Below are 57,671 nucleotides of genomic sequence, written 5' to 3' on the forward strand. Positions count from 1 at the left end.
TAAAAACTATTAATTTTTTATAAATAATTATAATTATATATTAAATATTTTTATTATTTTTCTATTTTTTTATTTTTTACGTTTTATTTGCATAAAACAAAAATCAGAACGATGTTCACACCATACCTGATTAGATCTTGTTTGTGCAAATAAATAAGCTTGAGACCAAGCTTTAGCTGCATCAGAATACTTTCCTGATTGTTCAAGACGAACTGCATTACTAGCTTTTTGAATATATAATTCATCGTCATCTTTCAAAATTGTCATAAAAACCTTTTTTAAAAAAACATTATTTGATACATGTTATATTAAAAATATACTTTTTATATCAAAATTAATTATATAAATTATTCCAATACTTTTATATTATTTACAATTTATATTATTTTAATAAAAATTTTCTTATAAAATAACCATATTTTATACATATTAATTTTATATTATATATAAAAAAACAAAAAAATAAAAAAATAATTTTATACAAAAAATATATTTTATATATAATAAATAATATTTATATAATAAAAAGTATAACAATATTTATTTTTAAAATAAAATCGTATTAATTTTTAATTAACATTAATACAATACTATATTAATTAAAAATCTATAATTAATAAAATAATTTATTAATTATAACCAAAAAAATTAACTAATTTTTTTTATAAAAAATTAATTGCCTAGAACAGACCATTTTATTTTTTTACCAGCCAAAAATGGTATAATTTTATTATTATAACAATCAATACTATCATAAATAGTATCACTTTTTTTTATCAATATTATATTATCTTTATTTATTGGTAAATTATAAAACTTAGGACCATTTAACGAACAAAAAGCTTCAAAATATTTTAAAATATTTAATTTTTCAAACACAGTAGCATACATAGATAAAGCTATTGGGGCATTAAATATTCCTGCTTTACCACAACAAGATTCTTTATCCGATTGAAAATGAGGAGCTGTATCTGTTCCTAAAAAAAAACGATCGCATCCAGTTGTTAAAGCATATTGTAAAGCTTCTTGATGTTTTTTTCTTTTTAATATAGGAAAACTATAAAAATGAGGTTTTATACCATCACTTAACATATGATTACGATTAAACATTAAATGATGAGGTGTAATTGTAGCCGCAGTATACTGATTACTTCTTAAAACATATTCTACAGATTCTTTAGTTGTAATATGTTCAAGAACAACTTTTAACATTGGAAATCTATTTCTTAACGGTAACATAATTTGTTTAATAAATTCTGCTTCACGATCAAAAATATCAATACAATTTTTTGCTAATTCACCATGTATTAACAAAGGAATACCAAAATATTCCATTACTGACAATACATGATAAATCTTTTTTATATCGGAAACACCATATTCAGAATTTATAGTTGAATTAATAGGATAAAGTTTACAAGCATAAAATATATTTTTTTTGTAACCATAAACTAATTCATTAACATCTGTATTATCTGTAAGATAAAAAACCATTAAAGGAATAAATTGTTTTTTATTAGCAACTACATCTAGTATCTCTTTTCGATAATTTTCAGCATTTTTAACAGTAGTTATAGGAGGGATAACATTCGGCATTACAAAGGCTCGATAAAAAATTTTACTGGTAAAATGAACAACTGTTTTTAATATTTTACCTCTTCGAAAATGAACATGCCAATCATCAGGTTGTATCATTTTAAATGATGTTTTTATTGTCATTTTTAACACCAAATAATTTTCAATTTTAATAAAATTTTAAAATTAAAATTTATTTATTTAATTACTCCCCCAGCTGGACTTGAACCAGCGACATACGGATTAACAGTCCGCCGTTCTACCTACTGAACTATGGAGGAATAAATTTTTTTAATTATTTTAAAATTTAAATATTTCAAAAAATAAGTAAATATCATTTAAATTTATATATAATATATACTATACTATAAATCATAAAAAAATCAAATAAAAAATTAAAATTAAATTATTTTTTAAAAATAAAAAAACATTAATTAAATTTTTTAATAAAATATTTTTTCATAAAAAATATTAAAAATATCAAAAATTAATATAAAATATTACAAAAATCTTTAATAATATATTAAAAAAATAATAATAATATTATTAAATATACAAAAAATATATTTTTTTATTATAATTTACGTAAAATAGTTGCTATTATTATTAAGTCGTGAGTTAATAATATTGGCGTGTTAAATTTAGTGATTCTATTTCATAAATGATTTACTAAATAAATACATTTAAAAAAATATAAATATTTTAATTTTTAAATTTTATTTTTGTTATTCTTTAAAAGAATAGTTCACATTTATAATATATGCCGAAAGATAAGTTATTTTGATGTTATATAGGAAAAGTCAAATGTCAGACAAAATGAAAGGTCAAGTTAAGTGGTTTAATGAATCTAAAGGTTTTGGTTTTATTACACCAGCAGATGGAAGTAAAGATGTTTTTGTACATTTTTCTGCAATTCAAGGAGCTGGGTTTAAAACCCTAGCAGAAGGTCAACAAGTTGAATTTACGATTGAAGATGGTGCTAAAGGTCCAGCAGCTGCTAATGTAACTGCTATCTAAAGCAAATACTTACTTTAACTTTTTAAAGCCCATTTTTTTATAAAAATGGGCTTTTTTAATAAAAAATTACCATAATAAACACACGAAACCAAATAAAATACTATTAAATGTAATTTTTAATAAAATTAATAAATATATTTTATATAAAAAATTGATTACAATTAATTCTTTACTTAAAAAAAAATATCTTTATAATTTTTTATAAAAAAATAAAAAATAATTTTATTATAAAATAAAAATTAAACTAATAATTATATAATTTTTTATATAATATAAATTTTATATTTTTGAAATTTAATTTTATTTAAATAAATATATCAAATTTTAATATTTATTAAACACATAATAATTATTTTAATTTAAGAAATTAGAATATTTTTATAAAATTATACAAAATAATAGTTTTAATAATTTCTATTAAACTGCAAATTATTCAATATTTTAATTTATTTAATACATATTAATAAATGCATATTATTAAAATAAAATATTTATTAATTTTATAATAATTATTCATTACAAAATGATATAAGACTAATCAATAGTTAAAAATAATATCAAATTAATTATCGTTAAAAATATTAATACTATACTAGAGACAACGTTATGACTGAAATAAAACATCAGAAAAAAAGCGTTAGAAATATCTCTCGCTTAAAATATATCATTAATGAACAAGTAAATAAAAATACTGAAGAAATAATAAAAGAATATAAAACAAATATTTTTGGATTAACTGAAAATGAAGCGCTAAAACGTTTAAAAATTGAAGGTAAAAATGAAATTGCTCATGAAAAAGCCCCTCCATATTGGAAACAATTATTTATTTCTTTTAAAAATCCATTTATTTTTATTTTAATAATATTAGCAATAATTAATTTTTTTACTGATTATTTTATCCCAGAATATAAAAATAAAGAAACTAATTTAACAGGTGTTATTATTATAATAACAATGATAATCATTAGTGGACTACTTCGTTTTTGGCAAGAATATCGAACTAACAAAGCTGCTAAAACATTGCAATCATTAATAAAAACAACTGCAACAATCTTTCGAAGAAATAATAAAACAGGACAATCTATTCGTAAAGAAATAGCTATTAAATTTTTAGTACCTGGAGATATTGTTTTTTTATCTGCCGGGGATATGGTTCCTGCAGATTTATTTTTAATAGAATCAAAAAATTTATTTATTAGTCAAGCTATTTTAACAGGAGAATCAATTCCAATTGAAAAACATGATCGTTCAAGTAATTTTTTTACTAAAAATATTAAACATAATTATAAAGAAAAAAATAAATTATTAGAAAATCAAAACAGTTGTTTAATGTGTACAAGTGTTACAAGTGGGACAGCAAAAGGAATTGTTATAGCAACAGGATCAAACACTTATTTTGGCGCAATAGCTAAAACTATAGTAGGTAGTCATGCAGAAACAGCATTTGATCGAGGAGTAAACAACGTTAGTTGGTTATTAATTCGTTTTATGTCAATAATGGTTCCAATTGTATTATTAATTAACGGATTTACAAAAGGAGATTGGTTTGAAGCAACATTATTTTCTTTAGCAATAGCTGTAGGATTAACTCCTGAAATGCTCCCTATGATTGTAAGTTCAAATCTTGCTAAAGGAGCAATAGCTATGTCTAAACATAAAGTTATAGTTAAAAGATTAAATGCAATCCAAAATTTTGGTGCAATGGATGTATTATGTACAGATAAAACAGGAACATTAACAAAAGATAAAATAATTTTAGAACATTATTTAGATAATAATGGTGACAAAAATAATAATATATTAAAATTAGCTTGGTTAAATAGTTGCTACCAAAGTGGAACTAAAAATTTATTAGATCAAGCAATTATTAATTATGGTAGTAACAATTTAAATACTAAACAATTAATATCTTATCAAAAAATAGACGAAATTCCATTTGATTTTATACGTAGAAAATTATCTATAATAATAAAAACACCTAAAAATAAAATTTTATTAATTTGTAAAGGTGCTGTTGAAGAAATATTAAAAGTTTGCATTAATTATAGACTAAATGGAAAAACATTAATTTTAAATAAACAAGCAAAAAATAGAATTTTTAAAATAGTTAATAATCTCAATAATCAAGGTTTTAGAGTTTTACTACTAGCTACACGTATTTTAAATGATACAGAAAAAAAATTCCCTTTATCAACAAAAATTGAAAAAAAATTAGAATTACAAGGAATTTTAACTTTTTTAGATCATGCTAAAGATAGTGCTATTTCTGTTATTTCAACATTAAAAAAAAATGGAATCAATATAAAAGTATTAACTGGAGATAATGCAATTATAACAAAAAAAATTTGTTATGATGTTGGACTAAATACTAATAAAATTATAACTGGTTTTGAAATTGAAAAAATGTCAGATAAAGAACTTAGTGAAAAAGTTGAAAAATTATCAGCTTTTTGTAAATTAACACCATTACAAAAATCACGAATTCTTAAACAATTACAAAAAAATGGACATACAGTTGGATTTTTAGGTGATGGTATTAATGATGCTCCAGCATTAAGAGATGCTGATGTAGGAATCTCTGTAGATACTGCTACTGACATAGCAAAAGAGTCTGCAGATATTATTTTACTTGAAAAAGATTTAATGGTTTTAGAACAAGGAGTTATAAAAGGAAGAGAAATATTTGGAAATATAATAAAATATTTAAATTTAACAGCAAGTTCAAACTTTGGAAACGTATTTTCAGTATTAATTGCAAGTGCTTTTATTCCTTTTATGCCAATGTTAGCAACACAATTACTTGTACAAAATTTATTATATGATATTTCTCAATTAACTTTACCTTGGGATAAAGTAGATAAAGAATTTTTAAAGTCTCCACAAAAATGGAATTCTAAAAATATTAAGAGATTTATGATATGGATTGGACCAATATCATCAGTTTTTGATATCACAACTTTTATTCTTATGTGGTTTATTTTTAAAGCAAATAACATAACTTATGCATCATTATTTCAATCTGGATGGTTTGTAGAAGGTCTATTATCTCAAATATTAATTGTACACATGTTAAGAACACAAAAAATACCATTTATTCAAAGCACTGCAGCATTGCCAGTAATATTAACAACATGTATTATTGTGATATTAGGGTTATATATTCCATATTCATCATTTGGTAAAATAATAGGATTGCAACCACTACCTATTACATATTTTTCTTGGCTTACATTAACATTAATTAGTTATTTTATTATAACTCAGTTAATAAAACAATTTTATATAAAACGTTTTGGAACTTGGTTATAATCATTGTGTAAAATATTTTAAAATGTTAGTTTTTATATAAAAAAATAAAAAAATAAAAATATTGATCTATTTATATTATCAATAAATTACTATTATATAAAAAATAATTTATTATATTATATAATATGTTTTATAAAAAAATATTTTTAAAATTTTTTCTAAAAACATAAAATTAGTTTAATTATATATTTTAATATTAAAAATTATTCAATTTTTTTTATTTATTAAAAATATTTTTTATTACTTCACTCTAATATATTTAATATCTTAAAAAAATTAATTATTTTATTAAAATAAAACACAACATCAAAATGATCTTTAAAATAAAAAATATAATAACAACCTATTAAAATAATAGAAATACAACGTTCTCTTCGTTTATTATTTTTACCAACAATTATAGGAATACTAAAACGATAAGATAAAGGCCATAAAAAACTAACACCATATGGTGTCAACATATCAGCAAAATGATGACTAATATACCCTAATAAAAATGCTTGGATTAAATCATTAGATATTAATTTTTCAATATGAAATATATAAAAAAAAACAATTAAAATAATCCATGAAAGTAAACTATGTGTAAAACCTCTATGACTGAAAATTTTTGACATAAAAAATGAAATAAAAAAAAATATTCTACCAAATAAAGATGATTTATGATCAATATCAGGTAACAACGATCCTATTGAAGCTCCTAATAACATATAAATCCAATCACCATGAACTATTTCAAATGTTAACTGCAATTTATAAGCTACAATTAATGAAGCTATTGAAAATAATATATGACCTTCAGATGTCATGATATAAAATTAATAAAAATATCAAAAAATAAATATTAAAAAATAACATTTTTTTAAAAAAATATTTTTTATTTTAATTTAAAATATTAATTACATAACTAATATTTTTTTAACAAAAATATATAAATATTTTAATTTTTATAAAAATTGATCGTAAATTAATATTTAATATATTAATAAAATATAAAAAATATAAATTTCAAAAACTTAAATAAAATATAAAAAAATATTTTAATGATCAATAAAAAATATTTTCATAAACATATTATTAATAAATATAATTTTATAGTACAAAAACTAAATTTAATAAATTATATAGTTTCTAAAATTAAATAAACGCATTATTATATAATATAATAATTGAATAAAAATTTTTATTCAATTATATTACTTAAAAATAATAATTAATATAAAAAGAATTTTTAATTATTAATACCATTAACAATAAAATTAAAATTTAATAAATCATATATTTCAAAATAATATTAATAATACATTAATTTATACAACTTATATAATTTAAAATAATTAAAAACATTAAATTCACCATATGAATAACAAAAACAAACTAAAAATTATTCGTTATTTTTATTTGTTATATATTAATAATAAAATTAAACAAATTTTGACTAGTCAATAATATAATAACTATGTTAGTTATAAACAATATTTTTTTTACAATACTAATTTAGATTATAATTTTATAAAAAATATTTTCAAAAAATCTTAAAAAAAAATATATTTAAATTATTTAAAAACAAATTATAATTCCTTAATAAATAAACATTATAAATTCAAAATCTATAAAATATTCTAAAAAAATAAAAATATAAAAAATTTTTATAATAAAAATATTGAAAAAATAAATATCTATGTTTATATTACTATGAAAATATGTAAATATCTATTTAACTTCATATATCAAATATAAATTTTATAATAATTAAAAACCTAAAAAAAATTAATAATATATTTAAATAATAATCTAATAAAAATTACAATATATATAAAAACATACACAGATAAAAAAATAAAAACAAAATGTTTAATTTAAAAGAAAATTTTAAGAATGATCATCGTAAAATTAATAAACAATTAAATTTATATCATATGCAAAAAGAAGCACCTGGAATGGTATTTTGGCATGATAATGGTTTAATTGTTTTTCGTGAATTAGAAAACTTTATACTTACAAAACTAAAAGAACACAATTATCAAGAAGTAAAAACTCCAATTATGATGGATCGTATATTATGGGAAAAAACTGGACATTGGGATAATTATAAACACGCAATATTTAATACATTTTCAGAAAACCGCGAATATTGTATAAAACCAATGAATTGCCCAGGACATATACAAATATTTAATCAACATTTAAAATCATATCGTGACTTACCTTTACGTATGTCAGAATTTGGTAGTTGTCATAGAAATGAACCATCTGGATCATTACATGGTTTAATGAGAGTTAGATGCGTAACACAAGATGATGCTCATATTTTTTGCACAAATAGTCAAATTATTAATGAAGTAATAAATTGTATAGAAATCGTTTATAATATATATGAAACCCTTGGTTTTAAAAAAATTTCAGTAAAAGTTTCAACTAGACCTGATAAACGCATCGGTACCGACAATATGTGGGATAAAGCAGAAAAAGATCTAGTCAGTGCATTAAATATAAAAAAAATTAATTTTGAATATCAATATGGAGAAGGTGCATTTTATGGACCAAAAATAGAATTTATACTACTTGATTGTTTCGATCGTACATGGCAATGCGGTACTATACAATTAGACTTTTTCTTACCAAATAGATTATCTGCATTTTATATTGATAAAAATAATAAACGTGTAACACCTGTTATGATACATCGTGCTATACTAGGATCACTTGAAAGATTTATTGGAATTTTAATGGAAGAATATTCTGGTAATTTTCCAACATGGTTATCACCACAACAAGTCGTTGTAATAAATGTTACCAGCAAACATGAAAAGCGTGTTAAAGAAATAGTTTTTAAACAACAAAAAGCTGGCATTCGTGCAAAAGCAGATTTACGAAATAAAAAAATTAACTTTAAGATTAGAGAACATACAATGAATCATGTTCCTTATATGTTAATTTGTGGAGATAAAGAAATTGAATCAGGTAAAATATCTGTTCGTACTCGTTTAGGTAAAAATTTAGGAAGTATTGATATTGACAAATTTACAGAAAATATTTTAAAAGAAATTAATAATAAAGAATTTAATTTAATGGAGGAATAAAATATTAAAAACGAAAAAAAATTTACAAAAACACGATTAAATCGTATTAATGAAGAAATACGAGCAAATATAGTTCGTGTTATTGATGTAAATGGAGAACCAATCGGTATGATGAATATCCATGCCGCATTATTAAAAGCAGAAGAAGCTGAATTAGATTTAGTAGAAATCACCCCAAATTCTGAAAAACCTGTTTGTCGCATCATGGATTATGGTAAATACCTTTACGAAAAAAGTAAATCACAAAAAAAACAAAAGAAAAAACAAAAATTTTTTCAAATAAAAGAAATTAAATTCCGCCCAGGAACAGATGAAAGCGATTATCAAGTAAAATTACGTAATTTAATTAAGTTTTTAGAATGTGGTGATAAAGTAAAAGTTACTTTACGTTTTCGTGGTCGTGAACTGGTTCATCAACAAATAGGAATTAATGTTCTTAATCGTATTAAAAATGATCTTAATGAATTAGCATTGGTAGAATCATTGCCTTTAAAAATAGAAGGACGGCAAATGTTAATGATATTAGCACCAAAAAAAAATAATTAAAAAATTATTATAAATTGAATTCGATAAAAACCAATAAATATTTTAATAATTTTTATCGAATTCAAAATATATTTTTTAAAATAATTTTTAAAAACATAATTATGTTATTTTAACAATTATTTTAAAATTCAAAATTATATAATAAATAATATTTTATAAAAAATATAATAAATTATTTTAAAATAAAAAAACAAAATATTCTAATATAAATAAAATTATCGTTCTATTTTTTTTAATTTTTAAAAAAAAAGAAATATTGTTTTATATATTATGTAATAGATTGCAAAATCTTTTTCTTAAAAATTAAAAAATTATTAAAAAATTATATAATTAACTTATAATTAATTAAAATTAAAAATTGGACAAAAAATGTTAAAAATTAAAACTATACGCAGTGCTGCAAAACGATTTAAAAAAACTGCAGGAGGCAAATTCAAACACAAACATGCAAATCTTCGTCATATTTTAACAAAAAAATCTACTAAACGTAAACGTAATTTACGATCAAAAGGATTGGTATCTAAAAGCGATATAAAATTTGTAACTTCATGCCTAGCAAAAAATTAAAAAACCATTATTTTACTGAAAACAAAGGAGATTAACACCTATGGCACACATAAAACGTGGTGTATTTGCACATGCAAGGCATAAAAAAATTTTAAAACAAGCAAAAGGATATTACGGTGCACGATCTCGTGTATACAGAGTAGCATTTCAAGCTGTAACAAAAGCTGGACAATATGCTTATCGTGATAGACGTCAACGTAAACGTCAATTTCGTAAACTATGGATTACACGTATTAATGCAATGACTAGAAAAAACGGAATGTCTTATAATTGTTTTATTAATGGTTTAAAACAAGCATCAATAAAAATAAACCGCAAAATACTTGCAGATATTGCAATTTTTGATAAAATTTCATTTCAAATTTTAATCGAAAAAGCAAAAAATTCTCTAACTTAACTTTTTCTTGTAAATAAGGAATATTTTCCTTATTTACATTTTTTTATAATTTTACTTTATTTTTATAAAAAACATATTTGCGTTAAATATAATTAACTTATATATATTATTTTAATATATTATATCATAGACATAACATTTTAATAATAAATAGGAGAATTAAATGCTAGAACTTGCTGAATTAATAGAAAAAGCAAATACAGCAATAAAGCAAGCGAAAAACATTACTGATTTAGAATTAATTCGTATTAAATTTTTAGGAAAAAATGGTTTTTTAAAATTAAAAATAAAATCTTTACATAAAAAATCAAATGATAAAAATTCAAAAATATTAATTTTAATAAATAAAGCAAAAAAACAAATACATAATGAATTAAATTTACGTAAAATAATTTTACAAAAAGAAAAAATCAACAAACGAATTTCATCAGAAAAAATTGATATTTCATTACCAGGTAGATATTTAAATAATGGTAATTTACATCCTATAACAATTTCAATTCAACAAATTGAAAACATATTTACTAAATTAGGTTTTTCTATTGAAACAGGACCAGAAATAGAAAATAGTTATTATAATTTTGACGCATTAAATATTTCAATTAATCATCCAGCACGTACTAGTCAAGATACTTTTTGGCTTAACTCTAAACTGTTACTTAGAACACAAACGTCTAACGTTCAAATTCGAATAATGAAAAAAATAAAACCACCTATCAGAATTATAACTTCAGGACGTGTTTATCGTAAAGATTATGATCAAAAACACACACCAATGTTTCATCAAACAGAAGGTTTTATTGTAGATAATAATATTAATTTTACAAATCTCAAATGGATATTACATAATTTTTTAAATATTTTTTTTGAAAAAAAAATCAAAATTCGTTTTAGACCATCATATTTCCCATTTACAATTCTTTCATCAGAAATTGATATAATGGATAAAAAAAATAAATGGTTAGAAATATTAGGATGCGGTATGATACATCCAAACGTATTACGAAATGTAAACATCGATCCAGAAAAATACTCTGGTTTTGCATTTGGTATTGGAATAGAAAGAATATCTATGTTACGTTACGGGATTTCTGATTTGCGTAGATTTTTTGAAAACGATCTTCGTTTTCTTAAACAATTCAAATAAGGCTATATTTTATATTATGAAATTTAGTGAATTGTGGTTACGAGAATGGTTGAATACAACAATAAATAGCAAAGAATTATTTAATAAAATTACAATGTCAGGATTAGAAGTTAATAAATTTGAACCTGTTGCTAAAAAATTTAACGGGGTTATAATTGGTGAAATTATTGAATGTATTCAAGACAAAAAAATAAATAATTTATTTATAACAAAAATTAATATAGGTAAAAAGAATTTATTAAACGTTATTTGTTATTCACAAAATTGTAAAATTGGTTTAAAAGTTGCAGTAGCAACAATTAATTCTGTATTATCAAAACATTTTAAATTAAAAAAAACTAAAATACATAAAAATTTTTCTGAAGGTTTTATATGTTCATATTTTGATCTTGGTATTCATGAATACAAAAAAGAAATTATAGAATTTGAAAAAGATGCCAAAATTGGCGATGACGTTTATAATTATCTAAAACTTAATGATAATACAGTTGAAATAACTATTCCACAAAACCGTCCAGATTGCTTAAGCATATTTGGTATTGCTCGTGAATTATCTATTACAAATAAAATAAAACTTAATAAAATATCAATTGATACTATTATTCCTAAATTAAAAAATACACTTTTCATTAATGTTAATGCTCCAAACGCATGTCCTAAAATTTTATACAGAATAATTAAAAATATTAATATTTTTGCGAAAACACCAATCTATATAAAAGAAAAATTACGAAGATGTGGTATTGATTTAAAAAACACAATTTTTAATATAACTAACTATGTTTTATTAGAACTAGGTCAACCAATACAAATTTATGATCTAAATAAAATAAATGGTACTATTAATGTAAGAATGGCTAACAACAATGAAATATTTATTTCATCAAATAATATTAAAAAAAAATTAAAAATAAATACATTAGTAATTTCAGATGATTCAAAAATATTAGGAATAGCAGGTATTTCTTATAGTCCTCTTTCAGAAATTGATAAAAAAACTAAAAATATAATTTTAGAATGTGCATTTTTTAACCCGAATTTTATTAAAGGTCGTTCACATTATTATAAATTACAAAATGATATTTCATCAAGATTCGAACGTGGCATTGATTATAAAATACAAAATAAAGCAATTGAATATACAACTAAACTAATATTAGAAATATGCGGCGGTGATATTAGTGAATTAATTAATATAACAAATAAAACTTATTTACCAAAAAAAATAAATATAAAACTGACACGAAATAAATTAGATAGAATAATAGGTTATTTTATTGATGATGATATAGTTACTAATATTTTAATACAACTAGGATGTGAATTTTTTCTTTCTAAAAATATATGGAATGTATTCATTCCTACATGAAGATTTGATATTCAAATCGAAGAAAATTTAATAGAAGAAATTGCTCGTATTTACGGTTATAATAATATTCCTAAAAAACCACTTCTTACTAATTTAACTATAAAAAATAAAAAAATAAAATTTTCTTTAAATCGTATTAAATTATTATTGGTTGATCGAGGTTTTCAAGAAGCAATTACTTATAGTTTTGTAAATCCAAAAATACAAAATTTATTACATCCACAACAAAAATCATTTATTTTAACAAATCCAATATCTGATGAAATGTCTGCAATGCGTTTATCATTATGGACTGGTTTATTAAATTCAGTTATATATAATCAAAATCGTCAACAAAATAAAATTAAATTATTTGAAACAGGAATATGTTTTTTACATGATTTAAAATCAAAATATAAAATAAAACAAAAATTAATGCTTGCTGGTGTTATCGCAGGTAACAAATTTGAAGAACATTGGTCATTAAATAAACAATCTGTTGATTTTTTTGATTTAAAAGGTGATATCGAAACTATTTTTGAATTAACTAATAAATTAAATTCAATTACATTTAAAAAAGAAAAACATTCAGCACTACATCCAGGTAAAAGCGCAAGTATTTTTTTTAAAAATAAAAAAATTGGTTATATTGGTAATATACATCCTATATTAGAAGAAAATCTTAATTTATCTAAAAATACTATAATATTTGAAATTCGTGTTGATATATTAACAGAATATATTAATAATGAAATAAAAGAGGTATCAAATTATCCATCAAATCGTCGTGACATTTCTATAATAGTACCAGAAGATATAGCAACTGCAGATATTCTAAAAGAATGTAAAAATATTCTTAAAAACAACATAACTAATATAAATTTATTTGATGTATATAAAGGCGAAAAAGTAAAAAAAGGATGCAAAAGCATTGGAATTAGTTTTATTTTCCAAAATTACAAACGAACAATGGAAGATAAAGAAATTATAACAATGATTAATTTATGTTTATCAATATTAAAAAAACAATTTAATGCATATTTAAGGAATTAAACATGTCTATTACTAAACATGAAATATCAAAAAATTTATTTAAAAAACTCGGACTTAGCAAAAGTTCTGTAAAAAATATTATAGAAATATTTTTTGAAGAAATTAAATTTTCTTTAGAAAAAGGTATAATAATAAAATTATCTGGCTTTGGTAATTTTATTTTACAAAATAAAAAACAACGTCCTGGTCGAAATCCTAAAACTGGTGAATATAAAACAATTAGTGCTCGAAAAATTGTTAGTTTTCGTCCTGGAATGAAATTAAAAAACCAGATTGAAAAAACAATAGTTATAAAATTAACAAATTAAAAATCAAAAAAATACCATTTTTCATAAAATTAATATTCAATGATATATTATTAATATAAGAATATTTTTTATTATATTAATAATTAAATTTTGAAACTAAAATTCTTTATATTTTTATAATTTACTAGATATTTAATATCTACACAAAATTTAATATATTTTACATGATATTTTTTTTAAAATGATATTTTATATAAAAATATTTTTTTATATAAATAATTATAAAATTAATTAAAAAATAATTTATTTTAAATAATTTTTATAATTTTATTATCATTTATATTTTTTATTTTTTTATAAAAAATATACTTTTTATTAAAAATAAATAAAATATTTTTAATTTTAATTATTTTTTTTAAAAAAAGAAATTTTAAAACGTTTATTAAATTTATCTACACGATCACCAGAAACAACATCTCTTTGTTTACCTATATAAAATGGATGACAATTACTACATACATCTAAATTTAAAGTATGGTTTGCCGTTGAATTAATACTCATATTATTACCACAAGAACAAAATACATCTATTTTATTATATTTAGGATGAATATTTTTTTTCATAAAACTACCTTAATTCAAAAATTTATTTTAAAATAATATTATACAAAATTTTTTAAAAAACAAATATATTGATATATCATTTTTAAAAATATTTTATAACTAATAAATAACACCATGATAATCCAAATAGCCTTATCTATTCCTCTAAATTATATTTTTAACTATCAATTACAAAAAAATATGCCTATTCCTGTAATAGGAAGTCGTGTAATAGTACCATTTAAAAATAATTTTTCTATAGGAATAGTTATTCAATATAAAAATAATAATAAACCTTTAGATAAAAAAATAAAAAAAATAAAAAAAATTATTGATTTTGAATCAATTTTTTCTAAAGATCTATGGAAAATGTTACTATGGTCTTCAAAATACTATTACTATCCAATTGGAAAAATATTATTTTATACATTACCTAAACAATTACAACAAGGAAAAAAAATTAATTATTCTCATACACTTAATTTAGAATCTTTAAATCAAAAAAATAATTTTGATGCTAATAAACAAAATTATTTTCAAAAAGAACAATTATTACTTAATAATGAACAAAAAAATGCAATAAAAATAATAAAATCAAAAGAAAACCAATTTTCAACTTGGCTTTTAACAGGTACAAAAGGTTCAGGAAAAATTAAAGTTTGTATAAATATATTAAAACATATTTTATCAAAAAAAAAACAAGCTCTTATACTTACACCTGAAATTAAATTAGCGAATAAAATTGTTATATATCTTAAAAAAATATTTGATAAACCAATAAATTTATTACATTCAAAACTTAATAATTATGACAAATTAAATGTTTGGTTAAAAACAAAATTAGGACATAATTCTATTCTTATAGGAACTCGATCAGCATTATTATCATCTTTTTATAATTTAGGTGTTATAATAATAAATGAAGAACACGATTACTCTTATAAACAACAAAACGGTTGAAAATACCATGCAAGAGATTTAGCAATTTTTCGTGCAAAATTAAACAACATTCCAATTATAATGACAACCGAAACACCGTCATTTGAAACATTATATAACGTAAAAAAAAAAAAATACCATCAATTAAATTTAACTAGTAATATAAAAAATATAAATAAAACTTATCAATACATAATTGATTTAAAAAAACAACAAATAATAAAAGGAATTTCAAATATATTAATTGAACATATAAAAAAACATATCACAAAAAACAAACAAATAATTTTATTATTAAATAAACTTGGTTATTCATCATTATACACTTGTTATAAATGCAATTGAATTGCAAAATGTAAGTTTTGTAATAATGTTTACACTTTTTATAAAACAAATTATATCTTATCTTGTTATAAATGTAATAAAAAAATACCAACTCCACAACAATGCCCTAATTGTAAATCAAATAATTTTAATTTTATTGGTATAGGTACTGAACAATTAGAAGAAATTATTTCTAAAATTTTTCCTAATATAGGAATAAGTCGTATAGATCAAGACACAAAAAATAATAAAAATAACTTTAAAGAAAATTTAAATATAAAAAATAAAAAATCTCATATTTTTATTGGAACAAAAATATTAACAAAAAATATTTTTTTTGCAAATGTCACTTTTATTGCAATTCTTGATATAGATCATATATTATTTTCTAATGATTTTAGAACTTTTGAACGTTTTGCTCAATTTTATATTAAAATCCTTAATCAAATTATAAAAGAAAAAAAACATGGAGAAATCTGCATACAAACTAATTATCCTGAACATCCATTATTAATAAAACTTTTAAAGAATGGATACTTTTCTTTTTCAAAAGAAGCTATGAAAGAAAGAAAAATAGCAATGTTACCTCCTTATACAAATCACATTTTAATCCTTTCAAAAAATAATAATAAAAACTCTTTAATTTTTTTAGAAAACATAAAAAAACATATACTAAAAACAATTAATGATAAAGAATTATTAATATTAGGACCTATTTTTTCTAATCAAAAAAATCTTTCTAATTGGCAAATTTTATTGCAACATACATCTAAAATATATTTACAAAAAATTATGATAAAATTTTTACCTGAAATATTAAAAAAATCAAAATTTTATAAAATAAAATTTAATATAAATGTTGATCCAATTAAAATTTAAGAATATATAAATATATAAAAACATTATATTAATTTTATATATTTATATATAAAATTTAAATTAATTATCTATAGTACAAATTTTTTAATAAATATATAATTAATTTTATTCTTTTTATTTAATTAACTATAAAAATAAATAATATTTTTTAAAACACTTAAATATCATTTTTTACAAAATTTTTTTTAATTTTATTTATTAAAACATCAATAACATAAAAAATAAACAACATTATAAAAAAATAAACATATTAATAAACATAATAATATCTATTATTAAAAACACATATTGTGATAAAAAAAGACTATATACATCTAAAACATTTATTAAATAATAAAAAAAAAAATAAAATAATACAAATATTTACAATTATTAAATTAATAATTGTAAATATTATTTTAATAATATTTACAATAACTGTACTATATAATACACATCACAAAAAAAAAATATTACAATTAACAAAAAATATAAAAAACAAAAATTCTTTAAATGAATTACCACCAAAACCAAAAATACAATGGCATTATATAAAAGAACTTGAAGAATATGATATTAATCTAACAACAAATAAAAAAATAAATAACAACATAAAAAAATAAAATTTTTAACTAAAAAATTATTTTTAATTAATAATAATTAAAATATTAAACTATTTAATAAAAACAACAAAAATAATTTTTAAAAAATATTTTTGATATTATACTTATATAAAGAGGTTAATTAATGACAACAATAATAAGTATTCGTCGTAATGGCCAAGTCGTAATAGGTGGTGATGGACAGGCAACAATAGGGAATACTATTATGAAAAGCAACGCTCGAAAAATTCGTCGTTTATATAATAATAAAGTTATTGCAGGATTTGCTGGTAGTACAGCAGATGCATTTACACTTTTCGAGCTTTTTGAACGTAAGCTTGATTTACATCAAGGACATTTAACAAAAGCAGCTGTTGAATTAACTAAAGATTGGCGTACTGATCGTGTACTGCGAAAACTAGAAGCATTACTAGCTGTTGCTGATAAACAAACATCATTAATTATTACAGGAAATGGCGATGTAGTTCAACCAGAAAATGATTTAATTGCAATAGGATCAGGTGGTCAATATGCACTAGCAGCTGCTCGTGCTTTGTTAGAAAATACAGATTTAAACGCAATAGAAATAGCTAAAAAAGCACTTTTTATAGCTGGTAGTATCTGTATTTACACAAACCACAATGTTAACTTTGAAGAAATATCTTAAAAAATAATAAGGATTGTCAGTATGCATGAAATGACTCCACGAGAAATTGTTAATGAATTAAATAATCATATTATTGGACAAAATAAAGCTAAACGTTCTGTAGCAATAGCTTTAAGAAACAGATGGAGACGTATGCAACTAAACGAAACACTACGACATGAAGTTACACCTAAAAATATTTTAATGATTGGACCAACTGGGGTTGGTAAAAGTGAAATTGCTCGTCGTCTTGCAAAACTTGCTAATGCTCCGTTTATAAAAGTTGAAGCAACAAAATTTACAGAAGTAGGATATGTTGGTAAAGAGGTTGATTCTATCATTCGAGATTTAACAGATGTTGCTGTAAAAATGGTTAAATTAGAATCTATAGAAAGAAATCGACAACGGGCAGAAGAATTAGCAGAAGAACGTATTTTAGATATTTTAATTCCACCAGCAAAAAAAAATTGGATGCAAACAGAACAAATAGATGAACAATCACCAACTAGACAAACATTTCGTAAAAAATTACGAGAAGGAAAATTAGACAATAAAGAAATAGAAATTGAAGTTTCCGCAATTTTTCCAATGGGAATCGAAATTATGGCTCCTCCAGGCATGGAAGAAATGACTAATCAATTACAATCTATGTTTCAAAATCTTGCTGGTCAAAAACAAAAAGTTAGAAAAATGAAAATAAAAGAAGCTTTCAAAATAGTAGTTGAAGAAGAAATCACAAAATTAGTAAACCTTGAAGAATTAAAAGAAAAAGCAATTGAATCAGTCGAACAAAATGGAATAGTTTTTATTGACGAATTTGATAAAATTTGTAGAAGAGGAACAAATTCGTCAGGACCAGATGTATCTCGAGAAGGAGTTCAACGCGATCTTTTACCTTTAATAGAAGGATGCACTGTTTCAACTAAACATGGTATGATAAAAACTGATTACATTTTATTTATTGCATCCGGTGCATTTCAAATTTCAAGTCCATCAGACTTAATTCCAGAATTACAAGGTAGACTTCCAATTCGTGTTGAATTACAAGCTCTCACAACTGAAGATTTTGTTCGAATTTTAACTGAACCAAATGCATCTTTAACAGAACAATATAAAGCTTTAATGGCAACAGAAGGTGTATTAATTGAATTTACTAATGATGGTATTCAAAAAATAGCTGAATCTGCATGGCAAGTAAATGAATCTACAGAAAATATTGGAGCACGTAGATTGCATACTATATTAGAAAGATTAATGGAAGATGTTTCTTTTAAAGCTAGCGATTATAATGGACAAACAATTAAAATTAATGAAGAATATGTAAAAAAACACTTAGTTGAACTAATTACAGAAGAAGATTTAAGTAAATTTATATTATAAAATTTTTTCTTTAAAATTTAAAAAAATAAAATATCTATATATATTTAAATTTTTTATTAATTTTCAATTAACAAAAAAAACAATGACTAATTATCAAAAAGCTTGGATTGAAAGTTTTAGAATTAAAACTTTATCTTTAGGATTCTCTTCAATACTAATTGGATCTATTTTAGCCCAATTCAAAAATAATTTTCACTGAAAAATATTTTTTTTATTATTAATTACTATTTTTTTATTACAAATTTTATCTAATCTTGCAAATGATTATGGTGATAATATTAAAGGTTGTGATGCTTTTAAACGAATTGGAAATTTACGCGGAATGCAAAAAGGTTTAATTAATAAATCAAAAATGAAAAAAGCACTTAAATTAAACATTTTTATAATTTGCATATCTGGACTTATTTTAATTTTTGTATCTTGTAAAAATTTAAAAGATATTATCATTTTTTCTATAATTGGTATAGCATCAATAATTTCTGCTATAACATATACAATTGGCAAAAAACCTTATGGATATATCGGATTAGGAGATATTTTTGTATTATTTTTTTTTGGATGGATAAGCGTTATAAGTACTTATTATTTGCAATCGAATACATTCGATACTATAACATTACTTCCATCAACAGCTTGCGGATTTTTATCAGTTGCAGTATTAAATATAAATAATATGCGTGATATAAAAAATGATATAAAAAGCAAAAAAAAAACTTTAGTTGTACGTATTGGTATAAAATATGCAAAAATATATCATGCAATTATTATAATTATTGCTATCTTATGTTTTATTTGTTTTAATTTACTGTATATAAACAACATTAAAAGTTGGTTATTTTTATTAGGTATACCAATGCTAATAAATAATATATTGTATGTTTTTAAAAGCTCTACAGCAAAATCAATGAATTTACTATTAGAACATATGATAAACTCTTCATTAATAATTAATATATTATTTTGTATAGGAATAATATTTAGCAAATAATTATAAATAACATATTAAAAATAAAAAATTATAATTTAAAATTATATAATAAATACTTTACTTTTTATAAAACTTAGTATTTTATAATTAATAATTATTATAAAATATTAAAAAAAAATAAAAAAATACGAAAAAAATAAAAATAAATTATAAAAAAACAATATTATAAAAAATATAATTTTTAAAATTATAAACAATAAAAAACTAAATTATAATTATACTAATATATTAAAATTAATATTTTAAAATATTAAAAAAAATAATTTTAATAGTAATTAAAATTATAAAAAAATATAATTTAATTATTATTTTATTTTAAATAAAATTTAAAAAATATTAAAAATAAATTTTACTTTATATTTTAATATATTTATATTATTAACATATAAATATATAATTATAATTATTTAACATGAATTTATAAAATTAACATAAAATCTAAAAATAAATAAAGATTAAAACATTTACAATTTTATTAAAGGTTATTTTATGTCTAAATGGATTACTGGCGAAGTTTTAGAAAAAAAAATTTGGACTGATTCATTATTTAGTCTTATAATAAAAGCTAAAATAAAACCATTCATTGCTGGTCAATATACAAAATTGGCTTTAAATATTAACAATGAACGAATTCAACGTGCATATTCTTACGTAAATGCACCAAATAATAATAAATTAGAATTTTATCTTATTAATGTTCCAAATGGAAAATTAAGTTCTAATTTAGCAAAATTAAAACCTGGAAATATTTTACAAATTAGCGAAAAATCCTCAGGAATATTTATTTTAAAAGAAATTCCAAAATTTAAAAATTTATGGATGATATCTACTGGTACTGCAATTGGACCATATTTATCTATCTTACAAGATGGAAGTAATTTAGAAAAATTTACAAATATTATACTTATTCATGCTGTAAGATACAAAAAAGACCTCACTTTTTTATCTTTAATGAAAAAACTTAAAAATAATTTTAATGGAAAATTACGTACAATTACTATTGTTAGTCGCGAAAAATGTACAAATTCTCTATATGGAAGAATACCAGAATTAATTAAAAATAAAGAATTAACAAAAGCTTCTCTATTACAATTTTCTTCAAAAACATGTCATGTTATGTTATGTGGCAACCCAGGAATGATAAAAGATACTCGTGAATTACTTGAAAATAACTATGGAATGAAAAAACATATACAAAATAGACCAGGTAATATATCTAATGAACAATACTGGTAATAGATAAATTTAATAAAAAATATATTTTATATATAATGAAATATATTTAATATACAATTAGATTTTAAAACTTAAAATAAAATGATCAATATATAAATTATTTTTTTATAAAACAAATTTAATATAAAAATACAAATATTATTTTTATACTTTACAGCTATAAGGTTTATATAAAAACAAAATAATTAAAAATATAATTTTTCTCGAATATTTACGATTATTTTTATATAAAAATTATTATAAAACTACTAATTAAATTATGACTAATTTTTTAAATTTAGTTTATTTTTGCATGTATATGAAATTTTTATAAAAAACTATAATATTTTATATTTTAATAAAGGTTTGTATGCATAAAAATGTATCAAAATTTAATAAAAAATGAATTAATAGAAGCTACAAATATATTAGTTAATTTTACAAAAAATAAAAAAAACATTGAATTAATTCAGAGCGCATCATTATTAATTGCCAATGCTTTAAAAAAAAGAAAAAAAATTTTATCTTGTGGTAATGGAGGATCGCATTGTGACGCAATGCATTTTGCTGAAGAATTAACAGGAAAATATCGCAAAAAACGAAAAGCTTATCCTGCAATTGCAATATCAGATGCAAGTTATTTATCTTGTGTAAGTAATGATTTTGGATATCAATATGTTTTTTCTCGTTTTATTGAAGCTATTGGAAGCAATGATGATGTATTACTAGTAATATCATCATCTGGAAAATCGAAAAACATTATTAATGCAATAAGGACTGCACATAAAAAAAATATGAAAATTATTTTATTAACAGGAAAAAACAATAACAAAATACCAGATTTTATAGATATTAAAATTAATGTACAACATCTTGGATATGCAGATCGTATTCAAGAAATTCATATTAAAATAATACATATCTTAATTTATTTAATTGAAAAAGAAATGACAAAATAAAATAATATTATTTAAATAAAATATATACAAATCTAATTTTAGAATACAATAATTTTATTTTAAAATTTATATTTTTTATATAAAATAAATTACTATTTTAATAAATACTTTTAATAAAAATAAATTACATATAATTAATTAATATCGTTATTTTTATAAAAAAATAAAATATAAATATTTTTTTACTTAAAAAAGTAAAAAAAATATTTTTAATAATTACATCAACTAATTAAGTATACATAATAAATCATAATTTTAATTATAAATTATTATATAATTATATTTTTAAAAAATAAAAATAACAATTATAAAATAATCTTTTAAATATTTATAATTTATATAATTATTTATAAAATAATTTATTTTTATAAGTAATAATTACATATTATTAAATTAATATATATTTCAATAAAACAACTAGAGTATATTTTTATGATTAAAATTAAAAAAGGACTAAATATTCCAATAAAAGGAGAACCAATACAAATAATAGAAGAAAATAAAACAACTAAACACATAGGATTATTAGGCGAAGAATACATAGGAATGCATCCTTTTATATTCATAAAAGAAGGTGATAATGTAATAAAAGGACAAATCCTTTTTGAAGATAAAAAAAATAAAGGAATTTTTTTTACAAGCCCAGCTTGCGGTAAAATTATAAAAATAAATCGAGGAAAATATCGTATTCTAGAATCAATAGTAATAGAAATAAATGGTAATAAACAAAAAATTTTTAATGTTTATAAACGAGATCAACTTATTTCATTAACAAAAAATCAAGTATCCAAAAATCTTATTAAATCAGGATTGTGGGTTTCTTTTAAAACACGTCCATTTAATCGTTCTCCAAAATTAAATTCATCACCAATTGCTATTTTCGTTACAGCTATTGATACTAATCCTCTCGCAGCTGATCCTATAATTATTATAAAAAAAAATCAACAATCATTCAATGATGGACTTATAATCTTAAGTCGTTTAACAAAAGGTAAAATACATGTTTGTTATAATGCAGATAATTTATTAAAAATAAACATTAATAATAAAATTATTTATACTAAATTTATAGGACCACACCCTGCAGGACTAACTGGAACTCATATACATTTTCTTGAACCTGTAAGTATTAAAAAAAAAGTATGGAGTATCAACTACCAAGATGTAATTGCAATTGGAAAATTATTCACTACAGGTTTTCTTTATACTGATCGTATAATTTCACTTGCTGGGCCACAAGTTAAAAAACCACGTTTAATAAAAACTAATCTTGGAGCTGATTTATATGAATTAACTCAAGGAGAACTAAAAACTGGAGAAAATAGAATTATTTCTGGTTCTATTCTTTATGGAACAATTTGCGATAAAACACATAATTATCTTGGTAGATTTCATAATCAAATATCTGTTATAGAAGAAGAACGTAATAAAAAATTATTCGGTTGGGTTATACCTGAAAAGAATAAATTTAATTTTACACACACAACATTATTAAAGTTCTTTTTTAAAAAAAAATATTTTAATTTTACAACAGCAATGAACGGAAGTGTACGTCCGATAATGCCAATAGGTAATTATGAACGAATTATGCCTCTTAATATAATGATAACCAATCTACTTCGTGAACTTATTATTATGAACACAGATACTTCACAACAACTAGGATGTCTTGAATTAGATGAAGAAGATTTAGGACTTTGTACATATGTTTGTTTATCCAAAATAGATTATGGTATTTTACTTCATAATGTTTTAACTAAAATTGAAACAGAAGGATAAAATAAATGAATATAAAAAATTTTTTAAAAAAATACGAACATCACTTTAAAGATAAAGGTAAATTTGAAAAATATTATCCATTATACGAAGCTATTTCAAGTATTTTTTATACTTCTGGATATGTAACTAAAAGTAAATCTCATATACGTGATACAACAGATATAAAACGTATAATGTTTTTAGTATATATATCTATTTTTCCTGCTATGTTTTGGGGTATATATAACATCGGGGATCAAATAATTTCAAATCTTAATCATTTATATAACAATATTGAATTAAATACTATTATAAAAAACAATTGGCATTATAACTTTACAAGATTTTTAGGTTTTTCTCTTTTAAATGATGCAAAATATGGAAGTAAAATAATACTTGGATCAATTTATTTTTTTTCTATTTATTCTGTTGTGTTTATTACTGGAGCTTTTTGGGAAATATTATTTGCAATAATTCGCAAACATGAAATAAATGAAGGATTTTTTGTTACTTCTATTTTATTTTCTTTAACTTTACCGCCAACAATACCATTATGGCAAGCAGCATTAGGAATTAGTTTTGGTACTGTAATAGCAAAAGAAATTTTTGGAGGTACAGGATATAATTTTCTAAATCCAGCATTAGCAGGACGAGCATTTTTATTTTTTAGTTACCCAGCTCAAATTTCAGGTGAACTTGTTTGGACAGCAATAGATGGGTTTTCTGGAGCAACACCTCTTTCTCAATGGGCCTTAGATGGAGGAAAAGCACTTATAAATACAATAACTGGAGAACCAATCACATGGATTCAAGCATTTATTGGTAAAATACCAGGTTCAATTGGAGAAGTGTCAACACTAATGATTTTTATAGGAGGTTTTTTCATTATTTTCTTACGAATAGCATCATGGAGAATAATCATAGGAATAATGATAGGAATGATTACATTATCTTATTTATTTAATTTTATTGGTTCAGATAAAAATAATCTTTTTTCTATGCCATGGTGGTGGCATATGGTTTTAGGTGGTTTTGCATTTGGAATGTTTTTTATGGCAACAGATCCAACGACAACTTCTTTTACTAACAAAGGGAAATTTGCATATGGTATTTTAATTGGAAGTATGTGTATAGTTATTAGAATTCTCAATCCAGTATATCCAGAAGGAATGATGTTAGCTATTCTTTTTGCCAACTTATTTGCTCCTATATTCGACTATATAGTTATTCAACTAAACATAAAAAAAAGGAAAAAACATGATGATCAAAAAAATTAATAATAATACATTAAAAACATTATTAATAGTTTTTCTTTTATGTTTAGTTTGCTCCATAATTGTTACAACTGTTTCAGTCAATTTAAAATCTAAACAAGAAGAACAAATAAAATTAGATGTTCAAAAAAATATTTTGAATGTTTCTGGATTATTAAAATATAAAATGACACAAAAAGAAATCAAAGAAATCTATAATAAATATATTGAAAAAAAATTTTTAAATTTTAAAACTAATAAATTATATACAATAAATAATTTTAATCTTAAAAAAGAACTTAATAGTGATAAAACAAGCATAAAATTATCTTCAAATGAAGATATAGCTAAAATACATCGAAGAGCAAATTTTTCTGAAATTTATTTAGTTAAAAATAATACAGGTGATATTTCACAAATTATTTTACCAATATATGGATCAGGACTATGGTCTATAATGTATGCTTTTATTTCTATAAATTCAGATGGGATAACATCTAATGGGATAACTTTTTATGAACATGGAGAAACTCCTGGATTAGGTGGGGAAGTAGACAATCAAAAATGGAAAAAACAATGGAAAGGTAAAAAATTATTCAATAATAATGGAAAAATAGCAATTAAAATAATACCCCATAATACATCTAACAACATTTATAATATAGATAGCCTTTCAGGTGCAACATTAACATCAAATGGAATTCAACATATACTTGATTTTTGGTTAGGTGATAAAGGATTTGGACCATTTTTAAAAAAAGTACAAAAAGGAGAATTTAAAAATGTTTAATTTTAAAAAAATAAAATTAGCAATTGTTGAATCTTTACTTAAAAATAATCCAATTACTATACAAATATTAGGAATATGTTCTGCATTAGCAGTTACAACTAAATTAAAAAGTGCATTAATAATGACTATTTCAGTTATTTTTGTAACATCTTTTTCTAATTTTTTTATTTCATTATTAAGAAAATATATTCCTAACAATGTAAGAATTATTATTCAAATGACAATTATTGCTTCTTTAGTAATTATTGTTGATCAAATTTTACGAGCATATGCATATGAATCATCAAAACAACTTTCTGTTTTTGTAAGTTTAATTATCACTAATTGTATCGTAATGGGAAGAGCTGAAAACTATGCAATGAAAAATTCACCAATTAAAAGCATTATAGATGGCATAAGTAATGGTATTGGTTATGGTATAACAATAATGTTCATTAGTTTTTTACGAGAATTATTTGGTTCTGGTAAAATTTTTGAAATTACTATATTTGAATTATCACAAAATGGTGGATGGTATTTACCAAACGGATTATGTTTATTAGCGCCAAGCGCATTTTTTATTATTGGTATTATTATTTGGTTAAAAAAAACTTTAAAACCAAATAATTAAGGATTAACAAAATGCAAAATTTAATAAATTTATTTATTAAAACAATTTTTATAGAAAATATGGCATTAACGTTTTTTTTAGGAATGTGTACTTTTATTGCTATATCAAAAAATATAAAAACTGCTTTTGGTCTTGGAGTAACAATAACAATTGTATTAGGAATTTCAGTTCCTATTAATAATATAATATATAATTTAATATTACGAGATAGTGCAATATATAAAAATATTGACTTATCTTTTTTAAATTTTATTGTTTTTATAGGAGTAATAGCTTCATTAGTTCAAATTTTTGAAATAATTTTAGATCGTTATTTTCCTATATTATATAATTCATTAGGTATATATTTACCTTTAATTACTGTTAATTGTGCAATCTTTGGTTGTGTATCATTAATGATACAACGCGATTATAATTTTAATGAATCTGTAGTATATGGATTTGGTTCAGGTATAGGATGGATGTTAGCAATAGTCCTTATGGCTTCTATTCAAGAAAAATTAAGATACTCAGATATCCCAAGCGGTTTAAAAGGATTAGGTATTACATTTATAACAACAGGTTTAATGGCATTAGGTTTTATGTCATTTTCAGGAATTCAGTTGTAAAAGGCAAAAAAAATGGAAATTATTTTTTTAGGTGTAATCATTTTTACTCTAATTATATTAATATTAACTAGTTTGATTTTATTTGTAAAATCTAAATTAATAAATACAGAAAATATTGAAATTGAAATAAATAATAATCCAGAAAAAAATTTTAAAACAACATCAGGTGATAAATTATTACACGCACTTTCAAATAACGGAATTTTTTTATCTTCAGCTTGCGGGGGGGCTGGAACATGTGGTCAATGTCGTATAAAAATAAAAAATAATTATAATATTCTACCAACTGAAATATCACATATAAACAAAATAGATGCAAAAAAAGGATATCGTTTAGCATGTCAAGTAAATATTAAACATGATTTAAAAATAGAATTACCAAAAGAAATATTATGTGCAGATAAATGGAAATGTGAGGTAATATCAAATAAAAATAAAACCGCTTTTATAAAAGAATTAAAATTAAAAATTCTCAAAAAAAAGAATTTTATTTTTAAAGCTGGCGGTTATATTCAAATTAAATGCACTCCACATGTAATTGAATATAAGAATTTTGATATTCCAAAAAAATTTCATGAAGAATGGAACAAATATAATTTATTTAATTATATCTCTAAAACGGAATCACCAAGTATACGCGCGTACTCAATGGCTAATTACCCAAAAGAATGCAATATTATTATGTTAAACGTACGTATTGCAATACCACCATCAAATAATAAAAACATTCCACCAGGAATTGTTTCTTCATATATTTGGTCATTAAAACCAGGTGATAAAATTACTGTTTATGGTCCATTTGGAGATTTTTTTGCAAAAAATACAAACGCAGAAATGATATTTATAGGTGGTGGGGCTGGAATGGCTCCTATGAGATCTCATATTTTTGATCAATTAAAACGTTTAAAAACAAAACGAAAAATTAGTTTTTGGTACGGAGCTCGATCTATTAAAGATATTTTTTATATAAAAGATTTCAATCAACTTGCTTCAAAATATAAAAATTTTACATGGCATATAGCATTATCTGATCCATCACCAGAAGATAACTGGTATGGATATACTGGATTTATTCATGATATTCTATATGAAAATTACTTAAAAAAACATAATTCACCAGAGGATTGTGAATTTTATATGTGTGGTCCTACTATAATGAATCAATCAATAATAAAAATGTTAAAAAAATTAGGAGTTGAAAATGAAAATATATTATTAGATAATTTTGGTAATTAAATATTTTAAAAAAATTAAAAACAACAAAAATGTTTATTTTAAATAATTATAAACAATTTACATTCTTCATAACATCTTTACTTTTAATATCATGTAACAATATTAAAGAACAAAACATAAATGGACAAACAATGGGTACATTTTATACGATAAAATATGTTTCCAATATACATGATATTAAAAATATCAAAGTAAATATTAATAAACGTTTAGAAGAAATAAATAGACAAATGTCAACTTACAATGATAATTCAGAAGTAAGTAAATTTAATAAATTTAAAAAAACTAATATTCCATTTCCTGTCTCTTTAGGAACAATAAAAGTAATCAAAAAAGCAATTGAAATCAATAAAATAACCAATGGATCTTTAGATATTACAATAGGACCATTAGTAAATTTATGAGGTTTTGGTCCTGAATTAAAACTAAAAAAAATACCAACTGATAAAGAAATAAAAAAACGACATAAATTGGTTGGTATTGAAAAATTATCTATAATTTCTAATAGTATTATCAAAACAATCCCTGAGTTAAACATTGATCTTTCATCAATAGCAAAAGGTTATGGAGTTGATGTAATAAAAGAATATTTAGAATCTATAGGTATAAATAACTATATGATAAATATAGGAGGAGAAATATCTACTAAAGGAAAAAATGGAAAGAAAATACCATGGCAAATTGCTATTGAAAAACCATATTTATATCAAACAATACAAAAAATTATAGAACCTGGTGAATTTTCTATGGCAACTTCTGGTGACTATCATAATTATTTTGAATATAATGGAATTCATTTTTCTCATATAATTTCTCCAAAAACAGGAAAACCAATTATACATAATTTAATTTCTGTTACTGTTTTATCAAAAAATTGCATGACTGCCGATGCTTTATCAACCGGACTAAATGTATTAGGGCAAAAAAAAGGTTTTGATTTAGCAAAAAAAATGAAAATTCCAATTTTTATGATAATTAAAACTAATAAAGGATTTAAAGAACTCTATACTAAAGAATTTAAAGTTTTTTTAAAAAAATAAATAAATTTAAAATATACTAAAAAACTTTATACTCATATATATTATTATATAAAATTGTAAAATTTTAAAATACTAAAACATAAAAAACTATGTTTTATATAGTAAAAATTACTTTTAATAATATATCATTATATATAACATTGATAAAATAATTAATTTAATTAAATATATAATTTTACAAATTATATATTAAAATATATTGTATATGTCATATATTATTTTTTCTTAAACAACATTTAATTCTTATAAAATATTTTTAAAAAAAATAAAAAATAGTAATATATTAAAATATACAAAAAAATATAAATCTATTTTTATTTAAAACAAAATTTTTAGTTATTCAAACTACATTAAAAATATTATATACAATATAAAAAACTAAAATAGTACATAATACATTATTAAATTATAAATATAAACATTTTTTTGTAATAACATTATTTTTTTACAATATATTTTTAATAAAATAAATTATTTTAAAAAATTTATTATTAATAATAATGGTAAAAATTTTATGAAAAAAAATAAAACATTAGTAGTAAAATTTGGTACAAGTTTACTAACAAACGGAACACAACATTTAAATAAAGCAAATATTATTGAATTAGTAAAACAATGTGTTAAAGAACACAAAAATGGCAATAAAATTATTATTGTAACATCAGGAGCAATTGCTGCTGGTCGTGAACATCTTAATTTTCCAAAACTACCAAATACAATTATATCTAATCAATTATTAGCATCGATTGGTCAAATAAAACTAATACAATTATGGAAAAATTTTTTTTCAATATATGGTATTAATATTGGACAAATATTATTAACACGAGATGACCTTGAAAATCACAAACGTTTTTTAAATGCAAAAAATACACTACATGCATTATTAGATAATGGAATTATTCCTGTAATTAACGAAAATGATGCAGTTGCAACCGATGAAATTAAAGTTGGTGATAATGACAATTTATCAGCATTTGTAGCAATTTTAGGAGACGCAGAAAATTTATTATTATTAACTGATATAAAAGGATTATATGATTCTGATCCACGTAATAATCCAAATGCAAAATTTATACCAGAAGTATATGATATAAACGATAAAATTAAAAATGTAGCTAGTAAAAGCGTAACTGGTTTAGGAAAAGGAGGAATGATTACTAAATTGCAAGCAGCTAATATTGCTGTAAAAGCAGGAATTGATGTAATAATTGCTAATGGTAAAAAACCAAATGTAATTAATTATGCAATAAAAAATATTAAAATAGGAACACATTTTTACGGAAAAATAAATTAATTTAAAATTATAAGCCCAATAGATTATTTTGTTATAACGAAAAAATATATATATTAATAAAATAAACTGATTTAAAATTTTAAAAAAGTGTTTATACAAAAAGATATAAAAAAATTAAAATACTTTACTATATATATAATTTATATACATAATATAAAATAAATAAATATTATATACAAATCAACCTTTATAATAATAAAATATTAAAAATCATTTTAAAAAATAATTTAAAAAATATTAATCAAATACTTAAGTATAAATATAACTTTATAGTTATTCATTAAAATGATATGATAGAGAGTTAATTATGTTAAATAACTTTGGTAAAACAGCAAAAATTATATCAAAACAATTATCTAAACTTAATACAAAACAAAAAAACCAAGCATTAAATGAAATAGCAATTTCATTAAAACAAAAAAAATCAATTATTTTAGAATCAAACAATAAAGATATAAAATTAGCAAAAAAAAACAATTTACACAAAACATTACAAGATCGTTTATCTTTAACAGAAAAAAAATTAGAATATACAATTAATAATATAACGAAAATTTGTGAATTGGAAGATCCTATTGGAAAAATAATTGATGGAAAACATCTTAATAATGGATTAAGATTATTGCGTTATAAAATACCAATTGGTGTAATTTGTGCTATATATGAATCACGTCCTAATGTTACAATTGATATTACATCTTTATGCTTAAAAACAGGTAATGCAATTATTTTGCGCGGGGGAAAAGAAGCACATTATAGTAATACTACTATAATTAACATCATTCAAGAAACTCTAAAAAATATTGGATTACCACAAAATTCTGTGCAATTAATTGATTGTTATAATCATAATTTAATTATTCAACTACTTAAATTAAATAAATATATAGATTTATTAATACCACGTGGTGGTGAAGCATTACATAAATTATGCCGTGAAGAATCAACAATTCCAATTATATCAGGAGGAATTGGGGTATGCCATATATTTGTTGATGAATTTGTAAACTTTAATGATGCAATAAATGTAATAATTAATTCTAAAGTACAAAACCCAAGTGCATGTAATTCATTAGAAACACTATTAATACATAAAAATATAGCACTTAATTTTTTACCATTACTTGCTAAAAAAATGATAAATGAGCAAGTTACATTACATATTAGCAAACGTTCTTTTTTTTATTTAAAAGAAAAATTCGATAATATTGTTGAATTAAAATTAGAAAATCTCACAAAAGAATGGTTATCTCTAGATCTTAATGTTGAAATTGTTGATGATATTAATGAAGCAATAAATCACATTAATTATTATGGTACTTCACATTCAGATGCAATTTTAACTGAATCAATACAACAAGCAAATTATTTTGTAAAAAACATTAATAGTGCAACCGTTTATGTGAATGCAAGCACTAGATTAACAGATGGCGAACAATTTGGATTTGGAAGTGAAATTGCAGTTAGTACACAAAAATTACATACCAGAGGACCTAGTGGATTAGATTCATTAACAACTTATAAATGGGTTGGTTATGGAGATTTTACAATTAGAAAATAACATGTTTTAAAATATATAAAACTATTAAAAAATATAATTTATATCTAAATTATATTTAAAATAAAATTATTTATTCAAATAAAATATTATTGTTTTAAAAATCAAAAAATTTAAAAACTTTAAATCAAAAAATATATGATTAAAATAATATAAAATAAAAAATAAATTTATCTATAATTTTAGATTAATTATAATATGTACATAATACATAATACATTATGTTTTTTAAATTTAAAACAAAAACATAAATATATTATAAATACTATTTAAAAAAAATAAAAAAATATAATAATTATTATTTTTAATTTAAAATTATTATTAATTAAAAAATTAATATTTTAATAAATCAATTTTAACTAAAATATAAATTATTATTAAAATAATAAACAAAATAATTTTATTTTATCATTGTTTAATATTAAATATAAAAATATATGTTTTTATAAAAAATATATTAAAAATAATAAAATTATATAATATAAAACAAAATTTAACTTAAAATCAAAAAAAACTATTTTTAATAATAACACCAAAATAATAAAATATTTTTATAAAAAACATATTTAAAAAAATAAAAAAACACTATATTAAAATAAATTATTATTAATATTACACAATACTCTATAATAAAAAAATCAATTAATAAAAAAATAACATGATAAAAGAAAAACAATTAGAATTATTAAGTTTTAATATTGGAAATATTCTAAAAACAAAAAAAAAACTATCACAATAGCAGAATCTTGTACAGGTGGTTGAATTACAAAATGTTTAACTAGTATAGATGGAAGTTCTAATTATTTTAAATATGGTTTTATCACATATAGTAATGAAGCTAAATATAAAATGATCAATGTAAATAAAATAATTTTAAAATATTTTGGAGCTGTTAATAAAAAAGTTGTATATGAAATGGTTAAAGGAGCCATTAAAAAATCATCTGCTGACTATGGAATATCTGTAAGTGGTATAGCTGGTCCTAATGGTGGAACTTTAAAAAAACCTATTGGTACAGTATGGTTTGCTTTTGCAGAAAAAAAAATAAATAATAAAATTTATATTAGTACAAAATATAAAATATTTCACGGAAATAGAAAAATCATACGTTTAAAATCAACAAATTATGCACTTCAAACTTTCTTACAAAAAATAAAAGATAAAAAATAATAATGTATTGTAAAATATAATATACTATTAATATTTTAAAATTTAATAAAAATAAAACATAAAAATATTATAAAATAATAATATAGTTCATAATACAATAACTAATTTATCTTAATTTTTATTAAAAATAAATTTATTAAAAATAATATTTTATTACAAACTATTACAAAATATAATTTTAAGTAAAATAACAAATAATTTTTAATGAAAACTTTTTTAATATTTATATATATTCATTATTTTATTTAATGTTTTACTATATTAATAAATTTAAATTAACATTAGGATAAACATGAATAATAGTACAAATGAAATTCGTCAAACATTTTTAAATTTTTTTTACAAAAAAGGACATAAAATAATACCAGGTAGCTCACTAATACCAAAAAATGATCAAACATTATTATTTACAAATGCAGGAATGAATCAATTTAAAAATATATTTCTCGGATTAGAAAAAAAAACATATTCTAGAATAGCAACTTCACAATACTGTATACGTGCAGGAGGAAAACATAATGATTTAGAAAATGTAGGTTATACAACTCGACATCATACATTTTTTGAAATGTTAGGTAATTTTAGTTTTGGTGATTACTTTAAAAAAGAAGCAATTCATTTTGCATGGGAATTATTAACAAGTAAAAAATGGTTTAATTTACCAAAAGAAAAAATTTTAATTACAATATATTTTAATGATGATGAATCATACCACATATGTAATAAAGAAATCGATATACCAAAAAACCATATAATCCGAATTGGTGATAAAAAAGGAAAATCTTATATATCAGATAATTTTTGGCAAATGAGCGAAACAGGACCTTGTGGTCCATGCATGGAATTTTTTTATGATTATGGAAAAGATTTTTATGGAGAACCTCCAGGTAGTAACAAAAGTAATGGAGATAGATATATAGAAATATGGAATTTAGTATTTATGCAATTTAATAAAAAACTAAATGGAAAATTAGAATCTCTACCTCAAATATCTATTGATACAGGAATGGGACTTGAACGTATTTCTTCTATATTACAAAATGTTAAATCAAATTACGAAATAGATATATTTCAAAAATTGATTTCTACTATATCTATTCTTACAAAAGAAACTAATTTAAAAAATAAATCATTATACGTAATAGCAGATCATATTCGCGCTTGTGTATTTTTAATCGCTGAAGGAGTAATTCCATCAAATGAAGGAAAAGGTTATGTATTACGAAGAATTATTCGTCGTGCAATTCGACATGGATATATTTTAGGAACAAAAAACCCTTTTTTTTATAAATTAGTACAACCAGTACTTAAAATAATGGAAATTACAAATAACTTTCAAAATAAACAAATAATGATCGAAAAAATATTAAAAAATGAAGAAGAACAATTTTCACGTACATTAGAACGAGGACTTAATTTATTAAATACAGAATTAAATACGCTAAAAACAAATATTCTTGAAGGCGAAATTGCATTTCGTTTATACGATACTTATGGTTTTCCACTTGATTTAACTATCGATATATGCCGTGAACATAAAATCGAAGTAGACAAAAAAGGTTTTAAAAATGAAATGGAAAAACAACGAAATAAAGCAAAAAAAATTATTTTTTTAAATAAAAATCAAGAATCTCAAATTAAAATTGATATAAATTATAAAAATTTAGATTTTACAAAAAATAAACAACAAGCAAATATTATAAAAATATACAAAAATAATAAACCAGTTACATCATTACAAAAAAACGAAGACGGAGTAATTATATTAAATAAAACACCATTTTATGCTAGTTCTGGAGGACAAATTGGAGACACAGGTATATTAAAAAATAATAACGGTAATTTTATAGTTACTAAAACAGAAAAATATAATCAAAGTACTTTACATTTTGGTAAAATTGATTCAGGAGTATTATCAATAAACAATACAATTACAGCAGAAATTAATGAAAAAAAACGAAAATCTACTTCCTTAAATCATTCTGCAACCCATTTATTACATGCAACATTACGTAAAATTTTAGGTAAACATGTTTTTCAAAAAGGATCATCTATCAACGATAAAACACTTCGTTTTGATTTTTTACATTTTAAAGCATTAACAAAAGAAGAAATACAAAAAATAGAGAAAATCATTAATAAAAAAATAAGCGAAAATTTATTAATAAAAACTAAATTAACAAGTTTAGAAGATGCTAAAAATAAAGGAGCTATAGCATTATTTAATCATAAATACAAAGAACATGTACGAGTTGTTAGTATTAATAATTTTTCTATTGAATTATGTGGAGGAACTCATGCTAAACAAACAGGAGATCTAAGAATATTTAAAATTTTAAACGAACATAGCGTATCATCCGGTATTCGAAGAATCGAAGCAACTACAGGTGAAACAGCAATAGAAAATATAAATGATCAATTAAAACAACTTTTAATTATTGAAAATATATTAAAAACAGATAAAACTAATATAATAAAAAAAATAAAATCTCTAATAGAAAAATCACAACAATTAAAAAACATAACTTTAAAATTAAAAAAAGAAGAATACCTTCAAAAAAGCATTTTATTATGCAAAAAATCAAAAAATATAAAAGGTATTAATATATTAATAACACAATTGGATTGTATTGATATCAATACATTAAAAATACTTGTTGATAATATAAAAATTCAATTAAAATCAGCTATAATTATACTATCAACAATAAATAACAATAAAATTAATATTATTGCAGGAATAACTAATGAATTAAGCAATAAAATTAAAGCAAATGAATTAATTTATCATATTACAAAAGAAATAGATGGAAAAGGCGGTGGTAATTCTAAAATTGCTCAAGCTGGAGGAACTAATTTAAATGCATTACCTACTGCACTTAAAAATATTGAAAAATTGATTGATTCTAAATTATAAAACATTTTTATAAAAACATCAATTAAAAAATCAAAGTATTAAATAAATATTATAATACCTTTATATTTTCACGATGTATAATTCATGGAAAATAACAAGATACATATCTTTTAATATTTCAAGGAGAAAAAAGAATGCTTATTTTAACCCGTAGAGTTGGAGAAACCCTTATGATAGGTGATGAAGTAGCAGTCACTGTTTTGGGTATAAAAGGAAATCAAGTTCGTATTGGTGTAAACGCACCAAAAGAAATTTCTGTTCATCGTGAAGAAATTTATCAACGTATTCAGTCTGAAAAAAATAAATAAACAAAATAACAATTTAAGCGTTCTAAATCAATAATGAACGCTTATTGTTTTCTTGAAAATTATTTTTATATTAAATGAATATAAAACATTTGACTTATTATATATAAATAAATGATAATATACAAAATTTTTTAAAACAGATTGATATATACCAAATCTCAGGTGAGGTGGCCGAGTGGTTGAAGGCGCTCCCCTGCTAAGAGAGTATGCGAAAAAATCGCATCGAGGGTTCGAATCCCTCCCTCGCCGTATTATCTTTATTTTTCAAATGCATCCATAGCTCAGTTGGATAGAGTACTCGGCTACGAACCGAGCGGTCGGAGGTTCGAATCCTCCTGGATGCGCCATAAAATATAAATTTATACATACAATTTTAAAATAAAAATCTAATAAAACAAAATATTCATAATAAAATTATATGTTTCCTGATATATCAAAAATAATATCATTATTAAAAGAAAATCCAGAAATTATAAATAATATAAAACGTGGTATTGAACGCGAAACTTTGAGAATTACTACAAAAGGAAGTATTTCAAAAAATATTCATCCTAAAGAATTAGGTCAACCATTAACGCACAAATGGATAACAACAGATTTTGCAGAATCTTTACTTGAATTTATAACACCTGCTAATAATAATATTAAATATAATTTAGCTTTTTTAAAAGATCTACATCGTTATACAGCTCTAAATCTAAAAAATGAAAGAATGTGGCCTTTAAGTATACCTTGTTTTATCAAAAATAATGATAGCATTAAAATTGCTCAATATGGTTCTTCTAATTTAGGACGTTTTAAAACAATTTATCGTGAAGGTCTTAAAAATCGATATGGGGCACTAATGCAATTAATATCTGGTATTCATTACAATTTTTCATTACCTGTAGAATTCTGGAAAATAAAACAATTTTCAAATAACATAATATATAAAAAAGAAGAAATTTCTGAGAATTATTTACACTTAATTAGAAATTATTATAGATTTGGTTGGATAATTTCTTATCTATTCGGTGCATCACCAATGATTTGGAAAAGTTTTATAAAAAATAAAAATATAAAAAAATATTTTTATAAAGAAAAAGATTTTTTTTACTATTTTCCTTATGCTACTTCATTAAGAATAAGCGATTTTGGCTATACAAATAATTTTCAAAAAAAACTAAATATTAAATTCAATAATTTAGATAATTACATATCTAGTGTTAAAAAAGCACTTTGCAATTTATCTCCTAATTTTAAAAAATTAGGTATAAAAAAAAATGATAAATATATCCAATTAAATGCAAATATATTACAAATAGAAAACGAATTATATACACAAATTCGACCAAAACAAACTATAAAACATAATGAATTACAATTACAAGCTTTACTAAAACGCGGTATAGAATACATTGAAGTTAGAACACTTGATATTAATCCTTTTAGCTCAATTGGCATTAATGAAACACAAGCAAGTTTTATTGAGCTATTTTTAGTATGGTGTGCATTAGCAGATGAACCAAAAATAGAAAATAAAGAACTTAATTATTATAATCAAAATTGGAACCGAATAATTTTAGAAGGAAAAAAACCAAAACAAATAATTAATATAAATAATAAACAAAAGCCACTAATAACAGTGTGTAAACAATTAATTAATAACTTAATAGATATAGCAAAAATATTTGATATATCTTATAATACTGATATATATCAAAGTACATGCTTTAAAATTATTGAAATGATTAAAGATCCAAGATTAACATATTCTTCATTAATACTAAATGAAATTTTAGAAAAAGGAATTAATAAATTTGGACTAGAATTATCTGAAAAATATTTCAAACAATTAACAAAAGAACCTTATGAAGTAATTACAAAAAAACAATTCGAAATTGCTAAAATAAAATCTATAAAAAAACAATTAAAAATAGAAAAAAATGAAAATAAAACTTTTGAAGAATACTTAAACATATATTCATCACGTTTAAATTCATAATAATTATTTTATAACGTTACTAATTATAACATGACTACATTAAATAGTTTCATTATAAACCATTCTAGTATGAAAGCTCCTGCTGTTCGTATAGATAAAACATTAAAAACACCAAATAATGATATTATAACTATATATGATTTACGTTTTGTAAAACCTAATAAAGAAATAATGCCAGAAGCAGGTGTTCATACAATAGAACATTTATTTGCTAATTACATGCGTAATTATATTAATGATAATAATATTAAAATTATTGACATATCTCCAATGGGATGTAGAACAGGTTTTTATATGAGTCTAATTGGATATCTAAAAGAAAAAAAAATAATCTCTGCATGGAAAAAATCAATGGAAAACATCTTATTAATACAAAAACAAAAAAAAATACCAGAATTAAATATTTATCAATGTGGATCATATAAAATGCATTCTCTAAAAGAAGCAAAACAAATAGCATATGATATTTTAAAAAAAGGTATACAAATTAATAAAAATATAGATTTAATTATAAATTTATAATAAATAATCTATTAAATTAAATTTAATTATAAATTAATATAATACAAAATAAAACGTATAATAAATTTATATTATAAATAAATATTTAATACTAATAAAATTAATTTTTATTTATATTATTAAAATTAATAATTTAAAAAATTTATAAAAATAAAAAAATTATATATAAATAACAACTAAAACAATATATGTTTAATAACTTAACTAAAAAATTATCATTTATTTTAAATAAAATAAGCACACATGGACGTATCACCGAAGATAATATAAAAAATACATTACGCGAAATTCAAATAACTTTATTAGAAGCAGATGTATCATTACAAGTAGTACGTGATTTCATTAAAAAAATAAAAAAAAATGCTATAGGGCAAAATATTAATAAAAGCCTAACACCAGGACAAGAATTTATTAAATTAGTTAAATATGAATTAATAAAAATAATGGGTGAAAAAAATAATGAATTACAATTATCTCATAAACCACCAATTCCTATATTAATAATAGGTTTACCTGGTGCCGGTAAAACTATAACTACTGCAAAAATAGGTAATTTTTTAAAAAAACAAAACAAAAAAATATTAATTGCCTCAACTGATATATATCGTCCAGCGGCAATAGAACAATTAGAAAAGTTATCAAAAATTATAAAAATTGATTTTTTTCAATCAAATAAAAAAGAAAATCCAACATTAATAACACAAAAAGCATTAAAATATGCACATGTTAAATTTTATGATATATTACTTATAGATACTACTGGTGTATTACATACTAATAAAACAATTATAAGTGAAATAAAAAAAATTCATTCCATACTAAAACCGGCAGAAACTTTATTTGTTATGGATGCTATGACAGGTCAAGATACTGCAAATATATCGAAAACTTTTAATAAAACATTAGAATTAACCGGAATTATTTTAACTAAAATAGACGGAGATGTACGAGGTGGAGCGGCATTATCAATAACTTCTATTACTGGTAAACCAATAAAATTTTTAGGTACAGGAGAAAAAATTAATGATTTAGAAATATTCCATCCTGAACGAATTGTTTCTAATATGCTTGGATCAAAAAATCTTTCTATTTTATTAAAAGAAATTGAAAATGAAGTTAAAAAAAATAAAAATAAAAAATTAAATAAAGAACTAAATGATAAAAATTTTAATTTAAACGATTTTTTAAAACAATTAAAACAAATGCAAAATTTAGGAGGAATAAGTAATATAATAAATAACATACCAAATATACAACAACTACCAAATACTTTTAAACCGCTGTTAAATAATAAAATGTTAAAACGTATGGAAGCAATAATTAATTCAATGACATATAAAGAACGTGAAAATCCTATTATTATCAATGGATCACGTAAACGTCGTATTGCATTTGGTTCTGGAGCAAGCATACAAGAAATAAATTACTTATTAAAACAATTTAATAATATGCAAAAAATAATAAAAAAAATCAAAAAAATTGGACTAAAAAAAATGTTTTCAGGAATAAAAAAAATAATGCATATTAATTTTTAAAAAAAACAATAATAATAACAATTAAAATTTTTTAATTGATTTCTTTAAAAATATTAGTAATATTGTTTTTTTATTTATAAGAGATTATTAATTATGGTAACAATTCGTTTATCTTTAATTGGGAAAAAAAAACACCCATTTTATAAAATTATAGTAACAGATAATAGACATGCACGTGATGGACGTTTTATAGAACGTGTTGGATTTTTTAACCCTATAGCTACTAGTAAAGAAGAAAAATTACGTTTAAATTTAGATAGAATCAAACATTGAATTAACTTAGGTGCAACAACATCTATTCGAATAAAACAATTAATAAAAGAAGCAAAAAAATCAACTAATAATGAATAATAAAAATAAAATACTACAACCTAATAATCTAATTATTGTTGGTAAATTCGGTTCTCCATATAGTATAAAAGGCTGGATTAATTTTTTTTCTTTTACAGAAAAACCAAAAAATATATTTTATTATAAACCTTGGTTTATAAAACAAAAAAACATATGGAAACCTATTCCAATTGAAAACTGAAAAATTTTTAAAAAAAAAATCATTATAAAATTAGATGAAATAAATGATAGAAATAAAGCAGCACTTTTTACAAACATTAAAATTTTTGTTGACTGTAATAATTTTACTAAATTAAATAATGAATATTATTGAAAAGATTTAATAGGATGCAAAGTAACAACTTTAACAAAACATGATATCGGGATTGTTAAAGATATAATAGAAACTAATTCAAATGATGTATTAATAATAAAAACAAACATTAAAAATTATAAAAAAAAAGATATTTTAATACCTTTTCTTAAAAAAATAATTATAAAAATTGATATAGATTTAAAACTAATAACAATAGATTGGGATATTAATCTTTTAAAATATAACTAAATAAAATATATAAAATGTTTATTAATATAATTAGCTTATTTCCAGAAATGTTTAAAGCAATAACAAAATATGGTGTAACTTCTAAAGCAGTAAAAAATAAATTATTAAAAATAGAGTTTTTTAACCCTAGAAATTTTACTAAAGATAAACATAAAACTGTTGATGACCGACCATATGGCGGAGGTCCAGGTATGTTAATGATGGTAAAACCTTTAAAAAAAGCAATAAACTTAGCAAAAACTAAGCTTGGTGCAAATACAAAAGTATTTTATCTTTCACCTCAAGGAAAAATATTAAACCAAAATATAATTTATAAAATAATAAAATTAAAAAAAATTATTCTTGTTTGCGGACGTTATAAAGGAATTGATGAACGATTTATTCAAACAGAAATAAATGAAGAATTATCAATAGGAGATTATATATTAACGGGTGGTGAATTAGCAGCAATGGTACTAATAGATTCACTTTCTAGATTTATTCCTGGAACTTTAAATCATAAAAATTCAGCTTTTCAAGATTCTTTTTCTAATGGGTTATTAGATTGCCCACAATACACTAGACCAAGAATATTAAACGGGATAAAAGTACCTGACGTTATTTTATCAGGAAATCATTTAAAAATAAATATTTGGAAAATGAAACAGTCACTTGGACGCACTTGGTTAAAAAAACCAGAACTTTTAAAAAAAATAAAATTAACTAATAACCAAAAGTTATTACTAAATGAATTTCAAAAAGAATATTATGAACAACAAATAAATTAAAAAATATTTTTTGTATAATAAAATAATTTTAATGAGACACTTATGAATAATATTATAAATAATTTAGAAAAAGAACAAATTAAAAAAGAAATTCCTAAATTTCGTCAAGGAGATACAATTGAAGTTAAAATTTGGATTACAGAAGGTTCTAAAAAACGATTACAATCATTTGAAGGAATAGTAATAGCTATCCGTAATAGATTATTACAATCTTCATTTACTGTTAGAAAAATTTCAAATAACGAAGGTGTTGAACGTATATTTCAAACATATTCACCAATAATAGATAGCATAAATATTATACGTTATGGTTCAGTTAGAAGATCTAAATTATATTATCTACGTAAACTTTCTGGTAAAGCTGCTCGCATTAAAGAACGATTAAAAAATATAAAAAATCAAAAATAAAATAAATTAAATTTTACTTTTATAAAATTTATTATATGTAATTACTATAAAACTATTATTTTTTAAAATATATAAAAATAAATAATTAAAAAAATAATCAATAAAATGAAGTATCAAAAAAAATAATTTAATTCATTATATAAATATTATTAATTATTAGTTTTAAAAAAAATAATTTTTTCTAAAAAAACTATATAATATATTATTTTTTTTAAATATTAATCTTTATTTTTTTAAAAACTATATTATTAAAATAATAAAATATCTTTAAAAATTTTTACTGTTATTTAATATAATATCAGATACTTTTTTAGATTCTTCAATTAAACCAATCTTTTCATAAGCAATTTTCATATACTTTAATGCTTCAATTGTTGCTTTAGTAGATGGATAATCTTGTAACATTTGTTGCGAACGATTAATAACTGCAATATAAACACCTAACTTATTATAAAATTTAATAACTGAAAGATCAAAATTTGCTAATCTATTTTTTAAATAAAACAATCTTTTAATAGCATCATTTGTATATAAACTTTCAGGAAAACTATAAATTAATTGATTAAAATATTTAAATGCAAGATAAGCGTTTTTAGTATCTCTTTCATAATTTTTTTTAATATTAAAAATGTCATATAATACTTCATCATCTAAATCCATAGCAATTAAAGCACGCATATAAATAACATAATCAATATTAGGATGAGTTTGATTTAAATGTATAAAACGATCAATTACATCTATTGCCATTTGTAATTCAAATGTTTTATAATAACAATAAATTAAATTTAATTGAATTTGATTATAATATGGGTTTAATGGATATCTATTATTCAAAAATTCAAAATCATTAATAGCAACTTTAAAATCATTATGATACATTTTTTTTTTAGCTGTATTATAAATTTTATTTATTGAATTATTATAAACAATTTTATTTGTACTAACACATCCAGAAAAAACAATAAAAATTATAAAAAATATTATAAAATATTTTTTATATAAAAAAATATATTGTTTATTCATTTAAACCTTATTTCCAAATAAAAACAATTATATATTATATAATATATAATTAAATTAAAAATTAAAAAATAAATTATTTAATATATGCAAAAAACAGAATTTAATACAATTATTAATAATTTACAAGTTAAAACTCGTTTAGATCATACTTTAGTTAAATTATTACCTTCTTTTTCTAGAACTAAAATAAAAAAACTAATATTATTAAATAAAGTAAAAATTAACGACAAAATTATTAATAAACCAAAAAAATATATTTTAAATGGAGAAAAAATTTCAATAAATTTTTTCTGTGAAAAAAAAACATCTTATTTAAAACCACAAAATATTACACTTAATATTATTTTTGAAGACAATGATATACTTGTTATAAATAAACCAGACAATCTAATTGTACATCCTGGAGTTAATAATTCAGAAAATACAATTTTAAATGCATTATTATATCATTATCCAAAATCAATTAATATACCAAGAGCAGGAATAGTACATCGTTTAGATAAAAATACAACAGGTTTAATGATAATAGCAAAAAACATTCCATCTTATAGATATTTGATTAATTCTTTACAATTAAAACAAATTACACGCGAATACGAAGCTATAGTATCAGGAAAAATTATTACTGGTGGTTCAATTAATAAACCAATCTCACGTCATCCAATAAAAAGAACACAAATGTCTGTTAATAAAAATGGCAAACAAGCTATTACACATTATCGTATAATAGAACATTTCAGAATACATACTAGATTACTTGTACGATTAGAAACAGGAAGAACACACCAAATTCTTGTTCATATGGCTCATATTAATCATCCATTATTAGGAAAATCATTATATAATAATAAACAATATTTAAATAAAAAAAACAATAAATATCTAAAAGAAATAAATAATTTTAATAGACAAGCATTACATGCAATAAGATTGCATTTTAATCATCCTACTTCAAAAAAAAGAATAAAATTATATGCATCTTTACCAGATGATATGATAAAACTTATAAAAAATTTAAAATATGATATGTATTTAAATAAAAACAATATTTAAAAAAAATATAAAATAACAAAATATTAATTTTATAAAAATAATAATTTAAATTTTAAAAAAAATGAAAAAAAATGAATGAACAAAATTCTAAAAATAAACAAAATATAAATAAATTTACAATTAATTTAACTGAACAAGCAGAACATGGTAAATTAGATCCTGTAATTGGTCGTGATGAAGAAATTCGTAGAGCAATGCAAATTTTACAAAGAAGAACCAAAAATAATCCAGTATTAATTGGAAAACCAGGAGTTGGAAAAACAGCTATAGTAGAAGGATTAGCACAACGAATTGTAAATAATGAAGTTCCTGAAGGTTTAAAAAACAAAAACATACTATCATTAGATATTGGAGAATTGATTGCAGGTACAAAATATAGAGGTGAATTTGAAGAGCGTTTTAAAAATATTTTAAATGATCTTATAAATCAATCTAATAATATTATATTATTTATCGATGAACTTCATACTATTATAGGTGCAGGAAAAACAGACGGTCCAATGGATGCAAGTAATATGTTAAAACCAGCATTAGCACGAGGAGAACTGCATTGTATAGGAGCAACAACATTAGACGAATATAGACAACATATAGAAAAAAATGCAGCATTAGAACGACGTTTTCAAAAAATATATATCACAGAACCATCCATAAAAGATACAATTGCTATATTACGTGGTATTAAAAGACGTTACGAACTACATCATAATGTACAAATAACAGATCCAGCAATAATTGCAGCAACAAATCTTTCAAATAGATATATAACAGATCGAATGCTACCAGATAAAGCAATTGATTTAATAGATGAAGCTTGTTCAAATCTAAGAATAGAAATGGATTCAAAACCTAAATCTTTAGACAAATTAGAACGTAAAATTATTCAATTAAAATTAGAAGAACAAACATTAAAAAAAGAATTTGATAATTCAAGTAAAAAAAGATTAAAAAAACTAAAAATAGAATTATCAAAAATAGAAGAAGAATATTTTTTATTAGAAAAACAATGAAAAAACGAAAAAACATTATTAATAAAAATTCAACATATTAAAACTGAATTAGAAAACACGCGTATTAATATTGAAAAACTACGTCGTATTGGAAATCTAGAAAAAATGTCTGAATTACAATATGGAATTATTCCAATTTTAGAAAAACAACTTAAATTAACAAATGAAACTAAAAAAAATATAAAACTTTTACGTAACAAAATTACTGAAATTGAAATTGCTGAAATTCTTACATATTCCACAGGAATTCCGATTTCAATAATGTTAGAAAACGAAATAAAAAAATTAAAAAAAATAGAACAAGAATTGCATCTACGTGTAGTTGGACAAAATGAAGCTATTATCACTGTTTCAAATGCAATACGCCGTAATCGAGCTGGTTTATCTGATCCTAATCGACCAATAGGATCTTTTATGTTTTTAGGACCAACAGGTGTTGGAAAAACAGAACTATGTAAAGCACTAGCAAATTTCATGTTTGATAATGATAATGCCATAACACGAATAGATATGTCTGAATTTATGGAAAAACATGTTGTATCTCGTTTAATTGGTGCACCTCCTGGATATATAGGTTATGAAGATGGTGGATATTTAACTGAATCTATAAGACGTCGCCCATATTCAGTTATTTTATTAGATGAAATAGAAAAAGCTCATATTGACGTTTTTAATATTTTACTTCAAGTTTTAGATGATGGAAGATTAACTGATGGGCAAGGTAGAACTGTTGATTTTAAAAATACAATAATAATTATGACTTCTAATTTAAGTTCTGATTTAATTAGAAAAAATTTTAATACACTTAATTATTTAAAAATGAAAAATATTATAATGGATACATTATCTAATACTTTCAAACCTGAATTTATTAATCGTATTGATGAAATTGTTATATTTAATCAATTAGATAAAAATAATATATTTGATATTACAAATATTCAACTAAAACTTTTATCTAAAAAATTAGAAAAACATGGATATAAAATGATTACAACAGAAAAAGCATTAAAACAAATAACAAAAGATGGTTTTGATCAAATTTTTGGAGCAAGACCATTAAAACGTTTTATCCAACAAAAAATTGAAAATTTATTAGCACAAAAAATTTTATTTAATGAAAATAACAGTAATAAAAACATTATTTTAGATTTTAAGAAAAATGAATTTATTATTCAATAATAATATTTTTTTAAAAATATTATTATTTAATTTAAAACTAATAAAATCTTGACTTAATATTATAATAAAATTATAATAAATAATTAATTAATTATAAATTATTATAAAATAGGCTTGTAGCTCAATTGGTTAGAGCACACCCCTGATAAGGGTGAGGTCGGTGGTTCAAATCCACTCAAGCCTATAATATTAATCTTGTTTTTTACAATCAAAAAAATATAAAATATCATCAATACTGTTTTTTATTTCACCAAATAACAATTGTACATTTTCTTTAAAAAATAACGAATTTTGAACATAAGAACAACAAATATTTGTTGGGTTTTGCAAAACAATTACATTATTAGCTTTCCACACCTCTAATACTTTCATACCAAAAATTGAACTTTTTGAATTTTCTAACGCATCTGGGTTAACAATATCATTTGATTCAAATATTAAAACAGTATCTATATTTTGAAAATTAAAATTATTTTCATTCAATTTAAATATATTTTTACAAGAAATATTTGTTTCAGCAAATAAAACATCCATGTAACCTAATAAATTTTCAGTAATTGGATGAATACAAAAATTAACTTTTATTCCAAATTCTTGTAATTTTTTAGTTATATAAAAAATATGATATTGAATCTTTGATGCAACTAAATTACAACATGGAATCATAACTACTAATGTTGAATTTTTTAATATTTCTGATATCTCAAAAGGTGTTATTTCTTGATATTTATTATTTTTTTTATCCGATTCTAATAAAAAATTATCAGAATTAAAATCATTTGAAAAAATTTTAATAAAAGAACGATTCATTAATTTACATGTAATATGATACAAAATTGCACCTGAAATACCAACTAAAGAACCAGTTATAATTAATAAATTATTAAATAATATAAAACCACACAACGCAACAGACCATCCTGAACAAGAATTAATAAAATAAATTACAATTGGTATATCTAACTTATTAATTAAAAAAACAAAATGATACCCTATAATTATTAAAAAAACTAAAGTTAATAATAATACAAACACTTGTAACCAAAAAATTTTTGTTTCAACAAAAACAATTAAAAAAAATAAAAAAATAAAAATAAAAAATAAATTTAATTTATAATTATTATATTTTATTTTATATTTAAAATTAATTTTATTAGATAATTTTAAATATAAAATAATTGAAGATATAAAAGTAAAAAAATTAATTAAAAAACCAAAAAAAAATTCAATTAAATTGATATGTTCAATAATTTTATTATTAATAGCTATTTTAATAAAACTATTAATAGTAACTAATGTAGTAGATAATCCAATAAAACTATGCAAAAAAACAATTTTTTCATGAAGTTGAATTATTTTTGTTTTTTTTGATAAAAAAATACTGATAATAAAACCAATAATTATAGTTACTAATATAAATTTAAAATTATTTGAAAAAAAAATACTTAAAAATAATGAAATTAAAATTCCAATGATACCAAAATATTTTTTTTTTATAAAATTATTATAATTAGACAAACTAGCAATGCTAAAAATAAATAAAACAAAAACAACAATATAAGATACTTTAATAATTCCACTGGAGAACATAATTAACCTTTATTTTTTAAAAACATCTTTAATATACGTTGTATTAATGAAAAACTATAAAAAATATTAATACTCGAAAATAATATTGCAATAAATGATAAAATATTAATAAAAATACCTCTTCCAAATTGTGTAATAGCTCCAATAATTACTATTCCAGAAATCATATTTGTTAATAGTATCAATTGAGTATATAAAGTACTCATAACATTTAAAACAATATAATAACTAATAATACAAGATAAAATTAATATAGTAAGATTAGATACAAATTCATTTGATATATATTCAGCCAACAAAACAAATAAAACAGTTATAAAAACAATTAAAGCATATTTGATTTTAAAAATATTTTTATTTTTTTTATTTTTTTTTATATTATTTTCTTTTGAATTTAATTGAATAAAATTTTGTGTTTTAATATTTTTACAAGGTAAAACAAATTCACCATCTTTTATTAAAGTTATATCTTTTATAATCGTATTATCAAAATCAAAAATTATTTCATTAGATTTTTTTTTACATAATATTTTTATTAAATTTATCATATTATTACTATATAATTTTGAAGATTGAGTTGAAAAACGTTTTGGAAAATCAGTGTAACCAATAATTTTTATATTATTATCAGTTATAATTAATTTATCAGATTGTGTTAATTCACAGTTACCACCAAATTCCGCAACTAAATCTACTATCACACTACCTGGTTTCATCAATGCAATATTTTTTTTTGTAATTAATTGTGGAGCTTGTTTTTCTTTATTTATAGCACTCGTTATTACAACATCTATATTTTTAATTTGATTTTCAATCAATTTTGTTTCTAATGTTAAAATTTTTTTTAAAACATCTTCTTTGTTATTATATACATAATCACTTTTTTTATAAAAATCTAATGAAAGAAATTCAGCACCAATATTTTTAACATCTTCTTTTACTTCATTTTTAATATCAAATGCACGAACAGAACCTCCTAAGCTAATAGCTGTTCTTATAGCTGAAAAACCTACAACACCAACTCCTATTACCATAACTTTAACCGGAAAAACTTTATTAATTGAAATGTTTTGACCAGAAAAAAAACATTTAAATTCATAAGCTGCTTCTATTACTGCTCTATATCCAGCAACAGTTGACATAGAACTTAACACATCATATAATTGAGTTTGAGCCGTATGTGGAATAATATCAATTGCAATTACATTTATATTACATTTTTTTAATATATTAATTATCTCAAAATTTTTATCAGGATAAATAAGACTAATCAAAACAGCATTTTTTTTAAATAACAATATTTCATCTTCTTGAGGTATATTAATCTTTAAAATAATATCAGATGAAAATACAACATCTCTACTTACTATATTAGCTTTTACTTTTTCATATTCTAAATCACCAAAACCTGCTAAATATCCTGCATTATGTTCAACATATACAGAAAAACCTAATTTTAATAATTGTTTTACTGTATAAGGAACAACAGCAACACGAGTTTCATTAGCAATTTGTTCTTTTGGTATGCCAATAATCATAATTGTTATCTCATAAAAATAAATTTATTATACTATACAAGTATTTAATTAAAATGGCAAATACCAAAAAAAATTTTATATAAAATTAATATATTAAAAATTAACAAATATTAATTTTTAATATATTTTTTTAAAAATATAAAAATAAAATAATTGATTGTAATATTAATTATAATTATAATTTTAATACAAAAATTTTTATATTATATTTTAAAATAGGATTAATTTTGAAAAATACATTAGGAATTACAGCTTTAACTGCATTAGTATTTAGTTCAATGGTTGGGGCAGGAATTTTTAGTTTACCTCAAAACATGGCAGCGGCAGCTGGTCCCATGGCATTAATTATATGTTGGACTATTACTGGAATAGGAATTTTATTTTTAGCTTATTCTTTATTAATATTATCAAGAATTAGACCAAATTTAGATGGTGGTATTTTTACATGTGCAAAAGAAGGATTTGGTGAACTTATTGGTTTTTGTTCAGCTTGGGGTTATTGGTTATGTGCTATTTTAGCTAATGTTTCTTACTTAGTTATAATATTTTCTACTATAAGTTTTTTTACAGATACAAAATATAATGTTATTTTTGGTGACGGAAATACTTTTCAATCTTTGATTGGTGAATCTATATTATTATGGTTCATTCATTATCTTGTAATGAAAGGTATAAAAACTGCTGATGTCGTTAATAAAATAACAACTATAGCAAAATTAATTCCATTAGGATTATTTATAATACTATCCATTATTTATTTTAAATCAAATATTTTTAATGCAGATTTTAACGGAATAAAATTAGGAATACCTATATGGGAACAAGTAAAACGCGCAATGTTAATTACATTATGGGTATTTATTGGTATAGAAGGAGCAGTAGTTGTTTCAGGAAAAGCTAAAAATCGTAAAGATATAGGCTTAGCAACAATATTTGCAGTTATTTTTGCATTAATAATCTACATATTAATTACATTATTATCATTGGGGGTTTTACCACGTGAAATATTATCTAAAGCAAAAAATCCTTCAATGACAGCATTAATGGTAGAATTAATAGGACCAACAGGAACTTTTGTAATTGCCTTAGGATTAATAATTTCAATTTGTGGTGCTTATTTAAGTTGGATAATTATGTCATCAGAAGTTCCATATATAGCATCTAAACATAAATTATTTCCAAAAATTTTTAATAAATTAAATTTAAACAATACTCCATTTGCTTCTTTATTATTAACTAATATTACAATACAAATTTCAATTATACTCATTTGGCTTAGTGGTAGTAATTATAATACATTACTAACAATTTCATCAGAAATGATATTAATCCCATATTTTTTAGTTGGAGCTTTTTTAATACAAACAGCAATTAAAAATCATAATAAAAAAATGTTATTAATTGGTTTTTTTTCTAGTATATATGGATTATGGTTAATATATGCATCTGGTGTAATAAATTTACTTTTTTCTGTAATATTATATGCTCCAGGAATAATAATTTTTTTATATACGCGATCACAATATCCAATAAAATCAACACTAAATATTTTTGAAAAAATTGGTATATTTTTAATAATTACCAGTGCAATACCAACTATTATTTATTTATTAAAATAATTTAATATTTTTTAAGAAAACCTAAATTCATTTAAAATATTTAAATTTGTTTTTTCTATAATTTCTTTTATTTTTTTTTCTGATACCTTATATGGAGTACCTATATGCTGTGCAAATATATTAATTCTTAATTCTTCAATCATCCAACGTATATGTTCAATATCAAACAATATTTTTTTTGATACAACGTTTTTATTAACTAATTCTTGCCATAAATTTTGTATATATAATATTTTATTCATTTTTATCAAATCATTATTCGAATTAATTAATATTTTTTCTAATCTTATTTTAATTCCATATAAATAACGTAAAATATCATGTAATTTAATTCAACCGTATAAACTAATAAACTCATTAAAAATTAAATTTGATAATTGTTTTTTTAAATCTGCTAATGATAAACTCATAGAAAAATTACTACATTTTTTTATTTGTTTATTAATTAAAAATAAAACATCAAAAATTTCTTTTACTAAATTAATTATCTCTATAACTACATTATCTAATTCTAGATTAATATATTTTCTTATTTTTTCAAAATCTTCTTTATTCCAAATTAAATATCCAAATTTTTTTATTAAATAATCAATTGAACATAAAATACAATCATCAATTAATTCTGAAATACTATTATAACAATTAAAACATAGTATCATCTTATATTTTTTTAACAAATTTCTATTTAAAAGTTTAATTATAGTGTTATTATTTAATAATATTAATCTTCGTATACCTTTTAACATTGATTTTTCTTGTTCATATTTTGTTTCAAATAAACGAATGCTTACACTATTTTTTTTATCAAATAATGCAGGATATAATTTTATTAAATATTTTCCATATTTAAATTCATAATACTGTGGTATTTCTTTAAAATTCCATTCATAAAAATCAGTTTTTATAAAATTATTTTTAACAATTTCAGACAATATTTCTTTTATATTTTCTCTTAAAGACTCTTTTAATAAATTAAGATTTTTTCCTTTTAAAATAACTTGATTATTATGATCAACAATACAGAATGTCATTTTTAAATGCATTGGAAGTTTATCAAGTTTCCAGTATTCTTTTTTTATCATTACACCTGACATTTTGTAGAATTCATATTCTAATCTATCAAAAATATTTTCTTCTAATGAAAAAGTTTTTTTAAGAAAATCAGATACATATTTTGATATTGGAATAAATTTACAACGAACAAATTTAGGTAATGTTTTTATTAAAGATACAATAAGTTCATATCTAAATCCAGGAACTAACCATTCAAATCCCATATTTTTAATTTGATTTAAAATCATTAATGGGATAAATACAGTTATTCCATCAAAATAAGAACCTGGGTTAAAACTATAAGAAAGAACAAAATTAAATTTATCTTGTTTTCAATAACTTGGATAATTAATTTCAGATATTTCATTTATATTGTCTTTTAAAAACATTTTTTTCTCAAAATGCAATAAATTTGGCTGTTTTTTTGATATTAATTCCCACCAGTAATTAAATTCTTTTAATGAAAAAATATCTTTAGGAATACGTTGATCAAAAAAAGAAAATATAGTTTTTTCATCAATTAAAATATTTTTACATCTTATTTTATTTTCTATTTCTTTAATTTCATTTATTAATTTTAAATTTTTTTTAATAAAATCATAAGAAATATTAGAAACATTATCAATAAATACATTATGAATAAATATTTCACGACACAATACAGAATTAATTTTATTATAATTCACTAACCTAGATAAAATATTCAAACCATAAAAAATAAGTTTTTCTAAAACAATTACTTTTCCTTTTAATTTAGACCAATATGGATTACTATATTTTTTTTTAATTAGATGATCAGCTAATAATTCAATCCATTCTGGTTTGATAAATGCTGCAATTCTACAATAAAGTTTAGATGTTTTAATAATTTCATATGCCATAATCCATTTTACTTTTTTTTTAAATAAAACAGAATTTGAAGATATAAAAAATTTTGTATTTCTTATACCTATAAATTTAAATTCAAATATATCTTTTTTACCAACATTAAAAAGAAAACCAGATAATAACGAAATATGTATATTATAATAATTAAAATCATAAATTTTTATAACTATACCTTGATTTTCTACTATTTTTTTTAATTTTTTATATAAATCTTGCCATTCACAAATTACTAAATAATTTAAAAATTCTTGATTACACATCTTTTTAAACTGAATATTAGATAATAATTTTTGTTTATTTATTAAATAATTCCATAAATTTAAATATGATATAAAATCAGATTTTTTATCACAAAATCTATTATGTTTTTCATTTGAAATTTTTTGTTTATTTAATGGATATTCTTTTGGATCTTTTATTGAAAGTGCTGAAACAATAATTATTATTTCATTTAAAACATTATATTTTTTTGCTTCTACTATTATACGTCCTAATTTAGGATCAATAGAAAATTTAGTTATTTGTCGACCAATATCAGTTAATATATATTTACTAGTATTTTTAGTATCTAATTTAATAGCATTTAATTCTTCTAAAATTTTTATTCCATCTCGTATATTTCTTTTATCTGGAAGATCAATAAAAGGTAATGAATTAACATTATTAAAACCAATAGAAATCATTTGTAAAATAACTGATGAAAGATTACTTCTAAGATACTCCGGGTCTGTAAATTTAGGACGAGAAAAAAAATTTTCTTCTGAATATAAACGAATACAAATACCATCAGATAAACGCCCACACCGTCCTTTTCTTTGATTTGCTGACGCTTGAGAAATTTGTTCAATTTGTAATTGATTTATTTTTTTACGATAATTATAACGTTTTATACGTGCATAACCAGTATCAATTACATATTTAACACTAGGTATCGTAATAGATGTTTCTGCAATATTAGTAGATAGAATAATTTTTCTACTACTACTAACATCAAAAACAATATTTTGTTCTTCATTTGAAAGTGATGCAAATAATGGTATAATTTTTGTATTAAATAATTTTAATTTTAATAATACATTATAAACCAAAAAAATTTCATATTCACCGCACATAAAAATTAAAATATCTCCGTTACCATCTGAAGATAGTTCTTTTATTGCATCTACAATACAATTAACTTTATAATAATTATTATTAGTTTTATATTTATTTGGTCTATAACGAACTTCAATAGGATAAGTACGACCAGATACTTCAATAAGAGGTGCTTTTGGAAAATAATTAGAAAATTGTTCTAGTTCAATCGTAGCAGAAGTTATAATTAATTTTAAATCACATCGTTTTGTCAACAATTGACGTAAATATCCTAAAATAAAATCTATATTTAAAGTTCTTTCATGTGCTTCATCTATTATGATAGTATCATATTTTGATAACATTTTATCTTTTTGTAATTCTGCTAACAATATCCCGTCAGTCATCAATTTTACTTGAGTAACACTATTAATTTTTTCTTTAAAACGAATTTTATAACCAATATTTTCTCCTAATTTACATTTTAATTCTACTGAAATACGTTCGGCAACTGAACATGTTGATAATCGTCTTGGCTGTGTATGACCAATAATACCTTTTATTCCTCTGCCGATTTCAAGACAAAATTTAGGAATTTGAGTAGTTTTACCTGAACCGGTATCACCTAAAATAATAATTACCTGATTTTTTTTAATTAATTCCAAAATCACATTTTTTTTTTGATTAATAGGTAATTCTTTTTTATATATAAGATCATATGGATTTAAAAATTTACTAATAACTACTTCTTTAGTATTTTTAATATTTGATTTATTTTCGCTTGAATTTATATTAAATATTTTTTTTATCATTATTTTTTTTAAAAAATTTTTTTAATAAACATATTTAAATTTAATAGAATATTATTAATAAAATATTTTTTATACTTTTATTAATTAAAATTATAATTTAATTATAAAATAATTTACTAAATAAAATATAATAAAATAAAAATTATTTTTAAATTTAAATTTTCAAAATTAATATTTTAATATTAAATTATTAATTTTATATAGTAGGATTTAATAAATAAGTTGGTTTTATATCTTCTATTTTAATGATTTTATTTTTATATAATAAATCTCTTACAATAAACAACATATCCTTTGCACAAGGAAAAATTATTTTACTAAAAATAATTTTTTTAGAATCTAATAATTCAGGATAAATATCCCAACAATTTCCAGCACAATACCATTTTCCAATTAAAGAATCCAAAAAAATTTTAATTTCTTTTAAACTAATTAAAACTTCAAATTTTTCTCCTATCCATATATTATTTTTATTACGATAATATTTTGAAAAAAAAATTTTAGACATTTTAGCATTAATCCCAACTAAAATTTTTGATTGTCCAGTAACACGATAAGCTCCTTCAGCAAGTATCATTAATGTTGATAGACCGATTAATGGTAAATTACTTCCAAATGCTAAACCTTGAGAAATCCCAATTCCTACTCTAATTCCAGTAAAACTACCAGGTCCTTTAGAAAAAACTATAGCATTTAATTCGCTTAATTTTATTTTAACTTCAGATAATATTTCATCTATCATTGGTAATATTTTTTTTGAGTGTTCATTAACAGAAATTAAAAAACGCGAAACTATTTTTTCATTATAAAATAATGCAACAGAACAAGCATTTGTTGATGTATCAATAGCTAAAATACGATTTAACATATTAAAACCTTAATAATTATTTTAAATTAATTTAAAATAATTATTTTTATTTATATTTAAATTTTTATTTTTTTGTATTTTATATAAATAATTTTATAAAAAATATAAACAATCAAAATATTAATATATTTTATTATAAAAATTATTTTAATAATTAACTATATAGTAAAATATATTAATCTATATATCAATATCATATACATATATCAAATATCAATATAACTAATATTTTTTAATAAAACTTAAAATAAATTTCAAAACAAAACATCTAAATAATATTTATCAAAATACTATATTTAATTTTTTTTAAACATAAAAAAAATAATTTTTTATATATAATAATTAATTAAATATTAAAAAATAATAAAATTCACTTTTATATAAAATTATTATATTTTATATAAATAAAAATTAAATTAATAAAAATATAAAAATATTTTTATTAAAAAATAAAAAACATTTAAAATTATATTTAATTATAAAATATCAAAAATATAA

Annotated in this window: 44 protein-coding genes, 4 tRNA genes and 3 pseudogenes; 41 read left to right on the forward strand and 10 right to left on the reverse strand. The window is 20.9% G+C overall.

Annotated elements, in window-relative coordinates; translation table 4 throughout:
- Nucleotides 1-69: 69 nt before the first annotated feature.
- The 3 genes from AAGD61_RS02740 to AAGD61_RS02750 form a co-directional block, all read right to left on the reverse strand.
- Nucleotides 70-267 carry an ANR family transcriptional regulator gene (locus tag AAGD61_RS02740; RefSeq protein ID WP_341764918.1) on the reverse strand — a complete coding sequence of 66 codons (198 nt, stop codon included), beginning with the start codon at nt 265-267 and terminating at the stop codon, nt 70-72.
- A 405-nt stretch (nt 268-672) separates the two neighbouring features.
- Nucleotides 673-1,719, reverse strand: a complete 1,047-nt coding sequence (pyrC, locus tag AAGD61_RS02745) for a dihydroorotase (RefSeq protein WP_341764919.1) — start codon at nt 1,717-1,719, stop codon at nt 673-675.
- A 64-nt stretch (nt 1,720-1,783) separates the two neighbouring features.
- A tRNA-Asn gene (locus AAGD61_RS02750) sits at nt 1,784-1,856 on the reverse strand.
- Nucleotides 1,857-2,379: 523 nt separating this feature from the next.
- Between AAGD61_RS02750 and cspE the strand changes: the two genes are divergently transcribed.
- Entirely contained in the window at nt 2,380-2,592 is a 213-nt protein-coding gene (gene cspE, locus AAGD61_RS02755) for a transcription antiterminator/RNA stability regulator CspE (RefSeq protein WP_341764920.1), read from the forward strand.
- A gap of 606 nt (nt 2,593-3,198) precedes the next feature.
- On the forward strand, nt 3,199-5,901 hold the full coding sequence (mgtA, locus tag AAGD61_RS02760) for a magnesium-translocating P-type ATPase (protein ID WP_341764921.1): 2,703 nt from the start codon (nt 3,199-3,201) through the stop codon (nt 5,899-5,901).
- 224 nt (nt 5,902-6,125) lie between these two features.
- Here mgtA and AAGD61_RS02765 read toward each other — a convergent pair whose 3' ends face one another.
- Nucleotides 6,126-6,710 (reverse strand): metal-dependent hydrolase, encoded by a 585-nt coding sequence (locus AAGD61_RS02765; protein ID WP_341764922.1) that lies wholly within the window; start codon nt 6,708-6,710, stop codon nt 6,126-6,128.
- A 1,050-nt stretch (nt 6,711-7,760) separates the two neighbouring features.
- Between AAGD61_RS02765 and thrS the strand changes: the two are divergent.
- The 7 genes and pseudogenes from thrS to AAGD61_RS02800 all read left to right on the forward strand — a co-directional run.
- Nucleotides 7,761-8,984 (forward strand): annotated as a pseudogene (gene thrS, locus AAGD61_RS02770) (threonine--tRNA ligase); the annotation flags it as partial.
- A 3-nt stretch (nt 8,985-8,987) separates the two neighbouring features.
- Nucleotides 8,988-9,530: a translation initiation factor IF-3 gene (gene infC, locus AAGD61_RS02775; RefSeq protein WP_341765305.1), complete on the forward strand. Its 543-nt coding sequence runs from the start codon at nt 8,988-8,990 to the stop codon at nt 9,528-9,530.
- 369 nt (nt 9,531-9,899) lie between these two features.
- On the forward strand, nt 9,900-10,097 hold the full coding sequence (rpmI, locus tag AAGD61_RS02780; RefSeq protein ID WP_341764923.1) for a 50S ribosomal protein L35: 198 nt from the start codon (nt 9,900-9,902) through the stop codon (nt 10,095-10,097).
- 40 nt (nt 10,098-10,137) lie between these two features.
- Complete coding sequence (gene rplT / locus AAGD61_RS02785) at nt 10,138-10,494, forward strand: 50S ribosomal protein L20 (protein WP_341764924.1); 357 nt, start codon at nt 10,138-10,140, stop codon at nt 10,492-10,494.
- 163 nt (nt 10,495-10,657) lie between these two features.
- The gene (gene pheS / locus AAGD61_RS02790) at nt 10,658-11,641 is read left to right on the forward strand and encodes a phenylalanine--tRNA ligase subunit alpha (protein WP_341764925.1); all 984 of its coding nucleotides are present in this window, start codon (nt 10,658-10,660) and stop codon (nt 11,639-11,641) included.
- Between the two features lie 16 nt (nt 11,642-11,657).
- The gene (gene pheT, locus AAGD61_RS02795) at nt 11,658-14,042 is read left to right on the forward strand and encodes a phenylalanine--tRNA ligase subunit beta (protein ID WP_341764926.1); all 2,385 of its coding nucleotides are present in this window, start codon (nt 11,658-11,660) and stop codon (nt 14,040-14,042) included.
- A 2-nt stretch (nt 14,043-14,044) separates the two neighbouring features.
- On the forward strand, nt 14,045-14,350 hold the full coding sequence (locus tag AAGD61_RS02800; protein WP_341764927.1) for an integration host factor subunit alpha: 306 nt from the start codon (nt 14,045-14,047) through the stop codon (nt 14,348-14,350).
- A 342-nt stretch (nt 14,351-14,692) separates the two neighbouring features.
- Here AAGD61_RS02800 and rpmE read toward each other — a convergent pair whose 3' ends face one another.
- Complete coding sequence (gene rpmE, locus AAGD61_RS02805; protein ID WP_341764928.1) at nt 14,693-14,914, reverse strand: 50S ribosomal protein L31; 222 nt, start codon at nt 14,912-14,914, stop codon at nt 14,693-14,695.
- Between the two features lie 114 nt (nt 14,915-15,028).
- On the opposite strand from rpmE, the gene priA reads away from it, so the two are divergent.
- From priA to rplS, 28 genes and pseudogenes are all read left to right on the forward strand, one after another.
- Nucleotides 15,029-17,035, forward strand: coding sequence for a replication restart helicase PriA (gene priA / locus AAGD61_RS02810; RefSeq protein ID WP_341764929.1), 2,007 nt, complete (start codon nt 15,029-15,031; stop codon nt 17,033-17,035).
- 290 nt (nt 17,036-17,325) lie between these two features.
- Nucleotides 17,326-17,637 (forward strand): hypothetical protein, encoded by a 312-nt coding sequence (locus tag AAGD61_RS02815; RefSeq protein WP_341764930.1) that lies wholly within the window; start codon nt 17,326-17,328, stop codon nt 17,635-17,637.
- 124 nt (nt 17,638-17,761) lie between these two features.
- Nucleotides 17,762-18,283 (forward strand): ATP-dependent protease subunit HslV, encoded by a 522-nt coding sequence (gene hslV / locus AAGD61_RS02820; RefSeq protein WP_341764931.1) that lies wholly within the window; start codon nt 17,762-17,764, stop codon nt 18,281-18,283.
- 21 nt (nt 18,284-18,304) lie between these two features.
- Nucleotides 18,305-19,642: an HslU--HslV peptidase ATPase subunit gene (gene hslU, locus AAGD61_RS02825; protein WP_341764932.1), complete on the forward strand. Its 1,338-nt coding sequence runs from the start codon at nt 18,305-18,307 to the stop codon at nt 19,640-19,642.
- A gap of 82 nt (nt 19,643-19,724) precedes the next feature.
- The gene (locus AAGD61_RS02830) at nt 19,725-20,630 is read left to right on the forward strand and encodes a 1,4-dihydroxy-2-naphthoate polyprenyltransferase (protein ID WP_341764933.1); all 906 of its coding nucleotides are present in this window, start codon (nt 19,725-19,727) and stop codon (nt 20,628-20,630) included.
- Nucleotides 20,631-21,119: 489 nt separating this feature from the next.
- Complete coding sequence (locus AAGD61_RS02835) at nt 21,120-21,866, forward strand: FAD-binding oxidoreductase (RefSeq protein ID WP_341764934.1); 747 nt, start codon at nt 21,120-21,122, stop codon at nt 21,864-21,866.
- Nucleotides 21,867-22,225: 359 nt separating this feature from the next.
- The gene (gene lpcA / locus AAGD61_RS02840) at nt 22,226-22,804 is read left to right on the forward strand and encodes a D-sedoheptulose 7-phosphate isomerase (protein ID WP_341764935.1); all 579 of its coding nucleotides are present in this window, start codon (nt 22,226-22,228) and stop codon (nt 22,802-22,804) included.
- Nucleotides 22,805-23,236: 432 nt separating this feature from the next.
- Nucleotides 23,237-24,583, forward strand: a complete 1,347-nt coding sequence (locus tag AAGD61_RS02845; protein ID WP_341764936.1) for a Na(+)-translocating NADH-quinone reductase subunit A — start codon at nt 23,237-23,239, stop codon at nt 24,581-24,583.
- A 5-nt stretch (nt 24,584-24,588) separates the two neighbouring features.
- A complete protein-coding gene (locus AAGD61_RS02850) occupies nt 24,589-25,839 on the forward strand; it encodes an NADH:ubiquinone reductase (Na(+)-transporting) subunit B (protein WP_341764937.1) in 1,251 nt (416 codons plus the stop codon).
- Nucleotides 25,820-26,605, forward strand: coding sequence for a Na(+)-translocating NADH-quinone reductase subunit C (locus tag AAGD61_RS02855; RefSeq protein ID WP_341764938.1), 786 nt, complete (start codon nt 25,820-25,822; stop codon nt 26,603-26,605). Before AAGD61_RS02850 ends, AAGD61_RS02855 begins: the two co-directional genes overlap by 20 nt.
- Nucleotides 26,598-27,215, forward strand: coding sequence for an NADH:ubiquinone reductase (Na(+)-transporting) subunit D (locus tag AAGD61_RS02860; RefSeq protein WP_341764939.1), 618 nt, complete (start codon nt 26,598-26,600; stop codon nt 27,213-27,215). The genes AAGD61_RS02855 and AAGD61_RS02860 overlap by 8 nt, the downstream gene beginning before the upstream one ends.
- Before the next feature lie 11 nt (nt 27,216-27,226).
- Complete coding sequence (gene nqrE, locus AAGD61_RS02865) at nt 27,227-27,823, forward strand: NADH:ubiquinone reductase (Na(+)-transporting) subunit E (RefSeq protein ID WP_341764940.1); 597 nt, start codon at nt 27,227-27,229, stop codon at nt 27,821-27,823.
- Between the two features lie 12 nt (nt 27,824-27,835).
- Nucleotides 27,836-29,059, forward strand: coding sequence for an NADH:ubiquinone reductase (Na(+)-transporting) subunit F (gene nqrF, locus AAGD61_RS02870; protein ID WP_341764941.1), 1,224 nt, complete (start codon nt 27,836-27,838; stop codon nt 29,057-29,059).
- Nucleotides 29,060-29,088: 29 nt separating this feature from the next.
- The gene (locus tag AAGD61_RS02875; RefSeq protein ID WP_341764942.1) at nt 29,089-30,099 is read left to right on the forward strand and encodes an FAD:protein FMN transferase; all 1,011 of its coding nucleotides are present in this window, start codon (nt 29,089-29,091) and stop codon (nt 30,097-30,099) included.
- 514 nt (nt 30,100-30,613) lie between these two features.
- A pseudogene (gene proB / locus AAGD61_RS02880) lies at nt 30,614-31,384 on the forward strand (glutamate 5-kinase); the annotation flags it as partial.
- Nucleotides 31,385-31,703: 319 nt separating this feature from the next.
- Complete coding sequence (locus AAGD61_RS02885) at nt 31,704-32,957, forward strand: glutamate-5-semialdehyde dehydrogenase (RefSeq protein WP_341764943.1); 1,254 nt, start codon at nt 31,704-31,706, stop codon at nt 32,955-32,957.
- A gap of 759 nt (nt 32,958-33,716) precedes the next feature.
- Nucleotides 33,717-34,124: a nicotinamide-nucleotide amidohydrolase family protein gene (locus tag AAGD61_RS02890; protein ID WP_341765306.1), complete on the forward strand. Its 408-nt coding sequence runs from the start codon at nt 33,717-33,719 to the stop codon at nt 34,122-34,124.
- 292 nt (nt 34,125-34,416) lie between these two features.
- Nucleotides 34,417-37,041: an alanine--tRNA ligase gene (gene alaS, locus AAGD61_RS02895; protein WP_341764944.1), complete on the forward strand. Its 2,625-nt coding sequence runs from the start codon at nt 34,417-34,419 to the stop codon at nt 37,039-37,041.
- 134 nt (nt 37,042-37,175) lie between these two features.
- A complete protein-coding gene (gene csrA, locus AAGD61_RS02900) occupies nt 37,176-37,349 on the forward strand; it encodes a carbon storage regulator CsrA (protein WP_341764945.1) in 174 nt (57 codons plus the stop codon).
- 161 nt (nt 37,350-37,510) lie between these two features.
- Nucleotides 37,511-37,598 (forward strand) — tRNA-Ser (locus AAGD61_RS02905).
- Between the two features lie 21 nt (nt 37,599-37,619).
- A tRNA-Arg gene (locus AAGD61_RS02910) sits at nt 37,620-37,696 on the forward strand.
- 71 nt (nt 37,697-37,767) lie between these two features.
- Nucleotides 37,768-39,333, forward strand: coding sequence for a glutamate--cysteine ligase (gshA, locus tag AAGD61_RS02915; protein WP_341764946.1), 1,566 nt, complete (start codon nt 37,768-37,770; stop codon nt 39,331-39,333).
- A 30-nt stretch (nt 39,334-39,363) separates the two neighbouring features.
- A complete protein-coding gene (luxS, locus tag AAGD61_RS02920) occupies nt 39,364-39,855 on the forward strand; it encodes an S-ribosylhomocysteine lyase (protein ID WP_341764947.1) in 492 nt (163 codons plus the stop codon).
- Nucleotides 39,856-40,043: 188 nt separating this feature from the next.
- Nucleotides 40,044-41,390 (forward strand): signal recognition particle protein, encoded by a 1,347-nt coding sequence (ffh, locus tag AAGD61_RS02925; protein ID WP_341764948.1) that lies wholly within the window; start codon nt 40,044-40,046, stop codon nt 41,388-41,390.
- 93 nt (nt 41,391-41,483) lie between these two features.
- A complete protein-coding gene (gene rpsP / locus AAGD61_RS02930; RefSeq protein WP_341764949.1) occupies nt 41,484-41,741 on the forward strand; it encodes a 30S ribosomal protein S16 in 258 nt (85 codons plus the stop codon).
- Nucleotides 41,734-42,285: a ribosome maturation factor RimM gene (rimM, locus tag AAGD61_RS02935; protein WP_341764950.1), complete on the forward strand. Its 552-nt coding sequence runs from the start codon at nt 41,734-41,736 to the stop codon at nt 42,283-42,285. Before rpsP ends, rimM begins: the two co-directional genes overlap by 8 nt.
- Nucleotides 42,286-42,299: 14 nt before the next feature.
- Nucleotides 42,300-43,052, forward strand: coding sequence for a tRNA (guanosine(37)-N1)-methyltransferase TrmD (gene trmD / locus AAGD61_RS02940; RefSeq protein ID WP_341764951.1), 753 nt, complete (start codon nt 42,300-42,302; stop codon nt 43,050-43,052).
- Between the two features lie 42 nt (nt 43,053-43,094).
- Nucleotides 43,095-43,460, forward strand: coding sequence for a 50S ribosomal protein L19 (gene rplS / locus AAGD61_RS02945; protein ID WP_341764952.1), 366 nt, complete (start codon nt 43,095-43,097; stop codon nt 43,458-43,460).
- Between the two features lie 267 nt (nt 43,461-43,727).
- Here rplS and bamD read toward each other — a convergent pair whose 3' ends face one another.
- A complete protein-coding gene (gene bamD, locus AAGD61_RS02950; RefSeq protein ID WP_341764953.1) occupies nt 43,728-44,486 on the reverse strand; it encodes an outer membrane protein assembly factor BamD in 759 nt (252 codons plus the stop codon).
- An 84-nt stretch (nt 44,487-44,570) separates the two neighbouring features.
- Here bamD and rluD point away from each other — a divergent pair, with 84 nt between their 5' ends.
- The 3 genes and pseudogenes from rluD to AAGD61_RS02965 all read left to right on the forward strand — a co-directional run bounded on the left by rluD (nt 44,571) and on the right by AAGD61_RS02965 (nt 47,915).
- A complete protein-coding gene (gene rluD, locus AAGD61_RS02955) occupies nt 44,571-45,539 on the forward strand; it encodes a 23S rRNA pseudouridine(1911/1915/1917) synthase RluD (protein WP_341764954.1) in 969 nt (322 codons plus the stop codon).
- 68 nt (nt 45,540-45,607) lie between these two features.
- Nucleotides 45,608-47,731 (forward strand): annotated as a pseudogene (locus tag AAGD61_RS02960) (AAA family ATPase); the annotation flags it as partial.
- 110 nt (nt 47,732-47,841) lie between these two features.
- Nucleotides 47,842-47,915: transfer RNA gene (locus AAGD61_RS02965), tRNA-Ile, on the forward strand.
- 5 nt (nt 47,916-47,920) lie between these two features.
- Here AAGD61_RS02965 and AAGD61_RS02970 read toward each other — a convergent pair.
- A complete protein-coding gene (locus AAGD61_RS02970) occupies nt 47,921-49,321 on the reverse strand; it encodes an NAD(P)(+) transhydrogenase (Re/Si-specific) subunit beta (protein WP_341764955.1) in 1,401 nt (466 codons plus the stop codon).
- Between the two features lie 2 nt (nt 49,322-49,323).
- Nucleotides 49,324-50,859 carry a Re/Si-specific NAD(P)(+) transhydrogenase subunit alpha gene (locus tag AAGD61_RS02975; RefSeq protein ID WP_341764956.1) on the reverse strand — a complete coding sequence of 512 codons (1,536 nt, stop codon included), beginning with the start codon at nt 50,857-50,859 and terminating at the stop codon, nt 49,324-49,326.
- Nucleotides 50,860-51,086: 227 nt separating this feature from the next.
- On the opposite strand from AAGD61_RS02975, the gene AAGD61_RS02980 reads away from it, so the two are divergent.
- Complete coding sequence (locus AAGD61_RS02980) at nt 51,087-52,478, forward strand: basic amino acid/polyamine antiporter (protein WP_341764957.1); 1,392 nt, start codon at nt 51,087-51,089, stop codon at nt 52,476-52,478.
- A gap of 11 nt (nt 52,479-52,489) precedes the next feature.
- Here the strand turns inward: AAGD61_RS02980 and hrpA are convergent, their stop codons facing one another.
- The gene (hrpA, locus tag AAGD61_RS02985; RefSeq protein WP_341764958.1) at nt 52,490-56,305 is read right to left on the reverse strand and encodes an ATP-dependent RNA helicase HrpA; all 3,816 of its coding nucleotides are present in this window, start codon (nt 56,303-56,305) and stop codon (nt 52,490-52,492) included.
- 196 nt (nt 56,306-56,501) lie between these two features.
- The gene (gene tsaB, locus AAGD61_RS02990; RefSeq protein WP_341764959.1) at nt 56,502-57,173 is read right to left on the reverse strand and encodes a tRNA (adenosine(37)-N6)-threonylcarbamoyltransferase complex dimerization subunit type 1 TsaB; all 672 of its coding nucleotides are present in this window, start codon (nt 57,171-57,173) and stop codon (nt 56,502-56,504) included.
- Nucleotides 57,174-57,671: the final 498 nt, after the last annotated feature.

The organism is Candidatus Providencia siddallii (assembly GCF_964026685.1).
Lineage (GTDB): Bacteria > Pseudomonadota > Gammaproteobacteria > Enterobacterales > Enterobacteriaceae > Providencia_A > Providencia_A siddallii_A.